This is a genomic window from Thalassospira lohafexi, from assembly GCF_002844275.1.
Classification (GTDB): domain Bacteria; phylum Pseudomonadota; class Alphaproteobacteria; order Rhodospirillales; family Thalassospiraceae; genus Thalassospira; species Thalassospira lohafexi.
Map to the genome: position 1 here is coordinate 1 of NZ_NXGX01000003.1, position 57,671 is coordinate 57,671.

The following is a 57,671-nucleotide window of genomic DNA, read 5'->3' on the forward strand; positions in this document are numbered from 1 at the left end:
CAAGTTTTCTGGAGATTTTGCCCGATTGTTTTTGGCGTCTGCAAAAGGGGCGGCGCAAACCCTTGTGTTTGGGTGGTTTGGCCAAGGGTTCAGCCAAATGCATGGCATGCACCACATGTGCGCATACCGCCCCAAACCCCGGAGATTTTCAACTTTGAGCGACCAATTACAATATGGAGTCCAATGACTTCGCTGCCAATGCGCACATAGCCGCGTTCAAAACGACACAAGATTTTCGCTTTTTAACAGAAAACAACTGGCGTAAGAGACTCGTAGCAAGTTCAAGCGGCGCACCGGGCAGTGCACACTCCAATTGCCAGTGTTTTGCCGCAACATCACAAAAGGCAAAGCCCGTGTTCAAGATTCCCCACATCATCGCACATCGCGGAGCTTCGATTGAGGCCCCGGAAAATACCATTGCCGCATTCCGCGTCGCCGGTGCGCGCAATGCCAAATGGGTCGAGTGCGATGTGACACTGAGTGCCGACAATAAATGTGTCCTGATCCATGACGAGACACTTGAACGCACAACAAACGGCACGGGGCCAATTCACCAAAGCGATCTTGCCACTTTGCGCGGGCTCGATGCCGGTGCCTGGTTTTCAGATATATATAAGGGTGAACGTATTCCGACCCTGACCGATACACTTGAAACGCTGTATTTTATGGAAATGGGTGCAAACCTTGAAATCAAGCCATCGGGCTGCGATCCGGTGCGTCTATGTCATGAAGTCATTGCCGAGTTAAAGCGCGCCAAAGATCTTCCAATCCTGATTTCAAGTTTCGATGATATTGCTGTTGCCGAAATGCGTAAACATGCACCTGAAATCCCATGTGGCTGGTTGCTTGAAACGCTACCTAAGAACTGGAAAGCAGAGTACGACCGCCTCGGTGCATCCGCCATTCATATAGATCATGCCGCACTGACACCGGTAAGTGCCGCCGAGATTGTCAAAGCCGGAGTGCCGCTTGTTTGTTATACAATTAATGAGGTTGATCGTGCGCGTGAACTGTTCGCATGGGGTGTTACATCCGTAATCACCGATGATCCGGCAAAACTGATCACAGCCATCCCCCATCGACCATTGCCGTCAACACGATAACTCGACACTTAAAAAGTCGTGTCCCAAAGGGCATGATCAACCACGAACCGGCATCTCGCCACCACACCAGATTTTGATGCCTGGCTTTGCGGATATAAAATGATAAGGAAACGTTCCGATGACCATCGCCCCACAGGACGGGACACCGGCACCACCGCCTATTGAGCCAAAAGCATCCCCGACACCGCTTTATCCAAATAACCGGGTACGGCGTCACCTAAGCGAACTGTTCCGACTTGCCCTGCCAGTCACCATTGCGCGGCTTGGCATGCTGATCATGTCGGTTGTCGACACCATTGTGGTTGGTAATTACGACAGCGCGGGACTGGCCTATCTTAATGTCGCCCATGCGCCGTTCACGACCTTGATGGTGACCGGAATCGGGCTCCTGACAGGGGTGATGATCCTGACGTCGCATGCGGTCGGGCGCGACAACATGATCGAAGCCGGTCTGGTCTGGCGAAGTGCCATGCCTTATGCCGTGCTGATCGGTATTCTGTTTACGATCCTGACGTGGCAATCGCAGTGGCTGTTTATCGCGACCGGTCAGCCTGATGATATCACGCAGAATGCCGGCGAGTTGGCAATGATCCTGTCGATCGGAATGCCCGCAGCAATGATCTATATTACCTGCGCATTTTTCCTTGAAGGGTTACAGCGTCCGTTGCCCGGCATGATGATGATGATTGGTGCCAATGCGATCAATCTGGTTTTGGATTACGGTCTGGTTTACGGGGCATTTGGCCTACCGGAACTGGGTGCTGAAGGTGCAGCATGGACATCAACCGTCATCCGCTGGTTCATGGCATTCAGTTTACTGGGCTATATTCTGTTGATGAAGAGCCATAGTCTTTATGGCATTCGTAATGGGTTTTCCGGCTGGTGGCGCGCATCGCACAAGGCACGCCATCTTGGATATGCCGCCGGTGCCAGCCAGGGCATGGAAACAAGCGCGTTTGCCGCCATGCAGCTTTTTGCCGGTCGGCTGGGCGTTGTCGCGGCCGCAAGTTATGGCATTGCCATGACGATGCTGGCTTTGATGTTCATGGTTGCCCTTGGACTGGCATCGGCAACCTCTGTTCGGGTTGGCATTGCCTATGGCCGGCGCGACAGGCCTGACATGGCACTTGCCGGCTGGGTCGGACTTTTGACCACGATGGCGGTGATGTTTGTCCTAAGCGCACCGCTTTATCTTTTTCCGAATGCGGTTGCCCATCTGTTTACCAAAGATGGTGCGGTGATCCTGACGACCGTTTCGGTACTGGTTTTGATGCCGATTATTTTCCCAACCGACGGCGGGCAAAATGCGGCGATCAATGCCTTACGTGGTGCGGGGGATACGTGGGCACCGACCATACTGCATCTGGTGTCTTATCTGTGCATCATGATCCCGGTGGGATATTACCTGACATTCACGCAAGGCATGGGTGTGCCTGGCCTGTTCTGGGGCATAGTGATTGCAAGCCTTGTCGCTGTAAGCGGCCTTGCGATCCGGTTCAAGATTGTTTCAAGCCGACCGATTGCCGCCCACACGCATTAATCACGGCAAAAACAAAAATAGGTCCGCCAGCATGATACTGGCGGACCTATTTCGGTTAGGAACTGTTCTGTGCGATCAGGCACGTGCCGCATCAAATGAACGGCGTGGCATCAACACATCACAGAATGGCAAGACAAGTGTGTCAAACGCAGATGCCGCCCGGGCGGCATCAATGCGAATGATGTGCTGTTCGATATCGCGCTGAGTGGCAAGATCACTAAGCGGGGCCAGTTCGGGCAGGGCATCAACCAATGTCGCATAAAATTCCGATTGATCTTCGCGCGCCGTCCCAGCCGCAAGATTGCCAAGATGGTTATAAAGCGCCATCGCCAAGAACCAGCGACAATAGGGCATCAGACCTTGCAAGATTTCTGCGCGTTGCTGTGGCTGAACATATTGCTGAAGGTCACTGTCAAGCCAAACGGCATTTTGCACCCCGGCTACAAAGGCATTTCGCAACGCGGGATATTCATCATTAAAAAAGACAGCCGTTAGCCAAGCTGAAACATCATCAAGGGCCTTGCGGCGGGTATCAGGTGTGGCAGTGTCTGAAAAATCCAGTGCAGGCATTGGTGGTTGACCCGACATGGCAAGACTTGCCACAGCAGGATCAACCAGCGCATTGGACAGCCAAGCCTGATGCCATATGCGCATCGGGCGGAAATACGGCTCCTTTTCCGTCCCACCGGCCTCAATCCAGCTTTCAATCAGATGCGCACGGCCAAGTGCGATCCCCAACCGCAGGGCATCTTCAAACCCCATACCGTTTACGAGGAACGGCTCGCCGAGCATATCTTCAAGCAGTGGCAAAGAGGCCGCAACATGATCAGACCGAAGCCCCGCACCAAGTGGCTGATAAAATCCGGATCCATCACCATGCCCCAGAATGGCGCGTGCATGACGGGCAAAGTCACCCCAGAACACAAGCTTTACCGGTTCTGCACGCTTGCGCCACAATGGGTGGGTCACATGCCAGTTTTCTGTTTCAAATTCTGCTAGTTTTGCTGTACCGACAAGCCGTGCAAGTGGCTTGGCCACTGCCAATTCAAGGTCATCGGCCGTTCCAACATGGCCAAGCGACAGGCGCCAACCTGGTTCTTCATGCGGATGACGATCAAGCCAAAGCATCGCAAATCCCGTGGCGCCCGCACGCTGAGCAGCCGGTACCACCAGATCAAAAAACAGCGAAAGCGGGGCAGGAATTTCGGGAACCGAATGATCAACCAAACCATCCCCGACAGCCCACGTTTTGATCATGACGTCATCGGCATCTGGCCGATCGTGGAAAAAAGGCGGCAGGAAACCGGCATATTGGCCGTCGTTTTTGGATGCGTTGGTCATGGCAGCCTCGCAAACTGGAAAGATCATCCGCGCCGGGCACAGGATTGTGTGGCATGTGCGATCTGCTGATAAACAAGGATGCCAAAGGGGTCAATCATTGCCCGTTCATTGGTCATCCACGTCCAACGATGGTTACGCCCGTGTCAGTCCTGCATGCCCGTAGCTTGCTTCGCGATAGACCGACGGCGGCATGCTGGCCAACCTTCGGAAATCACGTGAAAAATGCGCATTGTCGGTAAACCCGCACCAAAAGCCGATTTCACCAACGGATAATGTCGTCCCGCACAGAAGACGACATGCTTCGCGCACCCGAACAAGACGCAGCAAATCGGAAAAACGACTGTTGGCATATTGCAGACGACGCTGCAGCGTCCGACCAGACGTATCAAGAGCAGCCGCCACATCGTCAATCGTCCAGCTTCGCCCGATGTCCTGCTCAAGAATGGTACAGAGCTGCTGGACAATGGGGCGCTGTGCAGAAATAGAAGGCGCCGTTCCGGGCATATTGGCCATAAACGGATAAGAGGAGGAAACCGGTTCGAAACTTTTCCAAGTAATGCGAAACCGCAAACCGCGCCCATTGAACTTAAATTTCTCACTCAGACGTCCGTTGCGCATGACCGACACAGCAGGCCCGTGACTTGGCAAAATCGTACTATCAATGAAATCGGCCCCGACGGCCTCAAGCAACCCGATCAGGAACCCGTGCAACAACAGGTTTTCAACCCGTGCCGGGGGCTGCCCACGCACAACACCGCGATGAAAGGTCATGGACTTCCCCGTGACCTGATAGTCGCTTCGCGCGCGTGCATGGGAATATCCTTCGAGCCTACGCCAGCGATCCGCAATCATGCCCGGTGTTGCAACATGGCGCAGCATGGTCAGGATCGGCGCCTGTTCCTTGGCCGCAAGATGCCGCCCAAGGCGCACAAGCACTGCCGGACCATTTGCCTCTTCGAGTGACAGCATGATACTGCGCAATTTGGCAGACGTAACCACCGTCCCCGCCGGCACAAGATCATAACCGCGCGGCAACCACGCCAACTGGCGGATCAACGCAACGTGCAACCCGAATGAAACAAATTCCTGCATAAAACAGTACCAAAATTCAAAATATGGCGTGATCATACAAACTAATTATATGGCTGTCAGGGTCAGATTGGAAATGTCACGAAGCTGTTACATTGCAAGATTGCTGCGACTGCGAAATCAGCGTTATGGTTTTCACCACCCCAAGCAGCCATTGCCTCACATTCCGGCGCATGTCAGTCTTGCGCTTTCCCAATCAAAATTGCTGGATAGCACGTGATCAAGGTTCTTTTTGTATGTACTGGCAACATCTGCCGCTCGCCCACCGCAGATGGCGTGTTTACGGACATGGTTGCAGCGGCCGGTCTGTCTGAGCAGGTTACAGTCGATAGCTGCGGGCTTTCGGCCTATCACGTTGGCGAATTGCCCGACACACGGTCACACCAAATGGCTCAAAGCCGGGGGTACGATCTTGGCCATATACGGTCGCGCAAAATCAAACCCGGCGACTACACAGAGTTTGACTATATTCTGGCCATGGATGACGGGCACTTGCGCGATATGCGCCGTCAGGCCCCTTCGGCAAGTCAGCAGAAACTAAAACTATTTTTGGATTACCACCCAAAACTGTCCGGTCAAAGTGTTCCCGACCCCTATTACGGTGGCCCGAACGGCTTCACTGATGTCTTTGATATGATCGAAGAAACATCTCGTCGCCTGTTGGCCCATATCCGCGATCAACACGGTATTTGATCCATGACCGATCCGATCTTGTCTCAACGGATCACGGATTTGACCGGGGCGAAAATCATTGCCCGATCACACCTGTCGGGCGGATGTGTTGCCAAGGTTATGCGGGTTGATCTAGATAACGGCCAGGCACTGGTTATTAAGGCGGGTGCCAACGCCAATCTGGATATAGAAGCCGCAATGCTGCGGTATCTGACAGACCATTCCCCCATTCGAAGCCCGAATGTACTGTATGGCGATTCTGGCTGTCTGGTGATGGATTTTATTGCCAACAATGGTCAGATGTCTGGATCAGTACAACGTGATTTGGCCAGACAGCTTGCCACACAACATGCAGTAACAGCCGATCAATATGGATTGTCTTTTGACACATTGATTGGCGGACTGCATCAGCCAAACACCCAGAGCAAAAGCTGGGTCACGTTTTTTGGCGAACATCGACTTCGATATATGGCAACGGTTGCCCATCAGGAAGGTCATTTGCCCACACGTTTGGTAAACCGGATTGATAAGCTGATTGTAAAACTTGGCGATCTGATCGCGGATAAACCAGCAGCATCCATGCTGCATGGTGATCTGTGGGGCGGAAACATTCTGTGTCACGACGGCAAGATCGCAGGCCTTATTGATCCGGCGATCTATTATGGCGACCGTGAAATCGAACTTGCCTTTGGCACATTGTTCGGGGATCTGACGCCGGAATTTTTCGAACAATACAGTGAGGTGAGCAAGATTGAACCGGGCTTCTTCGAGGAACGCCGGGATTTGTATAATCTTTATCCATTATTGGTGCATGTTCGTTTATTTGGTGGATCTTATGTCGATACCGTTGACCAAACTCTTTCGCGATTTGGGGTATAAGCTGCCAAAATCCTTATTAAACACACACAATGACAAAAGAAGCAGGGGACAAGAGAGTTGAGAATTTTTATCGGGGCGGTCATAGCCCTTACAATGACGGCAAGCATCACCGCCATTGCCCATGAAGGTGCGACGGGCGTGCTCAAGGAACGCATGGACGGCATGAAGGCAATTGGTCAGCAGGTCAAGATCATGGTGCCAATGATGAAAGGCACCTTACCCTATGACCCTGCGACGGTTGCCAAATCGGCAAGCATCATCGAATCCCATGCGGGCGAAACCTTTACCAAGCTTTTCCCCGAAGGAAGTGACAAACACCCGTCCGAAGCTCTGCCTGAAATCTGGGACGACTGGTCAAAATTCACAGGTTTGGCTTCGCAACTTGAAAGCAACGCCGCGGCACTTAAAACCGTTGCGGCCAATAATGGCTCGGAAGATGACTTCAAAGGTGCGTTGGGCAACGTGCTTAAGACATGCAAATCCTGTCATAGCAATTTCCGCGAATAAGTCAGGCAGCCCTATAAATAGCGGGTTATCTAATCGATCTTGCAAAATTAAAGGCCGCAGCATGATGCTGCGGCCTTTGTCATTCAAATCGATCTGATCAACCGATTATCGACCGATCATAGCAAAGAATTCACGGCGTGTGATTGGATCATCGCGAAACGCGCCAAGCATACGGCTGGTCACCATGGACACACCGGTTTGATGGACACCACGTGTGCTCATGCATTGATGGTTGGCATCAATCACAACAGCCACACCAAGCGGGTCCAGTTCTTCCTGAATAGTGTTGGCAACCTGTGCGGTCATCTTTTCCTGAATCTGCAGGCGCTTGGAATACACTTCGACCACGCGGGCAAGTTTTGAAATCCCCACAACCCGTTTGCGCGGCAAATACGCAACATGGGCAACCCCGATGATAGGGACCATGTGGTGTTCACAATAAGATTCGACACGGATATCGCGCAGCACGACCATTTCGTCATAGCCGTCGGTTTCTTCAAAGGTACGGCGCAAGATTTCCGCCGGGTCCTGCTGATAACCGGCAAAAAACTCGCCATAGGAGCGCGCCACGCGGTCCGGCGTTCCAAGCAGACCTTCGCGCTCGGGATCATCTCCTGCCCAACGAAGAAGGGTGCGAACGGCTTCTTCTGCTTCTTCACGTGTCGGACGTTTTACCGCACTGTGTTCGCTGCACATACTAAATCCTTTTTATCTTTTCCTTGCGGGATTGCATCCCGGCTTGGTGGGGCTCCTGACCCGCACTTATATCAATTTACCGTATGTTGCCCATGGGGGCTGTCGAGTGAAAAGGCCGGAATCTGAATATCAAAATGATTCCCGTCCATATCTGTCATCTCGTAAGTCCCGACCATAAAGCCACTCGGCGTGGCCAATGGCGCGCCACTTGTGTAATTAAAGCTCTCGCCCTCGGCCAACACCGGTTGCTCCCCGATGACGCCGGGACCTTTGACTTCCTGAGTCTCTCCGCGTGAGTCAGTGATACGCCAGTAGCGGTTCAGCAACTGCACGGTTTTTGATCCCAGATTTTCAATCTCAATCCGATAGGCCCAGATATAACGATGGGTGTCCGGATCGGACTGGTCTTCAAGGAATACGGGCTGTACCGAAACCTTGATTTCGTTGGTCACGGTTGAATACATGCAATTCTCCAGGCCAATTTATTTCCAGTCCATCTTCCTCAGCCAAGATCACTGTTGATGACGCATATGTAGACAGTTCAGAGCCACAGTGCCAGATACCTGACATAATTTGCTTAGCTGTTTCGTGCACAGACCAAAATTATGGCCCGAAACGAACCGGCCCGCACTGTTTTGTACGGGCCGAATTACGAAAAGTTCAACACATACTGCCAGCCACTAAACGGCCAAAGCGGCAAGCAAGTCTTCTTTAAGGTCGTCGACATCTTCTAGACCAACCGAAAGGCGCAGCATGCCTTCGGTAATGCCCATGACCACCTTGTCCTCGGCCGGGACGCGCTGATGCGTTGTCGTCCAAGGATGAGTCGCAAGACTTTTGGCGTCTCCGAGGTTGTTGGAGATATCAATCAGCTTGAGGTTATCAAGCAGCGAAAACGCCGCCGCCTTGCCCCCTGCAAGTTCGACCGCAATAAGCCCGCCACCGCGACCTGACATTTGTTTCATCGCCAGTTCATGCTGTGGATGGCTTTTGAGTGCTGGATATATAACGCGCGACACACTCGGCTGTTCCGACAGGAATTCGGCCAAGGCGGTTGCATTGCGAATATGTTGATCGACACGCAGGCTAAGCGTTTCAAGCCCCTTAAGCAGAACCCATGCGTTGAACGGGCTCATGCTTGGGCCGGTGTGACGCAGGAATGTTGTCAAATGATCATCATGCCATTCCTTGTCATTAAACAGAATGGCACCGCCAAGACACCGTCCCTGACCATCAATGTGTTTCGTTGCCGAATACACAACAATATCAGCACCAAGCTCCATCGGCTTTTGCAGGACCGGGGTAGCAAAAACGTTGTCGACAACCACCTTTGCCCCAGCCTTATGCGCCAGATCGGCAACGAAGGCGATATCAATGACTTCAAGTGTCGGATTGGATGGTGTTTCAATGAACACGGCATCTGCCGGCTTGGACAATGCCTTTTCCCAAGCAGCATGATCGGTGCCATCAACCAGTTCGGTTTCAACACCAAATCGCGGCAAAAGCGTTGTCAAAATGAACTCGCACGACCCAAACAGTGCGCGCGAACCAATCACGCGGCCACCCGCCTTGGTGCATGCGATCAACGCATTCCAAACCGCCGACATGCCCGACGCAGTTGCGCGGCAATATTTTGCCCCCTCAATCAGAGCAAGGCGTTCTTCGAACATCCCGACGGTCGGGTTGGCGAAACGTGAATACACAAACCGTTCCGGTCCGCTGCCATCAAAGGAGGCCTCAGCCTCGGCAGCACTTTCGTAAACATAGCCGGAATTCATGAAGATGGCCTCAGAGGTCTCGCAGAAACCACTTCGTTCGGTTCCACCCCGGACAGAACGGGTTGCTGCGCGCCAGTTATCTGAAGCCTTTTTTTCGGTCGTCATCGTCTTGCTCCTACATGCCCGGTCATATTGGTATGATCCGGACACAAAAAAACCCTGACCGGCATGAATGGGTCAGGGCCGAAGCCATGTATCCCCTCTTTAGCGATTTTTTACGTGGTCGCAAGCCGGTCGACAAATCCCACGAAGGGCCAGACGATACGACCAGACTTTCGTAAGGTCAAGAACCTCTGACTGCTCAATTTTGCGCAGAGGCATGTCAGATGACAAAGTAACCGGCTAACAAACGGTTCACGCAATGGTGAAAGCAGTTCAGAAGCCACGGACAAGATTTCGTTCTAATCTGCTGGAAATTAATGCAATCCTGTATTTGAGGTTTTGCGCCCCAGTTTATGCAAATGCGTGAAACGAATGACCAAGACCAGCTCAATGGCGTCTGATTTGACCGATAAAAAATCCACCCAAACACCAGCCCCCCAATCTGGTGCGAAACCAATTTGGCGCAAACTATGGCCTATTGCGATCTTGCTTGCAGGATTGGGAGTTGCCTGGTCTACTGGGGTTCTTGATTTTCTGTCATTTGATACCCTGCGCGAAAACCGCGATATTTTGCGTGACTTTGTCACCAGTAATCCAGTTTCAAGCGTCATAACGTTTATGGCTATTTATGCCGTTTCGGTCGCACTTTCCTTGCCAATCGGATCTCTTTTGACGATTGCGGGCGGCTTTATGTTTGGTGTCTGGCTTGGCACCGCCTATGTCGTGATCGCAGCGACCCTTGGCGCGGTCATTGTTTATCTTGCAGCACGCTATGCGCTTTATGATCTGATGCATGCCAAGGCAGGCAACGCCATCCGCAAGATGGAAAAGGGCTTTGCCGAAGATGCCTTAAGCTATCTTATGGTCCTTCGTCTGATCCCGATCTTCCCGTTCTGGCTGGTGAACCTCGTCCCGGCCCTTTTGGGAGTCAAAATACGATCCTTTGTGCTCGGTACGATCGTTGGCATCATCCCGGGCACATTTGTTTATGTTTCAATCGGTGATGGGTTGGGTGCACTGTTTGATCAGGGCAAAACACCCGATCTGGGTGTTATCTTCGAACCCCGGATTCTAACCCCGATCATTGGCCTTGCCGTTTTGGCAATGCTGCCCGTTGCCTATAAAAAACTCCGCAAAAACAAGAACAGGTTCCCATCCAATGAGTGATGTCATCAAAACCGATATCTGTGTCATTGGCGCAGGGTCTGGCGGGCTTTCAGTTGCCGCCGGTGCCGTGCAAATGGGGGCAGATGTCGTCCTTATTGAAAAGGGCAAAATGGGCGGCGATTGCCTTAATACCGGGTGTATTCCGTCCAAGGCGCTGCTGGCAGCCGGTCACGCGGCACATAACGCCAGAACCGCATCGCGATTTGGCATTTCAACCGGACCAGTCGACGTTGATTTCGCCAAGGCGATGGATCATGTGCACAGCGTGATCGCCGGAATTGCCCCCCATGATTCGGTTGCACGGTTCGAAGACCTTGGATGCACCGTCATTCAGGGCGAGGCAAAATTCACCTCCCCGCGTGAACTCGTTGCCGATGGCAAAACCATACAGGCCAAGCGATTTGTCATTGCCACAGGATCACGTGCGGCCATTCCGCCAATCGACGGATTGGAAAACGTTTCCTACCTTACCAATGAAACCATCTTTGAAAACAAAACATGCCCCGATCATTTGATCATCATCGGTGGCGGTCCCATCGGACTTGAAATGGCGCAGGCCCATCGGCAACTGGGCGCAAAGGTCACCATCATTGAGATGATGACGATCCTGCCCAAAGACGATCATGATATGGTTGATGTGGTCCGTACCGAGATTGAAGCATCGGGGGTCAGCCTTTACGAAAACGCCAAAACTCAACGGGTCGAATTGAACGGCAATCAAATCCGTGTCGTGATCGAACAAAACGGTGCCGATATCACCATCGAAGGCAGCCACCTGTTACTGGCAACAGGACGCGCGCCAAACGTTGAGAACCTCGGCCTTGATGATGCCGGCGTTGCTTTTGATCGACGGGGTATTGAGGTTGATGCGCGCTTACGCACAACAAACCGGAAAATATTTGCTATCGGCGATGTTACAGGCGGACTGCAGTTTACCCATATGGCGGGATATGACGCGGGCATTGTCATTCGCAATGCCCTCTTCCGTCTACCCGCAAAGGTTAACCACAGTGCGGTGCCGTGGGTGACTTATACCAGCCCGGAACTTGCCCAAGTGGGCCTGAATGAAACAGCTGCACGTGAAAAATTTGGCGATAACATTCGGGTTGTAACTTGGGACTACGCAGAAAATGACCGCGCGCGAGCTGAAGATGCGACAATCGGCTTTATCAAAGTCATCACCACCCCGAAGGGTCGCATTCTCGGGGCTGGCATTGTCGGGCGTCAGGCCGGGGAATTGATTGGCATCTGGACGTTGGCGATTTCGCAAAAAATGAAAATAGGTGCAATGGCTGGCGTTATTGCCCCTTACCCAACCCTTGGCGAGCTTTCAAAACGTGCTGCCGGTGCGTGGTACACGCCCAGCCTGTTTAGCGAGAAAACGCGCAAGATTGTTCGGTTCCTGTTGAAGCTTGGATAAAACACTGTTTGTCCCCAAGTTTCTGTATCTCTGTACATTTTTGATCGTCTCTGGCTAACATTCCCTATGGAAAGACCGCATCTTAAACTGCCCCCATGGGCCAAATCGCTGTCGGCACGCTTGCTCGTGCTGACGGTCAGTTTTGTGATGCTCGCAGAAGTCTTCGTTTTTGCCCCGTCGGTTGCACGTTTTCGCATCGACTGGCTAGAAGCCCATCTTGATTCCGCGTATCTGGCCGCCCTTGCGCTGGAGGCAACCCCAGATCAAATGATCCCCGATGATCTGGAAAAAGAACTGCTGTCCAATGCCGGGATCGAAGCCGTCATCCTGCGGCGCGAAGATCGTAAATTGCTGCTGCAGCGTGACGATATGCCCGCAAAGATCGACAAGGATGTCGATTTAACCAGCTTTTCCATTCCGATGGCCTTGCTCGAAGGGTTTTCCACCCTGACCCAAACCGGTAACCGGATGCTGCGTGTTATCGGCATGCCGTCCATGGCCCCGACTTTCGAAATCGAGATCCTGGTTCATGAAAAAAACCTGACTGAGGCAATGCGCGATTTTGGCTGGCGGGTCATGGGATTGTCTTTGATGATTTCGTTCTTTACCGCCGGGCTGGTTTATTTTGCGCTTAATCGCATGATGGTTCTGCCTATGCGGACATTAACCCGCGACATGATCCGTTTTCGTGAAACACCGCAGGATAAAAGTGCTGTTATCGATCCGGGCCATCGGGATGACGAAATCGGTGTCGCCCGTCAGGAACTGGCAAGTATGCAGCAAGACCTGCAAGCCATGCTTAATCAACGAAGAAGACTGGCCGCACTTGGTACGGCGGCCACAAAGATCAGCCATGATCTGCGTAACGCATTGGCCACATCAATGTTGATGACCGAACAGCTTGCCAAAAGTCAGGATGACGAAGTCCGCGCGGTTGTGCCACGCTTGTTGTCATCGATGGAAAGGGCGGTCTACATCAGCGAACAGACATTGTCCTTTGCGCGTGAAACTCCGCCACCGCGTGATTTGGTGAAATTCACACTTGTCGAACTGATCGAAGAAATCCGCGATCAGATTTTGCTGCAAAAATCCGACCCACTTTTGGACGGCGCAACCGAGAGTGAAACGAAACTGTCGCTGCCGTGCACGGCACAGGTCGACATTGATCTGCCCGACGATGTCATGCTTGAAGCAGATTATGACATGCTGTTTCGCGCCTTTAGCAATCTGATGCGCAACCCGCTAGAAGCTGGTGCCGACACTGTATGGGTGTCGGTCCAAAAGGTACACGGTAACAGTCAATCCATCCAAGACGGCCATTTCATTGAGGTTTTGATCTCTGATAACGGACCGGGATTGGCCGAGAAGGCGATCAAGAACCTGTTCATCCCGTTTGCAGCCAGCGGTCGCCAAGGGGGCACTGGACTTGGTCTTGCCATCGCACGGGAATTGATCGCTGTTCACAATGGCGATCTTCGTCTTGCGGCAACAGGACCAGATGGCGCGATATTCTGTGTGAAACTGCCTGTTTCTTCCTGATTTTGTGGTGCGGCCAATCGTACCACACAGGATTAATAGTTTTAAACTATCATAATTTAAATAATATTCGATTTTACCTTTTATGACTGATTTGGCACCTTGGTTTTAAGGCGATGCCGGGCCAAAATCCCGATCCCCGATCCGCTCCTGACCCAAGGTCCGGTATCGCCTGACTTACTTTCCCTCAGCCATACCACCCAACGAAATCATCCCGGCACGCCATCAGACCGGACGCACAAATGAACGTCGAATATCGTCGATTTCGGGTCGCAGATAACACCCGTCGGCATGATCATTGATCAGTCCCATAGCCTGCATGAAGGCAAAGACAGTGGTCGGGCCAACAAATTTCCATCCGCGTTTTTTTAAATCCTTGGACAAGGCAATGGATGTTGGGGACGTCGACATCGTTTGTGGAATGGCAATCTCATCGGCGTCTGGTTCAAATCGCCAGAAATAGGCTGCCAATGATCCTTCGCGTTCGATCATTTCACAGGCGCGTTTGGCATTATTGATGGCCGCTTCAATCTTGCCGCGATGTCGAATAATACCTGCATCTTGCAACAATCGTTCGACATCTTTGTCGTCAAACGTCGCAAGCTTGTGAAAGTCAAAGCCCTCAAAAGCCGCGCGAAAGTTCTCACGCTTGGTCAGGATCGTGCGCCAGCTTAATCCCGACTGAAATCCTTCCAGACAGATTTTCTCAAACAGCCGACGATCATCTGTTACTGGAAAGCCCCATTCCGTATCGTGATAAGCGTTGAATTCCGGCGCAGAATCGCACCATGCACAACGGCACTTTCCGTCCGTACCGATTGTTGTTTTGCTCATGGCTCACCCCATCAGAAAGCTAAGGCGTTCATCTGCCCGCGCCGGTGTGATCTCAAGAATTTCCGCCGTTACAATCCCTTCAACAACAAACGGATCATTCTTGACGCGGGCTTCAAGCGCGTCGCGCGCTATCGCATGCGCAAGGATCGCACCTCCCATATTGGGCTGCAAACTTCCCACCATAAGAAACACCCCGTCATCAAACCCCTGCTTGATCCAGGCCTTATGCCCATCCATGAATTCGGGCGCCCTTGCACGGTGCTCCGCGAACCTCAAAAAGACAGTGAACATGGTTTTCTCCCTGTTTTGATCATTAATATCAACAGAATGAGGGTGTGGTGTACAGTTAGGTCAGTACTTTCGAACCGACGCTATCTGTTCATCAAGCCAGAGACACATCAGCTCTACTTCGCTGCGCAAGAAAACATCATCGTTAAAGGCATTGGCGAGGGCTGCTACACCCTGACTGCGACCAAGAATGTGCATGGCAAGAAAATCTGACCTTCCAGCAAATCCCAGCCGCTCGAATTGCCGACTGAGCCAGCTTCGAAACAGGGTAAAGAGCGATGCGGCATCGCTTTGTGCCGCATGGTTCAGTTTCGCCAGCTCTGATGATAGCGTTCCAACCGGACATCCGAATTTTCGGATTTTCTCACCGTTGACGATCAGGATGTGGATAAAACTACGGATGCGGTCCGCCGGGTCATCACCCTCAATCTCCCAACGATCAAGCATCTGTTCGGTATTGGCCAAACGATGGTTGATAACACCATCAAGGATGTCGTCCTTGGTTTTGAAATGATGGTAAAAATTTCCCCGCGAGATACCGACAGCCAATGCAATATCGGCAAACGAAGTCGCCTCAAACCCCTGTTGATAAAACAGAATATCCGCTGTTTTGATGATCCGGTCCCGGGTCGCGATAGCCATTCGAAAATTCCTAACCAACTCATACCTGCAATGAATGCCTGATGCCCTTAACTCACAGTCACCAGCATTACCCGCCTAGGACAATCGCCCTAAACGCAAAATTAGGTCAAATGCCCTACTTTGTCAATTCCGCATAATGAAAGCCTCGTCAGGTAAACTATCTGACGAGGCTTTGGATTAATAAAGACATGATGTTTTAAGCTGAAGCGGTCCTAATCCCGCCAGAAAGCCGGGAACAACAGCACGAGAACGGTAAAGACTTCCAATCGCCCGATCAGCATCCCGATCGACATCAACCATTTCGCACCATCGGGCAGTGTCGCAAAATTCCCCGACGGACCAACAATCGGCCCCAGTCCCGGCCCCACATTGGCAATCGCAGTCCCTGCACTGGAAACAGCCGTGATGAAATCAAGCCCCATTGCACCAAGGCCCGCTGCCAGCACGATAAAGCAGAAGACAAACAGAAAGAAGAAGCTCAAAACAGATTCAGTAACGTCTTCGGACAGCGGTTTACGGTTATAATAAGCAATGAAAACGCCGTGCGGACGCAGCATGTGCGACAGCTGAATTTTTGCGATTTCATACAAAACCTGCAGGCGGAAAATCTTAACCCCGCATGTGGTCGATCCGGCACAGCCACCGATAAACATCACAAAGAAAAATACCGTGACGGCAAACGGGCCCCAAAGACCGTAATCGGTCGTGGCATAGCCCGTTCCGGTCATGACGGACACAATATTGAACGACGTATAGCGCAATGCGGTCAGGAATGGCACGGCATTCGTTTCTGAATGCCAAAAGGCAAGACCAAGAATAATCGAGGACGCGATGGTGATGAACCAGCGCACCTGACTATCGCGAAAAAGTGCTCTTCCGCGTCCGCGCAACATCTGAAGATACAAAATGAACGGCAACGCCCCCGTCGCCATGCCAAGGGTGATGATGACATCAATCGCCGCACTATCAAAATGCCCAACCGATGCATCCTTGGTCGAAAAGCCGCCGGTGGCAATGGTCGTCATCGCATGGGCAATCGCATCAAATTGCGACATCCCTGCCCACCAAAGCATGATGGCCCAAAGCGCGGTAAAACTGAGATATAGAACCGCAATGCCCATGGCAATCTGGGTTGCACGCGGAAAGGCCTTGTCGGACTTGTCCGAGTTTTCCATGCGGAAAAGCTGCATACCACCAACACGCAGCATCGGCATCACAGCAATGGCCATCACAATGATCCCGATCCCGCCAAGCCACTGCAAAAGCGCACGCCACAACAAAATCCCCTGCGGGGCAGTATCAAGACCGACAATCACCGTCGATCCCGTGGTTGAAATGCCTGACATCGCTTCAAAAAATGCATCGGTGTAGGACATATCAAGATCAGAAAAAGCAAATGGCAGGGCCGATGCCGCCGTGAGAACCAGCCAACTTAACGTCGTCAGGATAAAAGCCTGACGCGAGTTGATTTTAAGGTTCTCCATCCGGTTCATCATGATCAGCGCCCCGCCCACGAACAGCGACACAAAGGATGCCGCCGAAAACACGAGCCAATCCGACTGACCATAATAAAGGTCAACCAGTGCAGGAACGAACATGCCCACTGCCAGCGTACAAAGCAGAATGCCAATGATGAAAAGAATGGGACGGAAATCGATCAATGAAACGCCTCTTGGCATGTTTGCCGCGCTGTTCTACCTCGTGGGCAGGACGGCCTGATGTCTTTGCTGTTGTATCTTGCCAGAGCACTGCATACCCGAAATTGCGGCTGTGATGTACCCTCTTCGTCATATGCTGCGGAATTCTTGGCACATGCGGGAAGAAAGTCCAGACCTTTTCAGTCATCTTATTTGGATCTAAAAGCGCAATCATGCGTGGAAAACAGCCGTTTCTGGGTTGGCTTCACGTATGATCACCATTGTACTGACGATTGCCCGATCAGGCATCCAGCTGACGAAGACTATTGACCACAGCATGACAGCAAAGCCATTACTTTCCGATACTGATCGCAATTAACCGCATATCATTTAAAATCACGAGGATCTGAACCCAATTGACTGACTGGGTAGTTTTTCGCATCCACATGTTCCACCCGAACGACAATCGAGAAGCCGAACCAATTCGGACGATGCAATCGTGTTTGATTTGCCCTACATTACAAACGTCAAATTTGCCGCAGAAAACAAATTAACGGCGGCACAAGCCATTGCTTTCTTTGGGGGCTTTCCATTTTGGGAAAGAAATTATACTTCGCAATTGTCCTGTGTCTCCTGCTGGCGACCGGTTTTCTGACGACAAGTTTTGTCAGTTTCCATGTTGCGCGCGAATCTGTTGAAGAACAGATTTCCGAAACCACATTGCCCCTTACCAGCGACAACATTTATTCCGAAATACAGCGCGATCTTCTGCAGCCGATTTTCATTTCATCGCTAATGGCGCATGACACATTTGTCCGCGACTGGGCGTTGGCTGGTGAACAGGATAACGACAAGATCATCAAGTATCTGGGCGAAATCCAAAACCGATACGATACGATTACGTCATATTTCATCTCCGAAAAAACCCGCAATTATTACCATCCGAGCGGGGTCATCAAAAAAATCAGCGAAGAAGACCCAGCCGACGTTTGGTATTTTCAGGCGCGCGACGACATCAAACCCTATGAAGTCAATATCGACAGCGATACCGTCGACCGGTCCCGCCTGACCATTTTTGTCAATTATCAGGTGCGTGATTACGATGGGAATGTCATTGGCGTCACAGGCGTCGGATTGTCGCTAACAGCGGTCACAAACCTGATTGAAACCTATCAAAAGCGATATGGTCGCACGATTTATTTCGTAGACCGCGAAGGCAAAGTGACCCTTAACGGAAGTGGTTTCGGAACTGCGAATTCGCTCCATGAACGTCGCGGCATGCGCTATCACGCGACCCAAATCTTGACCGCACCCGGGTCGTCGATTTCATATGAGGAAGACGGCGCAACTTACTTCGTCAACAGCCGCCTGGTGCCTGAATTTGGCTGGCTTCTGATCGTTGAACAAAACGATTTTGTCGCGAATGAGCGTATCCAGAACACGCTGCTGATCAATATTGCCATTTCACTTCTGATTACAGTTATCGTCGGGCTCGCCGCCTATCTGACAATTCGAAATTATCAGAACCGCCTCGAAGAACTGGCATCACGCGACAAACTTACAGGCAGCTATAACCGGCAAGTGTTTGACATGCTTTTTGACACCACCCGGAAAAACTGCAAACGCCAGACAAAACCGCTGTCGGTGATGACTTTCGATCTTGATGACTTCAAGGGGATCAATGATGCTTATGGCCATCCGGGCGGGGATGCGGTCCTGCGTGAGGTCCTGACCAACATCCGAACCGCCGTGCGGGAGTCTGATATTGTTTGTCGCTGGGGTGGTGACGAGTTTGTTATTTTGTTCCCGGAGATGGATCGACAGGACGCGCTGACTAAGGCACGCGATCTGGCCGATCACGTCCGCAATTCACCCATACGGTTCGGTCGTGAAGAAATCACCATGACCATCAGCGCCGGTGTCACCGAATATCGCGACGGCGAAGACATCGATACCTTGATGATGCGGGTCGACAATGCGCTTTACACGGCCAAGGCGACCGGGCCGGATCATATTTCGCTGGCATGATTTGACTGATCCACCAGACGATCTAAATCGAAAAAACGGCCCCGAAATATCGGGGCCGTTTTGCATTCTCGTCCAAACCTGTTGGCTTAGTCCGCGATCGATGCTTCTGCGATCTGGACAGCATTCAAAGCCGCACCTTTAAGCAGCTGATCACCGGCTACAAACAGTTCCAGACCATGATCACCAAAGATCAGGTTCGTACGGATACGACCCACCTCGACGTCATACTGTTCTGTCGCGGTCAACGGCATCGGGTATTTGTTGTTGGCCGGATCATCAACAAGCTTCACACCCTTGGCTTTCGCCAAAACTTCACGCGCCGCATCCGGGGTGACAACCTTTTCGGTTTCAATCACGATAGACTCGGAATGGGTACGCTCGGTCGGGATACGCACTGCCGTGCATGAAATCGGTAGATCAGGCGTACCAAAGATTTTCCGGGTTTCCCAGGTTACCTTCATTTCTTCGCGCGTGTAGCCATTTTCCTGGAAGGTATCAATGTGCGGAATGACGTTGAAAGCCAGCGGCGAGGAGAAAACCTCTGCCGGAATTGGCTTACCTGCCAAACCGGCAGCAAGCCCTTCACGCAGCTCGTTCATACCCGGCTGCCCGGAACCCGAAGCGGCCTGATAGGTTGAAACGATGACTTTCTTCAAGCCAAACGCCTGATGCAGCGGCCAAAGTGCCACCGCGGCAATCGCCGTGGTGCAATTTGGGTTCGCAATCAGCTTTGCCGTCTTGGCCAGATGACCATTGATTTCCGGCACGATCAGCGGAACATCGTCATTCAAACGGAATGCCGAGGAGTTATCAATCACCAACGCACCTTCGGCAATTTTCGGCCCATATTCCTTGGCAAAATCACCCGAAACAGCAAGGAAGACAATGTCACACTGTTTGGCTTCTTCGACAGAAAACAGCGCGACGGTCTTAGTCCCGAACTTAGTCTCCACGGTCTTGCCTGCGGAACGCTCGGACGCGAACAGGGTGAGTTCACCTACAGGGAAGTTACGATCAAACATAACGTTGATCAGCTCGACGCCAACCGCACCGGTTGCGCCGATTACACCGACATGGAGATTTTCGGCACTCATAATAATTGTCTAACCTCGTATAAAAATTGCTGTCATATTCGACCACCGCGATCCATCGCGGGCCGCGCATTATAGGGATTTATCAAGCGAAGGCAAATCTACCTTGCCGCATCGCACATATGCTGCGGTAATGTCTGGTATAGAACGTGATGCTGATCGGATTGTTCCACGACATATTTAAGATCAGACGGCGAAAACCGCCGGTTAGAACCTAGTCGCGCCAGAAGGACGGCATCAAAAGCACCAGCAGGGTTTCAAACTCCAACCGACCCAGGATCATCGCAACATCCAGAATCCATTTAGCCGAATCGGGCAGTGACTGGAAGTTACCTGCCGGTCCGATAATATTGCCAAGTCCCGGACCAACGTTGGCAAGGGCTGTTGCCGCCGCACTCATCGACGTAATCAGATCAAGCCCGGTCAATCCAAGGGCGACAGTTACCACCATATAGCTCAACGCCAAAAGACATACATACACCGTCACGGCATTGAAAATGTCCGAGGTGATCTCGTGGCGATCAATACGACTGACCACGACTGCTGACGGGCTGCGCAACCGCATGAAATGCGCCTGAAGCCCGGTGAAAATCACATACAGACGGAACATCTTGAAGCCGCCCGCTGTCGACCCCGAACATCCGCCAATAAAAGTTGCAAAGAAAAACAGCATCACCGCTGCCGGCCCCCACAACAGATAATCCCCCGATGCAAACCCCGTCGTTGTAATCACCGACACAAGGTTAAAGGCCGCCATGGTCAGTGACCGGAAAATGCTGTCATCTGAAATCTGGGCCAGTCGGAACGTCAAAAGCAGGGTAAAGACCGTGATGATCAGGCCGAACAGCTTGATCTGCTGATTGCCAATGATCGCGCCAATTTTGCGTTTACGGATCAAAACCGCATAGGCGGTAAAGGGCAGGGCCCCCGCACACATGAACACAACCCCGACCCAATGCAGGGCCAGATTGGAATCGAATTTTGCAAAAGACATATCCGACGTCGAATAGCCCCCCGTCGCAAGGGTCGTCATGCCGTGGTTGATGGCATCAAACCATGTCATGCCAAAGAACCGGTAAAGCAACATGCAGATGACGCTCAGCGAGACATAAATCAGCACAATCTGCATGCACATGTCGCGTATGCGTGGGCTGAGTTTTTCTGAACGGTCCGAACTTTCCATCTGGAAAAGCTGCATCCCGCCAACACGCATCATTGGCAAAAGTGCTAATGCGGTAACAATGATCCCGATCCCGCCAAGCCATTGCATGATCGAACGCCACACCAGCAAACCCGGTGGCATTTGATCCAGGCCAGACAGAACCGTCGATCCGGTTGTCGTCAGACCGGAAACCGTTTCAAACACCGCGTCACAAAAGCTGATATCAAGCGATGAATACCACAGCGGCAATGCCCCGGTCAGACTGACCGCAATCCATGACACGACGGTCAGGACATAGCCCTGGCGTGATGTCACGCGTGGCCCGATATCGGATCGACAGGCAAGGCACGCCATTCCGCCCAAGCCGATGGTGGTCATCGAGGCTTGGGCAAAAATTCTCCAGTCGGGATTTCCGTAATACAAATCCACGGCCGCCGGCACCAGCATCGAAACACCGATGATAATGACCATGACCCCGACGACGAAAAAGATAGGTTGCAGACGAAACAAAGCCGCTTCCCTGACAGCTGGACCAAAATCCGCTTGTAGCGCCAAACGTCCGTAAATGCATCCGGTTATTGGATAAGCCCTGACGGAATGACATCGCATCAGTCCATCAAGGTCATTATTTCGCCGTTGTTTTTAGATGTTCTGTTGATCTCGCTGATGTGCCATCCTTGCGATACTTGGGGTCTGACCCAATTGCCAACATACCGAGGTTTGCTTGAAACGCTTTTCCCACCTGATTGTCTTGATTGCCGTACCCGCTTTATTTGCACTTGCAGTTTACCTGCAGGATAAACCGGTTAACGCTGCCGGGGACAAAATCGCAAAGACTGGCGAAATGGCACTAGAGGCTGAAGGCCGGGACATACAGGTGATTGATGGCGATACGATCATGATCAACGGAAAGGTTGCCGACATCGCTGGAATGGATGCTCCTGAACTCGGCCAACAGTGCCGTCATAATGGCACCTTCCAGGACTGTGGCATGTCATCGGCCATGCAATTGCGCAAATATTTCACCATGGCGCCCTTCACCGTACAATGCTGGCCCGGTGACCCGGAACGTTCAGAAAAAGAAGGCGACTTCCCGCTTGTTGAATGTGGCATTGGTGAACGGGATGTGGCTGCAGCCATGATTACCGACGGCGAAGCCTTGCCGATACCGGGCTATTCACACCGCTATGACAGCCTATCGATCGAAGCCGACAATGCGAAAATCGGCCTCCATGGCGACGATATGATCGCCCCGAAAGACTGGCGGGACGGCAAACGCCTTGATGGTGAAAATGGCCACTGCCTTTATCGGACTGAGGGGGCAAACAATTATATCGGGCCCCTTGATCCCCATTTCGCCGATAGCACCGCCAAAGAAGACAGCATCAAGATTTGCAGCGATGAAGAAGCGCGCGACAAAAACCTCGTCTATCTGGCACCTGCACCATAAGCCGCACCTTGTCCTGACGGGCCAATACCAGTGCACAGTCTTCAAGTGTATTCTTTCAAATTTTTCCGGAAATTTGAATCCCTCTGCATCCTTTTGCTGGGGCTTGCGTCTTCCTAGATATTACATCGATGTCACAGGAGACACACAATGCGCCTGCAACTTGCCCTGAACGTTCAAAACCTTGATCGCGCAATTGCGTTTTATAGCGATATGTTCGCAACCTCGGTCCACAAACAACGTGACGGCTATGCTAATTTTGAAATTACTCATCCGCCGCTAAAACTTGTTTTGTTTGAAAACGCCAACGCACCAGAGAACCTCAACCACATTGGGGTTGAATGCGAAACTGTCGACGAATTTTCTCAAACCGCAACGCGTCTCACCAACAGTGATCTTGCAACAAGTGAGGTTACTCAAACCGGGTGTTGCCACGCCAAACAAGACAAGTTCTGGACGACGGGACCAGACGGACTGTCATGGGAATGGTATCGTATCCTTGATGATGATCCCAAAGACGGAACACAGAATACAAATTCGTCGATGGCCGGTTGTTGTGACCAACAACCAATGAAGGCATCAAACCCCAATCAAGTATGTTGTGCGTAAAGAGCAATGAAATTCGCATCCTCACACCATAGTTCCGCCGACTGGCAGGCCCTTCAAAAGGGCCTGCACCGGTTTGTCCAAACCCGTGTCCCTGTCAATGAGGTAGAGGATGTCGTTTCCGACATCCTAGAAGCGATCATCCGCACCCAGTCAACGCTTAGTACTGCAAGTAATCCGTCAGCTTGGGTCTACGCTGTCGCGCGCAGTAAAATCGTTGATTTTTATCGCCGACAAAGTCGCAAACGCTCCACAACCAACAATCTTCAAAGTGATCCAACATGGTATGGACACGCTGAAATGATCCCGGTCGATACACAGCCTGATGAAGCCGATCTAAGCGCATGCCTGTCAGATATTATTTCGGGCATGGACGATGACGACCAAAAAATTCTGACCGAGATTGACCTGAAACGAACCCGTCAAACAGAGTTTTCCGCACGTCATGCAATCAGATTGCCCACGGTTAAGTCACGCGTTCAACGTGCCCGCAAACGTTTGCGAAACCGTCTGATAGCATGCTGTCCCGATGGCACGTCAGATGGCTGTGGCAACACATGCCAAAGCAATACGACCTACGCGACAAACTAATACAGAAAGTGACGGTGGAAAGCTTGGAGCGGGTGAAGGGAATCGAACCCTCGTATGCAGCTTGGGAAGCTGCCGTTCTACCATTGAACTACACCCGCTTGAGCGGGGCGTTTTATAGCCGTCTTTGTCGGTCGATGCAAGAACATCGCATCCAGCCCAATCAATTAATTTACGGGGCTTGGCGCCGCGATCACCCTTCAGGCATCATTCGCCAGATCGCACCTGTATGATCGTCCGAGATCAGGATCGATCCGTCCACATAATGCTTCACATCCACCGGACGGCCGACAACTTCACCGTTGCTGCGTAAGAACCCACTTAAGAACGGATTCTCAACGCTTGGTTTGCCATTGCGAAACTCAACCCGAACGACCTTATACCCATCTGGAATGGTCCGGTTCCACGAACCATGCAGCGCCACAAGCGCATCTCCATCGTCAAACGCAAAGCCAAGTGGCGCATTATGGGCGTTAAAGGTAAATGCCGGGAAAGTAACCTCGTGCGGGACCGCCTCATCGTCAAATTGTGGGCTTCTTGTGTCACTGCCCGCATACCACGGATATCCAAAAAATTCCCCCGGCCCTGTAGCACGATTAAGCTCTTCTCGCGGGATGTCGTCCCCTAGCCGATCCCCACCATTATCGGTGAACCAAAGGTCACCTGTATCGGGATGGAACGTCAAACCAACCGAATTTCGAATGCCGCTTGCATAAACTTGCGGTGCACCACCATTCACCGGAATGGAAATAATTGTGCCTTCAAGGCCACTAACCTTGCAGATATTACACGGCGCGCCTACTGCGACAAACAAACGATCCCCATCAGGTGACAGTGCGGCATAACGCCAACCGTGATGGCTTTTATCCGGAAGATTGGTAAATAAAAGACGCGGACGGCTAAGTTTTGTGCCATCAAACCCACTGAGGTCATAAGACACAATCCGGTGCTGATCGGCTACAAACAGGGTACCTGGCCGATAGGCAATGCCGTTGGCCTGTTTGAAATCATCCGCAATCAGATTGACCTCTTCGCCAATCCCATCTTCATCTGCATCGCGCACGAAATACAGGTTGGAACCACGGGTGCCGACAAAAACACCTCCCAGTTCCGGTGCCACGGCCATTGTGCGCGCGTTACGTACTTCGGCAAACACCGACAATCGATATCCGGCCTCTCCGGACAAAAGTGACTGTATCCGGGCAACCCGTTCCGATACCTGCTGTGCGGATGATCCGGTGGCTGTAAGTCCCGAGATACCGAAGACCAGAACGCCAAAACACAAACGCCCGGCCCACCGGGCCGCAAGACGGGCATGACGATGGAAGACCGGGCGTAATTCTGTGCGCATCCTGTATTCTCCTTGTCTGGGCCAACCAGCTACAAGGTAATACGGATACCTTTCAAAAGCCGATTAGCGGGCGCGTTCGGAAATCGGGGCGTTAACCGACAATTCCATATCCCACGGGAAGTAAATCCACGTATCCTGGGATACTTCCGTCACAAAGCTGTCGACGACTTCACGGCCAAGCGGCTTGGCATAAACAGTTGCGAAATGCGCTTTGGGCAGTTTTTCGCGAACAGCCTTGGCGGTTTTGCCGGTATCGACAAGATCATCAATGATCAGCATATCGGTACCGTCACCTTCGATGCCCTTAAGCCATTCCAGATCACCGCGGCTCTTGTCAGAGTAACTGCGAATACAAACGGTATCAATCAAGCGAATATCAAGTTCGCGTGCGATAATCGCTGCGGGTACCAGACCACCACGGGTAATCGCGATGATACCTTTATACGGGCCCTGTTCCAAAAGACGCCACGCCAAGGCACGTGCGTCTCGATGCATCTGTTCCCAGGAAACCGGGAAACCTTTGTTATAAGCTTCGCTCACAAGAATTCTCCTGCGCCAGATCTGTTGGCCAAAACGGGTTTATTCAGATCGTAATCGATGACACACCATTAAGGTCTGCTATCTACAAAATTAAGGCGCTTACCTACGCTTTGTCTGCGATGTTGGCAAGGGGCGCGGCAACGCAATGCGATTTTCGCGTTACTCCACCAACATCATGCTTTCAGCGAACAATCAAACTATATCTTGCTTTTCAATACGTTGATCCGTCTTCTCCGTTTGGGGAACCTGGAGTCAGAAGCTAGGCTTCATCGGCAAACAATGAACGCACGAAAGGTATGTAACTCAACATCCCAAGGCCAATGACGGCCATCCAGTTTACCGGCGCAATCGCAAGAACCCAAAATTCGATAACAATTGCACCAAAAGTGACAATCACAACGCTTACAACCAAATCCAGCACGCAAATCCCAAACATGAACCAGTTTCGTGCCAGTTGTCTGCTTTCACGATCAAAGCCGGTTGAACTTGAATTTTTACCGGTCCACCAAACAAAAACAGCCCTCGGTATGCTGGGAAGAAACCGTACCATCCGCATCAGAGCCACGAACTTGCTTGCGCACATACCAACAACATACTCGCACAATCCGCATTCCTTCTCCGTAACCAACTTTGCGGGAGGAATAGCAGGAAAACTCTTTCGCGCAATCCACCCCAAACCAAAGCGCAACGTAAGGATGACAACCAAGGTGGCTATTTCAACTAGATCGGCGTTCAACCAGCTGCTGAACGTTGAACGGTCGGAAAGATAACCTTCCCCGTTACTCAAAAGGTTTTCCAGCGCCATGGCATGAATGAAGACACCGGGAATATCCACATCAATTGTCGGAGGCCTTACAATATCCTGAAATCCTTGCAGGTTCTGCCCATACATAACGATCCGGCCTTTGAAATTATCAACCCATCGCCCTGCACTTGGCGTTTCGCGGAAAACCTGCTCCGCAGAAATTGTCTGAAACGGTGCGCACTTTACTTCGGGCTGCTGGGTTACCCCAAACAACGCCAACAGATTGCGTATGCTGCGCATAACAGCACTCTGCTCAGTATCCTGCGAACACTCATAAGGTCGAACAACATTGCAGTGCTGGTCATATGCCTTGGTCCAGCTTGTATAATCGGCCTGCTTGTCCGGCCATGACAGCCACATCGGCCGTCCCCTCACGTCCTGTTTCCAGGTCAGCCATCCCGCCTTGTCATCCTTGGAGGGCATAAGAAGGCTCTCATCGCATGTCCAACCGCGTTCAAGTGACCCGGCGCGCTCGGCCTTTGAACAGAGGTGTTGATAAATTGTTGGTGCGGCTGCGGTGATTCCGGCGACATCGCACCCGCGCAAATTCCCGTTACCGGTGCTGCGCATCCGTGCATCATCGCAAAGGGGTAAATTGGCAACATCGGATGCCCCATAAGAATCATCGGCATTACGCAATTCTGGAAACATCGGATATGTCAAAGCGCGAACATCTGCCCGCCCGCGTGCATCCCCCCACCCCGCCACCAGCGTCACATAAGGTGCCAGTTCGGACAAAACTGCGTGATGTTGATAAAAATTAAGGGCTCCGGCCTGAAGATATACCGGAATTCCCATCATCTGATACATCTGCAACGTATTGACCAGCATCATCAAGCTGTCATCACGCACGTAACGTTCCGGCAACCACTCACCGGGCTCACCGCCAGTTGGGGGTGCCTCTGTACGCCGGTCACGAAATGTAAAATCGATGAAGACCGCTTTTGGCGCCGCTGTCAGCAACTTGCGCAAGACTTCTGCGTGCAAGCCGTAAACTGCAGGCCAGCTTGATTTCAGCCCCGCCAGCGATTCATCATCCAGCAAGACAACACCGATATCATCTGTACTCTTGCCGCGATAAATCGGCCCGCCGACTGTCTTGCCAAATACCGCGTAACTGTAATCGTCAACCGCATTGGCGATCGAGTCCGGTTCAACACACAGGACAGCAACGGCAATCAGGACGTTGATAACACCCCACCAGAATGGTCTCAGTCGTAAAACTATTACCGCCCTTTCTTCGGCGGCACCGGGATCCGATTCCTCTACCATTTACATGCTGGACATTTGCATTGTGGATTCTTGTCCCGCACACAAGGCACGCTGCTGTGGATAGCGTGCAACACATCCGATCAGAAGCTCGTTCTCACGCGTTTTATTGCCACTGGCTTTAACAATCGGATACAGGAAACGGTATGCCTCAAGTGGCCACTCATAGTAAGTAGCGACCTGTTCAACGCGCTGGTACGCCGATTTCACATCGCCAAGCGATTTCATGATCTCTGCCCGTTTCATTTCAACTGGCAATGCCAGCACGTCATCTTCGCCATCAATCAAGTCGATATTCTGAAGCGCTTTTTTCAGATTCCCTTGGCGTTCCCTTACTTTGGCGAAGGCCCAGCGTGTATAGGGGTGATTTTCCGTATCTCCGCCAACCGCTTTCCTGGCCTCAGCCTCCAGTGCACGGAAATCAATCTCACGATCATCTTGCTGCAAAGTTTGAATGATCTCGCTCGCAATACGGTAATTGTCCAGCGCCGTTTTGTTTTGTTCAATAAAGCTATCAAATGGTTCCTTGTGAATCATCCGGCTGGTACGTTCGGGCATATATTCGCGCATTCCATAGGCAAAAATCTCTTCGGCCCTTTCTGAGGCGTCATCGTGTTTGGCCGATAGTTGCTGCTGCACTGTGCTTACGGCTTCGCCAAACTCTGACAAAAACTGGTTCAGAAGCACATTGTCCTGCCCCTTAGGCTGGAACTGTGCTTGAAGAAAAAGCTCAAGCTGGTTGCGTGTGACCTGATAACGTGCGTCAAAGTTTTCTTCGGCTTCTTGCGCAACTTCGAAGTAACCCGAAGCACCTTTTGGCTGGTATCCAGCCCTTACCATCAGATCAAGCCCAAGATAATCCGCTTCACGTTCCTGGCTACGATCCCAGTTTGGCAGAAGCAAATCACGCAGGATCAAATCACTGCCATACATCTGACCCGCTTTGCGCAGGAGGTCACTCTGGCTACCTGAATTTCCCAGTGCAACATCCGCGGCCGTCAAAAGATAGGGGCGCAGCACCGAAAACAGGTTTTCCGGGGTATGCTGTAACAATACGTGGCTGTATTCATGCGCAATCAGAAAGGCGAGTTCATCTTCACTCCGCAAATAGTCGAATGCGGAGTGGTACAGGAACAAAACTCCCTCTCGTGCGGCACGTGCACCCGGCCCTGAATTGCCGATAAGCATGATTTCGGCTTTTGGCGAACCCACCGGTGCAACTGCGACAATCCTGTCAAGAACCTCTTGGGCATAGTCCTGCAAGTCGGTAATCGGTGCCGTGCCGATTGATTGGCGCATCACTTCGGATTTTGCAGCATGAATTTCATCTGCCGTGTAAATATGTGTTTTGGCAAACTCTACCTGATCAATAAACTTCCCGTTCTCTGGTACCGAAGTTGTAACAAACGGTATGTCCTTGACACACCCCGCCAACGTCAAGGCACCAACCAGCACGATCAAACCAAATTTTTTCACAATCAATTCCCCTTAGCCGCAATGCAGTCAGCGCCTGCACCACGTGTCCCCTTACCGCCAAGTGCGCCTATTTCTCCACCGCAAACAACCGGCCTGCGTGCAATTTCCTTACCCTCAACCACAATCATATCGTCAGGAATCCAGTACACGTCCTGCTCATCCAGAAAGCGGATTTGGTAGGCCCCGAAATTTTGATCATCATGGGAATAAAAAACGATCTGATCAGGGAAATCTTTCCCCATGACCATGCGCTCACACGTGCGACCTTCACCGCCGGAATCACACATTGCGACCGGGAAATCAGGATGCACAACCTTTACACCACGAATTTCCAAATCCTGCGCCGCAAGTTGTTCCCCCCAGAACACCGACAAGAACGCGACAAGAAGGCTTAGTTTGAATGCATTCCCCAACCCCGAAATTCCCTAATTAGCATTCCAAGATAGTTATACTACTTAAGGCATCATGCATTTTCGAAAACCATTATGTAACTACTCAATAGAGTAAACAACCTAACCTTTCAGGTAGTTACAGCATTCAAAGTAGTGGGGAATCGCCTGTGCCCGCACGGCAATCAGATAACATCAGTCTTGCTGATCAACCTTCGTGCTGCCAAGACGCGCCTGCAATAACGTGGAAAAATCAGCTGACAGCTTTTCAACTGGCGTAGACCAATCTGCGGGCTTTTGTTGGCGATAAATGCGCATGGACGGGTACCAAGGGCTATCAGCGCGATCAACCAGCCAACGCCAATCCGTTGTGTAAAGTTGCAGCATCCAGACCGGAATTCCCATTGCGCCTGCCAAGTGGGCCGGTGCACTGTCGATACTGATGATCAGGTCCATCGCCTGCATCAAGGCAGCACTGTCGCCGAAATCATGGATGTGATCGCCAAGGTCAGTGACAAAGGCCGTGACGCCGATTTTTTCAATATCCGCGCGGCGATCATCAACTTGAAAACTGTAAAACGCAGCTCCTTTGGCCGACAAAATCGGAAGCAGCGTATCAAGCGGGCAGGAACGGTCGCGCGGATTAAGCTTACCCGCCCAAATCAACCCAACCTTAAGCACCGTGCCCGCAGGGGGCGCCAAACGCACTTGCTTTCCTTTAGGCGGAGACAGATACGGATCAGCAGAAATCTTTTTCAGGTCGGCTTCGCCAATGCCCAAAACATGTGGGAGGCTAAGCAGCGGCACATGCAGATCAAATTCCGGTAATGCACGCCCCTTTTCAACCACGGTTCCAACCCCTGATACGGTGCGCATGATCGGCATCAGTTCCTTACGGCACTCGACAATGATATGCGCCGCACGTTTGGCAACCAACGGAATGAACCGGGCAAACTGGATCATGTCACCAAACCCCTGTTCGGCACGCAGTAACAACCGTTTACCGCGCAAATCGCCTTTGCCATCCCATTCTGGCGCAAGGTCGAGCGGACGGATAGGATTGTCGGCCAGTTGGCGGCGGGTTTCATACCCCGCCCATCCCTTGGCGTAATCCCCCAACGCCAGATGTGCGAGCGCACTGTCCCAATTGGCATCGACATACTCCGGGTCCATCGCCAATGCACGATTGAAGTAGCCAAGGGCGTCTGAAAACTTGTTCAAATCACGATATACAAGACCAGTATTAAACGTATGCGACTTGATTGTATCATCAAGCTCAATCGCCTTTTTATGGGCGGCGAGTGCTTCGTCAAAGCGCATCATTTCACGCAGGCAATTGCCCATATTCGACCATAGCCCGGCATTTTCCGGACGCAGATCCGCCGCCCGGCGATAAGCAATCAGGGCCGCTGCAAACCGTTTGCTCCGTCGCAGGGCAACACCAAGGTTATTCCAAACGTCTGGCTGGTCGGGGTTCTGACGCAAGGCTGCACTATAAAGACGGATGGCATCATCAATTTGACCAGCCTGATGGGCAGCAAGCCCACGTTGGAACAGATCATTCACAACACGACGCTTTTGTACCAATGCCGTTTCAGGGTCAGTTTTCTTGCCATCTTGCACCGCCTTTTGCACGGTCTGAACATCGGGGACAGGTGACAGCGTGGTCTGAACCACCGCTGTTTCTTCTGATGCTGTTTTTTTCGGCTGTGCCGGTTTCCGACTGGTCGGGCTTTTCGACGTTTTCTTAGTCGCCCGTTTCTTTGTGGTTGTACTGGTTTTAGCCATCTACGTTCCCCCGCCCCAGATCATGACCAACCTGGACCCATTGCTTTTGCACAAGCAAGCCTCGCTTAAGGTGCCGCCAATTCACATCAAACCGAGTCGACAGCCCCGTACATATGAGCACCCTAGTATATTTTACCAAAAAATACCGCCTGATTGAGTGGATTTATCCAATTGAATTCCCCCAAACCGAATTATCGCCAAAACCATCGATTATTGTTTCGATAATGTGATCCTTTAGAGTAGCTTTTTGATTAAGAACAACCGTTGCACGAGAACGTGTGACGCCTTCCTGCCCCACGGCAGGCAACAAAAAAAGTCGATTGGTTCAGTGGGTGCAAGCCTGAACAACAATTGGCCACAAAACCGATCAGCAAGAACAGTCGTCACCGGAAACGACACAGCTGACCGGGTATTTGGGGAAACTGGGTGTAAATGGCTTCAAAGGACGGGAGACCTTAAATGGCCGAACTAAAAAGATCCGGCACATCTGTCGGACGTAAAGTTATTCTCGTTATTGTTGCATTGCTGGTCGTCGGATTTGGCGCAATGATGACCATTCAGACCGTGTCACAGCGCAATGCCATGATTGAAATCATGTACAATGAATCGGTCGAAAAAACCGAAATGCTGTCGACCGCCGTTCAGCCCGGATTTATCGCGATGGATGGGGCATCCGTCGAAAAAGAATTTCGCAAGATCACCGATAAGGAAGGTTCACAGCTGGCAACACTGTCTGCGATCAATCCCAATGGCGATGCCATCGGTAGCTACCAGTCCGAAACCCTTCCCAAACATGACCTGACTGCTTTGATCGAACCTTATCTTGAGCAAATCGAGAACAAGGAAGTCATCAGCTTTATTTCTGACGACGCTGTTATCGTCGCATCCCCGATCACAAAATATTCCAAACGCCGCGATGCCGACATGTATCGTGGCATGCTGGTCACGGCCTGGAACCTTGATCGCGTCAATGCCGAGGTGAAACAGGCCGTCATTGTCCAACTGGCCCTTGCCACCGCCATCCTGATTGTCCTTCTGGGCGTCACATGGTTCGTTTTGCGCCAACAGATTTTGATCCCGATGGTGAAGATCAATGGCGCGATGGCGGCCCTTGCCGACGGCAACCTTGATATCAATGTTCCGGGCAGTCGCCGAAACGATGAAATCGGTGAGATGGCCTCATCTGTCGAAATCTTTAAGGAAAATGCCAAACGCGTAGCCCAACTTGATCATGAGCGCGAAGAAGAACGTGCCAAATCAGAAGCCAACCGTCGGGACGCCATGGCGGGCCTTGCCGGACGGTTCGAACAAACCGTCATGGGGGTTGTTGACGGTGTTTCGGGTGCTTCGGGTGAGATGCAACAAGTTGCCCAAACCATGGTTGCGGCCGTTCAGCAAAACGAAGCCGGATCTCAGGCCGTTGTTGCCGCGGTTGAACAAGCCAATCACAGCGTTGAAACTGTGGCCAGTGCGGCCGAACAACTTGCGATGTCCATTCGCGACATCAGCGCAAGGGTCAATGAAACATCCAACATCACGGCAAACGCCAGCACCGAAGCCAACCGCGTGAACCAAATGGTGCAGGGACTTGATGTTTCGGCACAGAAAGTCGGTGAAGTTGTCCAAATCATTCAGGCCATCGCCGAACAAACCAACCTTCTGGCCCTGAATGCAACGATTGAAGCCGCACGTGCCGGTGATGCAGGAAAGGGCTTTGCCGTGGTCGCGAACGAGGTCAAAAACCTTGCCAACCAGACTGCGCGCGCGACCGAGGATATCTCGGCACAGATTTCCGGCATTCAGGGATCAACACAGGACGCCGTCGGTGCCATTGATGGCATCACCAGCATCATTTCCAACTTAAACGAAATCGCCACCGAAGTTGCGGCGGCTGTGCAAGAACAAGGTCAGGCAACCACCGAGATTTCAAACTCGGTTCAGCAGGCTGTTCAAAGCACGCAGGAAGTCACCAACCATATCCACGAGATGCAAGCTGCCGCCCGTCAAACCGGGGAGGCAGCACATCAGGTGCTTGGCGCGTCTGATAAGCTCAACACCCAATCGGGTACGCTGCGCGACGAAGTTGGCAACTTCCTTGCCGAGGTTCGCGAAAGCTAACCAAATATCTGCATTAAAAAGAAACCGCCGCCCGGCTTGTCCGTGGCGGCGGTTTCTTTTGTGTTCTGCGTATTCTTGGGGCTGATGACATTCCAGCCGAGCCATTCGTGAACCCCGCTGCTATCGCAATGGTTTTCGGCTTTTAGCCTCTTCATCAACCCGCATCATCATAAGGTCATCAAGGTCTTCATACCCATGCGCTCGATACAACGGCTGCATATCATGGGTCGCCAGAAGCCAACGTTTGACCCGCGCCAAATCAGGGTGCGCATGCAAGGCATCGATCATCTTTGCCGCAATGCCCCGCCGACGGTAATCGGGATCAACAAAAACGTCCGCGACATAGGCAAGCGCGATCAAATCACTGACCACACGGGCAAAACCGACCTGTTTACCGTCGCAATAAGCTCCAACCGGCACCGACATTTCAACGGATTTATCAAACTCGCCGCGTGTGCGTCCACCTCCCCAATAGGAATTGGCGATCACGTCATAGCAATAAGCATGGTCAATACGCGCACGGTCCGTGCTGATTTCCACCATGCAGTCTTGCTCAGCCATCAGATACGTCCCTGCTTTAGGTGTTATTTCAGGAAAACTGCCGCACCCAATGCGGCAATCGCCACCCAAAGGATTAAGGTATGGCGCGAAAACCCGGTACTTTTGCCCTGACCATTTGACGCTTTTCCACGCATGGCGGCAATCGTATCAGGATGCAGGCGAAGTCCCTGATCGGTAAAGACCGAAGCCGCCTGTTCTGCGGCTTCCAGCACGCGCGGCAATCGACGCAGCATCGAACCGGCCTGCAGGGTCGCTTCCTTGATTTTGGCTTCCGGGCCAAGATTTTCGCGCATCCATTCCTCGATCAATGGCCGGGACAATTCCCACATATTCTCATTCGGGCTAAGAATACGCGAAAGCCCCTCGGCAACGATCATGGTTTTCTGCAGCATCAACAACTGTGGCTGGGTTTCCATGCCAAACTGTTCGGTAACCTGAAACAGTTGCCCCAACAAACGCCCAACCGAAATATCGGCCAGTTCCTTGCCCAAAATCGGTTCACCAATCGAACGACAGGCTTGCTGAAAATTTTCAAGCGACTGGTTGCGCGGAACGTAACCGGCTTCAAAATGGACTTCCGCCACACGATGATAATCGCGGGTCAAAAAGCCCAACAGCATCTCGGCCAGATACAGGCGTGTCTGTTTATCAACCCGGCCCATAATGCCGAAATCAACGACGCTGACCTGTCCGGTTTCATCAACAAACAAATTGCCCGGATGCATGTCGGCATGGAAAAAACCGTCACGGAATACTTGCTGGAAAAAGGCACCCGCAGCCTTTGCCAACAGGGCCGAACGATCAACGCCCATACGGTCAAGGGCTTCGACATTATCGATCCGAACCCCTTTGACCCGTTCCATGGTCATGACATGTTCGGCGGTCCGTTCCCAATCAATCTGGGGAATGTAATAAGTCGGGTCACTGTCGAAATTATCACGAAATTCCGAGGCGGCCGCGGCTTCAAAACGCAGATCCATTTCAAGATGGACGCTGTCTTCCAGCGCCTTGACTGTTTCAATCGGTTTCAGACGACGCAAACGCGGCTGGGTAAGCTCGACAATCTCTGCAACCCAGTAAAACAGATCAAGATCACGGGCAAAGCGCACCTTGATATCCGGGCGCAGAACCTTAACCGCCACTTCGCGCCCATCGGGCGTGGTGGCAAAATGCACCTGCGCAATTGATGCCGCTGCAACCGGCTCATCATCAAACTGATCGAACAAAACATCGAACGGTTCGGCCAATTGTTCAGTGATGATGCGCTTGGCAATTTTTACTGAAAATGGCGGCAAACGATCCTGCAAGGAAGATAGATCCGCAGCCACATCATCCCCGATCAGATCGGATCTGGTGGCAAGCGTTTGACCAAGCTTGATAAAGGCCGGACCAAGTTCTTCAAGTGCACGCGCAAGACGGCGTCCCGGCGGCAAATCGGATCGGCGTGAAAAGGGTGCTGTCAGGCGGGCAAAAAAGGCAAGTAGCTTGCCACCCGGGACAAGGGCCAACGGAAACAGCGCATCATGGCGCGCCAAGGTCCGTGCCATGCCAAGCAGGCGAAAACTGTTCCGAACAAACCGGATCATTCGTTACTGTTCCTCAAACCCGCCAGCCGGAATGGATTGCAGCAATCCCGCCCGACAAATTGCGATATTTCACCCGCTCAAACCCGGCATCACGGATCATCGACGCAAAAGTTTCCTGATCGGGGAATTGGCGAATACTTTCGGCAAGGTACTGATATGCCTCGCGGTTGCCCGCAATCATCCGACCAATCTCTGGCAGAAGCTTGAACGAGTAGGTATCATAAAGCTTATCAAACCCCGGCACGACAACCTTGGAAAACTCAAGACACTGAAACTTTCCACCCGGACGCAATACCCGGTAGGCTTCTGAAAGAGCCTCGGTAATGCGGGTCACGTTGCGAATGCCAAAGGCAATTGTATAGGCATCAACCGACTGATCGGGGAGCGGCAATTTCTGCGCGTCACCAACGGTCCAGTTGATGTTTTGCAAGATGCCGTGATCCGCCGCACGATCACGCCCGACATGCAACATTTCATAGTTGATGTCACAGACCGTAACCGCCCCGCCGCCGTTTTTAAGGAACCGAAACGCGATATCACCCGTCCCACCGGCAACGTCGAGCAATTTCATACCCGGACGCGGCTTTAGCTCGTTAATGAATGAATCTTTCCACAAACGGTGAACGCCGCCGCTCATCAGATCGTTCATAAGGTCATATTTGGACGCGACAGTGTCGAAAACCTCGCGCACCATGGATGCCTTCTGGTTTTCAGGAACGTCCCGAAAACCAAAGTGGGTTGTGTTTTCGCCGTTTTCGCCCGCGGCAGGGTCTGTATTCTTGCTCATGGGCGGAAAATAGCGCAGCGAAGGCATTCCTGCCAGTGCAAAGCCACGTAAAATTGTAAATATCCTGTTGGACTGCGGTGCTTTCTGCTAATGGAAAGCATGGGTGCCACGATGCCCCCTTATGATTTGCGTGACGACAAAACAGGATGCCCCAATGAGCTGCATGGTGAAAATCTGTGGGATCAACAGCGAAGACGCCCTGATTGCGGCCATGAGTGCCGGGGCAGATGCCTTGGGGTATGTCTTTTTCCCACCAAGCCCGCGCCATATATCACTCAAAGGGGCCACCACCCTGACGAAACAGGTCCCCAACAGCATCCTCAAGGTAGGTCTGTTTGTTGAAGCCGGTGACGAAGCCCTGCAAACCGCAATTGAAGCCGGCAACCTTGACGTCATTCAACTGCATGGCAAAGAAAGCCCGGAACGCGTGACCGAAGTCAAACAGCGCTTTGGCCTTAAAGTCATGAAAGCAATCTCGGTCAGCACCGCAGACGACATCGACAAAGCCCAGTCTGACTATGACGGCATTGCTGATTTCCTGTTGTTTGATGCCAAACCACCCAAGGACAGCGTCCTTCCGGGTGGAAATGCAGTGTCCTTTGACTGGACGTTGTTAACCGGACGCCATTTCAAAAGCGACTGGATGCTGGCCGGTGGCCTTAACCCCGATAATGTTGCCGAGGCCATCAAAATTTCCGGCGCACCGTGGGCGGATGTTTCATCGGGTGTCGAAAAGATAAAGGGTGTGAAGGATGCGCGTAAGATTGCCGACTTCATCCATGCGGCCAAGGGCTACTAACCCCTTGGGGTCTATGCTTAACCTTTTCTGAAACGATTGGCGCGAAGATCACCGGGCACGATCATCAAGAGTTGCCAGTTGGATACGCGCCGATGAAAAGGACATTCAGATCAAAGGTACAGACATTGCTTCATGGTGTAGACCGGAAGTCGCGTCTATCCTTGATTGTCCATCTGGTCTTGGCCAGTGCGATCATCATCAACGTTGTGTCGGTGATTTTTGACTCGGTCGACGAGTTTGCTGATCGCTATTTTATCGCGTTTGCCGTCATTGAGGGTGTCTGCACCCTGATCTTTACCGTCGAATACGCCTTGCGCGTTTGGTCCGCCCCCGACGACCCCCGCTTTTCAGGCGCTTGGGCGCGTTTACGATACATGCTGACGCCGATGGCGCTGATCGACCTGATTGCCATTCTGCCAATTATCCTGTGGATATTTACATCCATTGATCTGCGCTTCGTCCGTATCGTGCGCTTGTTACGGCTGTTGAAATTCACCCGTTATTCCACCGGGCTGGAATTGATGTTGCTGGTATTTCGTCAGCAGGCAGGCATCTTTGGCGCCGCCAGTGCCGCCCTTGCCTGTATGCTGGTCTTCAGTGCCGGGGCGATTTACATTGCAGAACATCAGGCCCAGCCCGATGCGTTCGGCAACCTGATTGATGCGCTTTACTGGAGCGTGATTACCCTTGCCACTGTCGGGTATGGCGACGTCGTTCCGATCACGCCGTTTGGTAAATTCCTTGCCAGTATCATTTCGCTGACCGGGATTGGTATTGTTGCTGTTCCGGCCGGTATATTGGCATCGGCCTTTAACAGTGAACTACGCCGGCGTGAAACCGCATATCGCCATCAGGCAACCCGTCAATTGCTGGGAAAACGCCTGACCGACCGTGTGCGCAACAAGCTAAAATCCCATCAAGAAGACCTTGGCATCAGCGATGAGCAGGCCCAATCAATTGTCGAAGACATTCGCGATGTCCATCGCACCGAAAGCGACGAAATTCTGACCTGTCCACATTGTCATCACCCCCTGCAACTTGAACTAAAAGACGCGGAATCAAACCCTCCAGCGTAAAAGTCTTGACGCCCGAATTTTTTGCCCCCATGTTTTGGGTCATGAAAACACACGGCATGAACCCGATCCTTATTGCAAATCGTTGGTGGTGGCTCGCATAAGCGGGTGGCCAAAAAACATGCCCTAAAACAATCGGCCGCCTCATTCTTGCAGGCGGCTTTGTGTTTTCAGACTTCTTTTCTTTTTCTGATGATCACGATCCTCCTGCGGCGAAGGCCAACACAGGAGTAAACAACGTGACCACCCCGATCTCGGACATAGAAAACAGCAGCGAATACCGATATACCACCGATGGTGGCATCTCTGTCATTCGTCGGATGACCACCATTACCTATGAAAACGCCACCGAAGGCCTGATTGACGCGCTGGATCAGACCAAAGGTGTTTTGCTGTCTTCAAGTTATGAGTTCCCAGGGCGCTATTCACGTTGGGACATGGGGTTCGATGCACCACCGCTTGAAATCACCGGGCGCGAACGTGGCTTTGCCATTCGGGCCCTCAATGATCGTGGCCGGGTTCTCCTTGATATCATTTCCAACACCTTGGGCGATCACCCGCACATTGAGGGTGTGACCGACGGTGACGACGGGCTTTATGGCTACGTCAAAACTCCGGCATCCTGGTTCCCCGAAGAACAGCGCAGCCAGCAACCAAGCCTGTTTTCCGTGGTGCGTGCGCTGCGTGATCTGTTTGCGCATAAGGGGGATGAGCGCCTTGGCCTATACGGCGCATTTGGCTATGACATCGCGCTTCATTTCGAACAGATCAACCTTACGCAGGATCGCCCCGCCGATCACAAAGACATCCATCTGTTCCTGCCAGACCGCCTGATTACGGTCGACCATGCATCGCGTGTGGCCACCAAAATCGAATATGAATTCATCACCCCGGATGGTCACAGCACCGTCGGACTGGAACGTGTTTCACAGTCCCACCCGCCGTCACGCGGCAATAATGCCGTTGTTGAAAACGACATGAAACCCGGCGAATACGCCACCATTGTCGATGAAACGAAACCACGCTTTGCCCGAGGTGAGTTATTTGAAGTCGTCCCGAGCCGCGTTTTCAGAACTCCTTGTGCCACCGCACCATCTGAAATCTTCCGCCGTCTGAAACGCCGTAATCCCGCCCCGTACGGGTTTTTGATCAATCTGGGCGACGGCGAACATCTGATTGGTGCGTCGCCGGAAATGTATGTCCGGGTCAATGGTCAACGCATTGAAACCTGTCCAATATCAGGCACGATTGCGCGCGGTCGTGATGCGATTGAGGATGCCGAAAACATCCGTACGCTGCTCAACTCGACCAAGGATGAGTCGGAACTCACCATGTGCACTGATGTTGACCGCAATGATAAGGCTCGTGTCAGCAAACCGGGTAGCATCCGCATTCTTGGTCGGCGTCAGATCGAAATGTATTCGCGCCTGATCCACACGGTTGATCATGTCGAAGGCCGTCTGCGCGACGGGTTTGATGCACTTGATGCGTTTCTGACCCATTGCTGGGCGGTAACTGTGACCGGGGCACCCAAACGTGCCGCCATGAAACATATCGAGGCGGTCGAGCGCAGTTCACGTGCTTGGTACGGCGGGGCGATTGGTGCGGTTCTGTGCAATGGCGACCTTAATACCGGGCTTACATTACGTACTGTACGCCTTAAACAAGGTGTCGCCGAAGTCCGCGCAGGCGCGACATTACTCTATGACAGCGTGTCCGAAGCCGAAGAAGACGAAACCGTGCTCAAGGCATCAGCAATGATTGATGCCGTCACCCGTGACGCCAAAGATGATATCGCCATTGATCCGGCGGTATCGGGTATTGGCAAACGTGTGCTTCTGATTGATCACGAAGACAGCTTTGTCCAAAACCTTGCAAGCTATATCCGCGCCACCGGGGCAGAGACGTTGACCCTGCGCCCCGGCTTCCCGGACGAGGCATTTGATGATTTCAAACCTGATCTGGTGTTCCTGTCGCCCGGTCCGGGCCGCCCCGATGACTATCATCTGCGCGACAGCATTGAACGCGCCTTGGCCGCAGGTCTTCCGGTCTTTGGCGTTTGTCTTGGTCTGCAGGGGATTGTTGAATTTTTCGGCGGATCATTGGGTCAACTTGTCACACCGATGCATGGCAAACCGTCAAAGGTGAAACTCGATACAACCGATCCGCTGTTTGAAGGATTACCAGATGACATCGTGGTCGGGCGGTATCACTCGCTCTTTGCCAATGCAGATGAACTGCCCGACGATCTTCGGGTAACCGCCCAAAGTGACGATGGCGTCATCATGGGGGTGCGCCATAAAGTCCTGCCAATCAGTGCGGTGCAATTTCATCCCGAAAGCCTGCTGACCCTGCAGGGTGATGTCGGGATGCGCATGATTGCCAACCTTCTGCGCAATCCGCAGGGCCATTTGCCCGATGAGGATGACGAGAATATTGACGAAACCGACGATCACAGCACACCCAAAACATCAGAGGTAAAGGCCGCCTAACAGACAAAATGCATCAACACCCACGCACCTGACCTGTGCGGCGTCAAAGCCCCCCTGCTAAATGACGCATCAAACCACAGGTCAGATACAGCAACGGCCGTGCCCCTCCCTCACGGCCGTTGCTTTTTTGTCAAAACCGAAATGCGCGGTTTATACGTCGTCTTCGTCGTCAAGTTCCCCATCGATCACACTGTAATCGGGCGGTGGGGCCTTGCGGAATTGTTCAGGATCGCCTTTGCGTTTTTCGCGCGTGCGCGAAATCCAGCCACCATATTGACCTTCGGGCTTGGGTTCAGTCGGCGCACCGGCACGCACCGGTCGTGGGGCAAAACGGCCAAGGCTGATCAAACGGTCATACATCACGATATTGGCGGCAATCGCGACATTCACACAAAAGCTCATCGGGATTTTGATGATGAAATCACATTTGTCCTGCATACCCTGCGACAAATTGCCGCGTTCCGGACCCAGGATATAGGCCGCCTGCGATGGATGCTTGAAACTGGGTAACTCAATCGCATCAGGGGTCAGTTCGATCCCGACCATCCGGCATCCGGTCGGCAGGAAGAAATTATCGTGATTGGGGAAATGATAATATGGCATCTGTTCGCCGGACTTCGACGTATCGGTGATGTTTGAACGTTCCTTGCGAAAGTCCGCATCCACCGTAAAGGCAAAGCTCGCACCAAATGCGTGGGCGGAACGAAACAGGGTACCCACATTCAAAGGCTTGCTTGCCCCTTCAATTCCAATCCCGAAATAGCCGCGCATATCTTCCTCCGTGCCGCACGCTGGTCCCGTGCGATAACAACTCCGATAAAAACAATGGAACGGGCTATACCCCCATGGGCAAAATAAGGCAAGCAACCCGCCCGAAACGACAATCTGTCAGGTCGTCATACCCAAAGGTTTCTGGAACATGTCCTCCGCCCAGCCGTTTTAGTTTGTAGAAGGTGAAAACACCAAAGGCACTTGAAGGCCTTAAACACTGGCAAACTCACGAACAACGCAGGAGATACCAAATGAATTGGGATCAAATCGCCGGACGCTGGAAACAAGTCAAAGGCAACGTCAAAAGCGAATGGGGCCGCCTAACCGACGACGATGTTGACCAAGTCGATGGTCAGCAGGACAAATTGATCGGCCGTGTTCAGGAAAGATACGGCGTTGAACGCGAAGAAGCAGAACGCCAAGTCAGCAACTGGTTCTCGCGTCTGTGATATCTGTCCTGACAGAAACCCCACCCGACCAAAACGCCCCCATTGATCGCTTCATGCTTGATCGATGGGGGCGAAGCTGTTTTTTATTGCCGGTCCGTTAAGTCTCGACCGCAGCAATCAGGAAATCCATGCCCGTTAAATCTCCCTGCACCGGAGTCTGTGTGCTTGATGCCAAAACCGGTTATTGTGCCGGCTGTTTCCGTACGGGCGAAGAAATCGGATCGTGGATGGGATTAAGTGATGGCGGTAAAAAACGTATCATTTCCCAAATCACAAAACGACGAACCAACAGCAACCCCGCCAGCGCAAAAAGCACTTCCAACACCCCAGAAACGGCCCAATACTAAAGAATACCCTTCGGGTTGCTTGATACCCTAGCTGGACGTGGTCGCACGGGATATTCTATCTTTGCTCAAGGATTCAGATGATGGCAGATGATGGGACCAAACAAATCGCGTCGGCATCTGATCTGCGCCGAATATGCCGATATTCCCGCTCGGCTGTCCTTGCCACCAGCGCTGTTGGGCATAAGCAAGTAGATGATGCCTGGCCAGTGGCATCCATGGTGGTGCCAGCAATTGATATTGATGGCACCCCGATCCTGTTGATTTCCGACCTTGCCGATCACACCCGTCACTTAAAGTCCGATAACAGGCTGTCATTGTTTTTCACGGGTTCTCGCGCCACCGATGACCGTTCAATCGCGATTGAAACCGATAATCCCCGCCTGACCCTGTTTGGCCGCGCCGTAGCAGACCGGGCGAAACAAACACGTGCACGCTACCTGCTTGCCAACCCGGACGCGGCGCAATACGCCGATTTTGGTGATTTTGGATTTTATCGGATCACGGTTGAAGCAGCCTATTGGGTGGGTGGCTTTGGTAAACAGCGTCGATTGTCTGGTGCGCAATTCATCATTGGTGACTGCCCTGCACTCGTGACCGGTCATGACGGTATTGTCGACCATATGAATGCAGACCACCTCGATGCCCTTGCCGATATTGTCGGTCATTACACCGACCACCCAAAAGATCTGGGCTGGAAGATGGTTGCAATTGACTGCGATGGCATGGATTTGGCAACCGAACACCCCGAGTCTCCTAATATCAGAATCGAGTTCCCCAACACCATCCACACCCCCGGTGACGCGCGCGAGATTTTGGTCGAAATGTGCAAGAAATCGCGCGACTTCAAGGCATGATTTGGTTTGTGAAGATTTAATTATCAGGTCTGAACAAAGAATTTTCATAAACGCAAAAACACCTACGTTTTCCTTGGTATTGGGCAAAAGGACCGGTTGCTTTTAAGACACCTTTGTAACAATATGTCTCGATGCAAAGAGTTACCCACAATTCTTTGTGTAGAATTGAAATTTAACCCCCAAATTCAATTTCCCACCAGGAGAGATTCGTGCTGCAATCAGGACCCGTTGTCAGCCGCGTAGGCCTTGAAACCCATGGCCTCAAGAACCTTGGCGCCGTTCACTGGAACCTCGACGCTGCCGGCCTTTACGAACACGCGATCCGTCGCAACGAAGGCAAAATCGCCAAGGGTGGCGCGTTTGTCGCACTTACTGGCGAACATACCGGCCGTTCCCCACTGGACCGCTTTGTCGTCGAAGAAGACAGCACCAAGGCCGACATTGATTGGGGCGATGTCAATCGCCCGGTCAGCCCGGAAGTATTCGAGCGCCTCTATCAGAAAGTGCGCGCTTATTTTCAGGGCACCGAACTTTTCGTACAGGATTGCTTTGCCGGTTCCGATCCGCGCTTCCGCCTGCCGGTGCGCGTAATCAACGAAAACGCATGGCACAATCTTTTTGCGCGCAACATGTTTATCCAGCCGCAAAAAGAAGAGCTGCGTGACTTCGCACCGGAATTCACCATCCTGCATGCGCCGGGCCTTCAGGCAGACCCGGAAGTTGACGGCACCCGTTCCGACGTCTTCGTCATGGTCAGCTTTGAACGTAAAATGGTGATCATCGGCGGCACTTGGTATGCTGGCGAAATGAAGAAATCGATCTTCTCGGTTCTCAATCATATCCTTCCGGCCAAAGGCGTCTTGCCGATGCATTGTTCGGCCAACATGGGCAAAGACGGCGATACCGCCATCTTCTTTGGCCTGTCGGGCACGGGTAAAACCACCCTGTCAGCCGACGCATCGCGTACTCTGATCGGGGATGACGAACATGGCTGGGGCGAAGACGGCGTCTTTAACTTTGAAGGCGGCTGCTATGCCAAGGTGATCAAGCTTTCCAAAGAAGCTGAACCGGAAATCCATGCCACCACCGAGCGTTTCGGGACGGTTCTTGAAAACGTTGTGATGAACAAGCAATCGCGCGAGCTTGATCTCGACGATGCACGTCACACCGAAAACACCCGATCATCCTATCCGATCAACTTCATTCCGAACGCTTCGGAAAACGGTCGCGGGGAACACCCGAAAAACATCATCATGCTAACCTGTGATGCATTTGGTGTTCTGCCCCCAATTGCAAAACTGTCCTCCGCACAGGCGATGTATCACTTCCTGTCCGGCTACACCGCAAAGGTTGCTGGCACTGAAAAAGGTGTCAAGGAACCGACTGCTGCATTCTCTGCCTGCTTTGGTGCGCCGTTCATGCCACGTCATCCGTCGGTCTATGCCAAATTGCTTGGCGAACTGATGGAAAAACATGGTGCAAACTGCTGGCTGGTTAATACCGGCTGGTCGGGTGGTGCCTATGGCGTTGGTTCACGCATGAAGATCGGCTATACCCGCGGCCTTTTGAATGCGGCGCTCAACGGTGATCTGGAAAATGCCGAGTTTGCAACCGATCCCTATTTCGGTCTGGCATATCCGACCACCTGTGGCGATATCCCGGCAGAAGTCCTTAACCCGCGTGACAGCTGGAAAGACAAGGCGGCCTATGACAAGGCCGCTGCGAACCTGACTGGCCTGTTTGAAAAGAACTTCACCAAGTTCGAAGAACATGTCACCAACGATGTCCGCGAAGCTTCGATCCGCAACAGCGCAGAAGTCAAAGCCGCTGAATAAGACGATTTGAACCAACACAGAAAAACCGGCACATTTTGTGCCGGTTTTTTTTTGCTCTGCCCGCGCTAACAATCAAGCTGGGCTATTGATTGTCATCTAAGCGAACCTGATATGTAATGGTCATCTGCTTGTACCAATCAATTTCTGGAATGAGCTTGCCGTGGTCAGGGACCAGAAGACAGCACAACACATCGCAGCCCGTCGTATGTTCCGCCTCTTTATAGCGGTATCCGTCACAGGCTTGGCGACAGCTGCTGTGCCGGCATTTGCCACAGACAACGTTACGGATAAACTCGACCGCGAAGTCACTCTTGCCTGCAATGTTTTTCCACCATCGAAAATCGCAAACCGCAAAAGTGAACCCGGTTTTGACGTCGAAATCCTGCGCGCGGCTTTCGCGGCCAGTGGCGTTCGTCTGAACACCCCCTTTTACCCTTGGAAACGTGCGCACCTTTTGGCAGAACAGGGATTGGTCGACGGACTTTGTTCGTGTAGCTACCTTCCTGAACGCGAAGGCATTTTTGAATTTTCAGCCCCAATCGGGCGTCAGCATGTCGGTTTTTTCGCCCTAGACCCGGATGTGATTTCAGGGATTGAAACACTTGATCAGGCTCTAGGGCTGACCATCGGTGTCGTTGCTGGTTACAATCTTGAAAAATTTGCCCGGGAAGCAGGTCTCGATACGATCAGCGCAAACTCTGAAAAAGGACTGTTTGCCCTGCTCCGCGGTGGCAGGATTGATGCAATATATGCGTTCCATGAAACGATGACGACAATGGTCAAAAACCATAACCGTGAAACCAACGAAAACCTGACAACATTTTATCGCGAAACAGCTGCATATCCGTATTTCTCGTGTCTGTCCAAAAAGGCTGGAAATGCAGCGATGATTGCGGATCTTTTAAATTCCGGATTGGAAAAAATCAAAACGACAGGGCATTACAACAGCATTCTTGAACGTTACGGCGTTCTGACAAATTCTACGTTACAGCCAAAATCAAACGACTTTTAGGATCGCGCAAACAATTTCCCTCATAAACTGGCTGCAGCTGCACACATTTAATGCATAGCTCTTGCCCCTAGACCATAGGAGCACTTCGTCTTGGCAGTTGGCATGCTACCATCGCATCTCCACTCAACACTTAATGCCCCTCGAAATCAGGATTAGAGCATATTGTGACCGCTCATTTACCTGCACATATTTTGCGCCTGGCTTTTCGCACTGGTGTTCTGGGCTGTTTGCTTGTCTTGCATCACCTGACACCGGCAATGGCGCAAAACTCGCTCATCTCGCCCCCCGGTGATCAAACGACGGTCACACTGGCCTGCAACCATTTCCCTCCCGCGAAGATCGCCGACGACACCGCCAGACCAGGCTATGACGTTGAAGTCCTGCGTTCTGCATTCGCAACCCGGAATCTGACGCTGATAACGCCGTTCTATCCTTGGAAACGGGCTTATTTCCTTGCTGAGGCTGGTTTGGTCGATGGTTTGTGTTCGTGCAGCTACCTAAAAGAGCGCGAAACCGACTTTTTGTTTTCCGCCCCACTCGGCCAGGAAGAGATCGCGCTTTTTACAACCCGGTCGGAAATTCTCGACACCATCACAACGCTTGAAGATGCCCGGAACATGACCATCGGCGTGGTCAGCGGGTACAGCACGGAAGTCACTGCACGCAGCGCAAACTTGGATGTTATTACCGCCCACGACGAAGAAACCCTGCTAAATCTGATGCTTTCGCGCCGACTGGATGCTGTCTTGTCCTTCAAACCACCCGTTGAATACGCCATGCATGAATTGCAAAAAAGGCGCCCGGAAACCGTCGACATCAAATCAAAAGTCATTTCAACAAGCCCGTATTATTCCTGCATCACACGCCACACCCAAAATGCCGGCGACCTTCTTAAACAGCTCAACATTGGCCTGAAGATCATTCAGGAAAACGGCATTTATGATAAAATCTTGGGGAAATACGGGATTTCATCCGGTGTGAAGCCGGATGGGCCAACATTTAACCGGTAAAGCGTGATTTGACCCTTCGACCAGATCGCCCGCAAGTTACTTGCTGTCAGACGAACAATTGCCCTGCATAGCCATCAAAGATGAAGCGCGGGCATGGCAACCTCAGGGGCAAGAACCATGCCTGCCCATACTATTGCCGCGGTGTTTTGGCATCGCGCCAATATAGGCTGATATCGGCTTCGGGTTTGCCAAACAGATAGCCTTGTGCAAAATCAAAACCGGCCTTGGTGATCAATTCACGCATTTCATCGGTTTCAATCATCTCACCCACGACTTCGACATCGATCGAGTGACACAAATCGACCAATGAGCGCATAAAGGCCTGCCCCTTGCCCGATTTCATCGACTGGCGGATAGACTCACCGTCAATCTTTACATAATCGACCTCAAGCGCGCTGAGATACCGGAAATTGGATGCCCCGGTCCCAAAATCATCCAGACAAATTTCAATCCCGAATTCGCGGAACCGGCTGATCCATTTGGCAGCACCATCAATGTCGGTGATTTCCGATGTTTCGGTAATCTCGATCATCAACTGACCAAGCGCATCGCGATTGCGTTCAAAAAGCGCAATGGCCGACCGGCAAAAATCCGGGTTTTCCAACGAATGGCCGGAAACATTCACCGCAACCCGCACAGTTAACCCGAGATCAAGCTGCGTTCTGATCCATTTTATGGTTCGACGCATCATCGCCAAATCAAGACGATGGACCATATTAACCTGTTCGGCGAACGTAATCAGTTGCTGTGTCGGGATCAATTTCCCGTCGTCGTTATAGAACCGGACCAAAACTTCGAAATGATGAATTTCGGCCGATGGCAGCCGCACAATAGGCTGATACGCCGCGTCAAATTTCAATCGATCAACGCGCGCGCCAAAGTCATGCATCGCAGAAAAGGTGTCATTGACCAGATTGTTGGCCTGCCCCATCAGCCGCGAAAACGTAAACCCGTGTTCCTGACGGTCACAAAACCGTCGGATGGAATATAAAACGCCGCGCGCCAAGTCGCCTGGCGGGATCAGTTCAGCCGTGAAATCCGTCACCGATGAGCTGACTTCAATCCCGACACCTTTGGGGTCGGCATCCCGCGCACAGTCGGCAATGCGTTGCTCAAGTTCGCCAATCCGCACGTCCGGACGATGAAGCATGCCAAACTGGTTGCTGGCAAGTCGGCCTGCAGTATCACCGGCCACCGAATGCGCGCGTAAGAACGCCCCGACACTTGCCAGAAGTTCATCGCGTTCAATCTGTTCCATGCGTTTGCACAACGGATCAAACGCGTTCAGGGTCATCAGGGTAAATTTATGTTCGGTCCCGGTTTCGCGTTGCGCGACAAGGCGCTCGGTCACCACTTTTGACAGGCTTTCTTCGTCCAAAAGACCCGTCGCATGGTCACGTTTGATCGATCGGGCGACATCGGCCGGCAATGCATTGATCGCAACCCGAAGTGCGACAAAGAAATGATCCCCAAGATCGGGCAGGAAATAGCCACTCATGGAAACCGGGGGGCTGAGTTGTTCGTCAGGATGCACAAACCGGACCTGAATATTGTCCATGCGCCCACGTCTGCGCGCAACCTGAAGCATTTCAGTCACCAGCGGTTGAAACTGTTTGGCCAGTAGGCTGTGGAAAAGATGGCCCGACAATTGTTGCGGCCGACGCCCCAGAATGCCGTCAGAAGCACCGGATGCAAAAACGATCCGAAAGTCGCCATCCAGTTCCAGAAGGATGTCACCCCAGACGAACGCAAGTGCTGCAAAGCGATTGCGTTCGTTTCGAAGTTCGGCGGTACGAGCCTTTATAAGCTTATCCAAAGCGTCCTCTTACGCTGCTCAGAAATACCGACATTTCCCATCCCCCGAATTCGAAAACGTCGCCCGCGTCAAAACGGCTTTCACTGATGATCTTCCCATTGGTGTTAACAAGGGTTTTACATCGGCGAGATTTCCCATTCTAACGAGGATAAGTGTAGAATTTTCCCACAAGTAAGAAACAAAGGCCCGTTAACGCATCGGCACCTTTGCGATAAACATTCCATATATCTTTGTTCTCGTGGCGGGTTTTAAACCCCTAAGCCCTTTAATTCGAGCCATAAATGGTTGCGTATTTGGCATACCCACAATGCTTGATTGCATTCGATGGTGTGAAGGTTTGCAAGATCGGGCTGATCGCTTACAAGGAACCATACGTTTTTTGCAATCACACCATATGATATGAGGCCCTCTGATAATGACGTCGCCCCTTAAATCCCGCTCGGACCTGCCACACATGGATGCGGGATCGGTTTTGATCTTTGATCTCGACAACACACTTTATCCGGCGGCCTGCAACCTGTTTGCACAGGTTTCCAACTTGATCGGGAATTATGTCCGCGACACGCTGTCACTCGAACCTGATGAAGCATACCGGGTACAGAAGGACTATTTCCATCGCTATGGCACGACATTGCGTGGACTTATGACAGAGCATGAAATTGACCCGGCGGATTACCTAAGCAAAGTTCATGACATCGATGTCTCGGTGGTCGCACCCGCACCTGATCTGGCGGCCGCACTTGATGATTTGCCCGGACGCAAACTTATTTTCACCAATGCATCGCGCGGTCATGCCGAGCGGGTGATGGAACGCCTTGGCATTGCTGACCGGTTTGAAACGATCTTTGACATTGTCGATGCGCAATACATTCCCAAACCGGAGCAGGCCCCCTATGACCTGCTTCTCGCACGCGATGGCATTGATCCGGGCAAGGCTGTCTATTTTGAAGACATGGCGAAAAATCTGCTGCCTGCCAAGGAAATGGGCATGACAACCGTTTGGGTTCATACCGACCTTGAATGGGCGCAGGCAGGCCGTGACGATCCAAGAATTGATCACCAAACCGACGATATTGTTGGTTTCTTGCGGACCCTCGCCAACGGGTCCTAACCCCCGTTTCGCCACCGTGATCGCCCATCATTTCCCAGCACACAGTACAAGTGCGACAAAGTGCATGATTTGTAACCGTTACAACGTTGAGATTCGCCCCGTCTTCGTTTATTGCTTTCTGCCATACGGATCAGGATCGGAACGCGGCCCGAAACAGGCCCTTCTACGTAAACTGGCGGAGTTGACTTCAAGGCCTGCTTTGACCATTCTCCGCCCGACAGATTTAAGGCTGACCGCAAGGACCTTCGAAAAATGAACAGAACTGAACTTGAAGGCGTGATTAACGTCGCTTGGGAAAACCGCGACGAAATCAGCTCCGCCACACAGGGCGAAATCCGCAAAGCCGTTGACCAGACGCTGGGTGCTATGGATCGCGGTGAACTGCGTGTTGCCGAAAAGGTTGACGGAAAATGGGTCGTCAATCAGTGGGCGAAAAAGGCGGTTCTGCTGTCTTTCCGTCTCAATGACATGACCACCATCGCAGGTGGTCCGGGCGAAAACACCAACTGGTGGGACAAAGTCCCGTCGAAATTTGACGGTTGGGGCGAAGCCGAATTTAAAGAAGCCGGGTTCCGCGCCGTTCCAGGCAGCATCGTGCGCCGATCGGCCTATGTCGCACCGGGAACCGTTCTGATGCCAAGCTTTGTGAACCTTGGTGCCTATGTTGATACCGGTGTTATGGTTGATACTTGGGCCACCGTTGGTTCGTGCGCACAGATCGGTAAAAACGTTCACCTTTCGGGTGGTGCAGGCATCGGCGGTGTTCTTGAACCGCTCCAGGCCGGTCCGGTCATCATCGAAGACAACGCCTTTATCGGCGCACGTTCGGAAATCGTCGAAGGTGTTATCGTCGAAGAAGGTGCTGTCATTTCGATGGGTGTCTTCATTGGCGCCTCGACCAAAATCATCGACCGCACCACCGGCGAAACCTTTGTCGGTCGCGTCCCTGCCTATTCAGTTGTGGTTCCGGGCAGCATTGCCGGAAAACCGCTTCCTGATGGCACGCCGGGTCCAAGCCTGTATTGCGCGGTGATCATCAAACGTGTTGATGAAAAAACCCGTTCGAAAACCTCGATCAACGAACTGCTGCGTGACTGATTTCTGTCACCGTAAGAACGTATGATTTATAAGAGGCAGAACAATAATTGTGTTCTGCCTCTTTTTGTTCGCCAATGCTCCTTGTGAAGCCCCAGCTGTTTCACCGAAAACCAAGAGAATTCCATATGTCCGTCGCCCTTGAACTTGCCCAGTCCCTGATCCGTTGCCCCTCTGTCACCCCGGCTGATGCGGGTGCGCTAGACGTTCTGCAACAGGCGCTCGAAGCCCGTGGGTTTGACTGTAAACGCAAGGTGTTTGACGGCAATGGCAGCGATGCCATTGATAATCTCTATGCCCGTCTGGGCACCAAGGGCCGCAATTTCTGTTTTGCCGGGCACACCGATGTTGTGCCAGCAGGCGACCGTGACGCATGGACCGTCGATCCGTTTGGCGGCGAGGTCAAAGACGGCCGTCTGTTTGGGCGTGGTGCAGTTGACATGAAAACCGGCATTGCCTGCTTTGTCGGCGGGGTGGATGCGTTTCTGGCCGCACATCCGGATTTCGACGAATCCATCAGTTTCCTGATCACCGGCGACGAAGAAGCTGATGCTTTCAATGGAACGGTCAGGCTGATTGAATGGTGTGACCAGCAGGGCGAAAAGTTCGATACCTGTCTGGTGGGGGAACCGACCAACCCGAAATATCTCGGCGAAATGATGAAAATTGGCCGTCGCGGATCGATTACCGGCTGGCTGACAATTTATGGCGCACAGGGTCACGTGGCTTATCCGCATCTGGCGGACAACCCCGTACCGCGCATGATCAAGGTTCTTGATGTTCTTAATTCGCGTAAACTTGATCAGGGCACCGACCATTTCCAGCCCAGCAACCTTGAAGTCACCACCGTTGATGCCGGGAACAGTGCCACCAACGTTGTCCCGGCCAAAGTTTCTGCAGCCTTTAACATCCGTTTCAACGATCTGCACACCGGTGTCGATCTTGAAAAATGGATCAAGGATGTCTGCGCCGAGCATGCTGGCGCGCACGAGCTAAGGGTGAAGATTTCTGGTGACGCATTCCTGTCTAATCCGGGAAAGCTGGCGACACTAATTGCCGATTCATCGGAGAAAATCACGGGCAAGCGCCCGGAAATGAGCACCACTGGCGGTACATCCGACGCCCGTTTCATTCAGAAGTATTGCGAGGTCGCGGAGTTTGGCCTTGTCGGTCAAAGCATGCACAAAGTTGATGAGCATGCGGTGGTCGAGGATATTGAAAACCTGAGTAAGATTTACAGCGAAGTTTTGTCGGGATACTTTAACCACAGTTGAAGATACGCATTGAACTCGCACTGGGTACGTACAGGATATCTGCAGGATGACCGGAACAAAGAATTCAGGCAATCGCATTCCAGAAATCGTAATTGGGGATTTTGTTCCAAAAATCACCTTGCCCGACAAGACAGGAAAATCTGTCGAACTGACAGACCAACTGATTGCCGGCAACACTCTGGTTCTTTGGTTCCTCGATGAAAAGCCCGGCAAGACCGATTGGCAGAAAATTGACCCATTTCTTGAAGAAACCCAATCTGCAGAAGTTTTGACATTTCTGATTGTCTGCGGCAGGAAAAGCCCAAAGAAAGCTGGAAGTTCAAACAAGAAAGTCACTGAGCTGTATGATGAGGAAAATGCAGTCCGCAAGCTGCTTGGCATTGCAGGACCATCCATCATTGTGATTGACCCGAACAATCGGCTTGCTGGAATAGATACCTCGTCCAACGTCAATCAAATCATCAATACGTGTAAGTCCATTCACAACGATAGTGAAGCCCTGGCGGCAAACCATCAAGCCCCCGTGATGGTCATGAAGGATGTTCTTGAACCTGAATTATGCGCAGAATTACTTCGTTATTGGGATGATGGTGAAAAACGTGCTGATGGGGTTTCTTTGGGATCATCAAGCAACAGCACAGCAAAGAAAGAGATAAAGAAACGCAACGACGTTGTCTTGCTTGATGAACTACTATTCAACCGCGTCAAAGCACGCATCGTTTCGCGGCTTGCGCCAGAGCTTATAAAGGCATTTCACTTTAGAACCGCCAGTATGGAAGCGCTGCGGATAGGCTGCTATGACGCCGCCGAAGAAGGGCATTTCGCACGTCATCGTGATAACCGCACGACGTTTACCGCCCACCGGCGGTTCGCAGTCTCTCTTAACCTCAATGCCATAGATTACGAAGGCGGACAGGTGAGGTTCCCGGAATATGGTCGCACTTTGTATGCGCCGCCTCCGGGAGGCGCACTTGTTTTCTCCTGCTCACTCCTGCACGAGGCAGTGCCGGTGACCAAGGGCAAGCGGTTCGCAATTTTCACCTTTCTGACAGATGAGGCTGGCGCATTGGCAGAAAGAAAGATGATGGCCGAGCGTAATAAGCAACTCACCCCATTCTCAATGAAGTCTTGATAATCTCGAGGATCAAATAGTTTTGGAGAGCTTTTTCTTTCCGCTGATCGATTGATTTGCATGAAAATGCGCGACGCTGTGGCGTGCTGAGGCCAGAACCTTGTCAGCGGTTTCATCATCGACCGCACGGCTGAGAACAACAGCCCCAACCATCATCGCCAGCATCGCGATGGCATCCTGTTCGTATTGAACTGGCACATTGCGCAATTTCTGATCTGATTCGAGGTTGATGTGGCGATCAATGCCCGGTACGTCGTCTTCTTTTGCCAGCTTCCATGCCAGTTTTTCAGACGCCTGATTGATCAGTTTTGAAAAAGCTTCCTGTGCACGAACCCCGGATCGGGAGACTTCGGCAGAAAGGGTTGGCAATGCACAGCCCAGTTCCGGATTTTCAATATGTACCCGCGACAAATACAACTTGGCAAAGGATGTCACCCAATCCCCACCGGTCCGTTCCGCTTTGCGCAGCTTTGCCAGTATTGGAGAGGATAAAAGCGACATGCCGTTTTCAACGCAGGCAACAAACAGGTCTTCCTTGTTTTTGAAATGCGCATAAAACCCACCGCGCGTCAGCCCCGCCTCGGCCATGACCTGATCAATTGTCACGTTCTCAAACCCGTTCTTTTTAAACAGGGCCGTTGCCGCATTCAGGATGCGAATACGGGTTTTGGGTTTGTGGGCGGGACTGTAGGGCATTTGTCAGATCCGTTTGAAGGTGGTTTTGCGGCCGATCCAAAAACAATGACACATCCTGATAATATGTTCTTGAACATATTATGTCCTCGTTAATCCTGTCTGCAAGTTCCCTTCACCCGACATTGCACGAACGGCAATGGGAACCCTCGCAGCAAAGGAAGACCGCATGTCTGAATTGATGATCATCGGAATGCCCCGCAGCAGCTTGACGCGTACGGTCCGCATCGCCTGTATCGAAAAAGAAATCCCGTTTGAGTTCAGTACTCGGAATGTGCAGCTCCCCGGGCAGCGCGCAACGCCGGAGGTTTCCAATCGTAATCCGTTTGGCAAAGTACCTGTTCTGGTTCATGGAAAGTTGGTTTTGTATGAAACAGCGGCCATCTGCCGGTATATAGACGACACATTTTCAGGCCCACTTTTACGCCCGGTTCATACAGAAAAAATCGCCCTGATGAACCAGTGGATCAGCCTTGCCATGACCCGGCTGGATCAAAACATTATTCGGAATTTTGTTATCCCAATGGTTTTTGCCAACACCAAACAGCGCCACGATCCGGGCTTTAGCGTGCGCATGAACCAGATGGGCGATCTTATTGCCCACGACCTTGGGGTTCTGGATGATGCTTACGTCGATGGCTGGCTTTTTGGCGACCGCTTTACCATCCCCGACATGATGATCATGCCGATGCTCCATTACCTCAATGCCATGCCCGGCGGACCAGAGATGATTGCGAACGCTCCGAATGTGAAAGCCGCTTTTACGCGCTTCAAGGCCCGAAGCTCCGCCGCCCAAACCGACCCGTTGTTGCCCGATCAGATTCTGAAATCCGCCTGATCTGTTTTATCGCCGCCCTTGTGTTTCCCCTTAATCGCACAAGGGCTTTTCAGCCGCCGCAGACACACATTCCTCCAAGCATGTTGGCCCCTGCGGTCTGTGGCGGCTGCTTTTTATCGGCGACCTATGGCGTCCAGGTGATGGGGACGTAGCCCGGCAAAGCTTCTATGCGGTCAAGCCAAGCCCGAATGCCCGGATACCCCGACAGACTGATTTTTCCGAGCTCTGCGCGATGGGTATAGGCATAGAGCGAGATGTCAGCGATGCTCAGAGCATCTCCCACCAGCCAGTTATGGCTTGAAAGACGTTTTTCCATCAGATCAAGCGCACGTTTGGCCCCAGCCTGCTTCATTGGCCCCAGAATATCGGCATTTTCCGGTAAACCTTTGATCTCATACCAGGAAATCAGCACCGCGATATTGGGTTCATGGTCGTACTGTTCAAAGAACAACCACCCCATCATTTCCGCACGCTCAAAACGGTCATCTGGCACGAAGTTCGTTCCCTCGGCCAGATAGGTGAGGATCGCGTTGCTTTCGGCCAAAACCCGACCGTCATCCAGAACAAGCGCCGGGATCTTGCCGTTTGGATTGATCTTTTCCAGGTATTCTGGTGTCCGGGTTTCGCCTTTCATGATGTCGCGTTCGACATAGTCAAACGCCGTTCCCATCATCGACAGCAGCAAACGAACCTTGTAGCCGTTTCCCGAAAGCAAATAGTCGTTCAAAATCATTGTAAGTGTCCTTGTGGCACATGCGTGAAAAGCATTGGCCGGCCGGGTTTGATATTTGCGGCTGGATGATTGGCAAACAATCGAATAGTTTTGACGCAAATGTTCAATTTCATTGATCAATCATTCTGACCATAGAGGCCATTATGGATTCTGACCTACTGCGCAGCTTTGTCGCCTTTGCCGAATCGGGCAGCTTTAACCGGGCGGCTGACCGGATTGGCCGCACGCCATCGGCCTTTTCCATGCAGATGAAACGGCTTGAAGAACTGGTCGATAACAAACTGTTTGAACGGGACGGTCGGAATGTTCTTTTAACCCCGGATGGCATCACCTTTGTCGGATATGCCCGGCGTATCTTGTCGCTTCAGGACGAGGCCATGGGCAAGTTGCGAACACAGGATGCGTCACGTCCGATCCGCATTGGTTGCCCGGATGACTATGCGCAGAAAATCCTGCCGCTGGTCCTGCGCGGTATCCAGAAAGCCCACCCCGCCGCAAAATTCTTTGTTTCGGTCAATCCGACAATCCTTCTGCGCCGGATGCTGGATCATGGAGAATTGGACCTGTCGATCATTAGCCGATCTGAAACCGGCGAAGAAGGATACTTCCTGCGTCATGAACCCGGCGTCTGGGTCACATCACCGATCCACAAACAGCATGAACTTGATCCCTTGCCACTGGTTTTACCGGCCGAGGATTGCAAGTTTCATGCGTGGGCGCTTGATGCCATTTCAAAAGCCGATCGGCCCTATACACTGTTTGCCACATCCCGACAGGCCGCGTCCCTGTTGCATCTGGTACGCGACGGACTTGGTGTGGCAACACTTGCCGCGGCCAGTGTTACCGATGAGTTTCAGGTTCTTGAGGCGCGTGATGGTTTTCCGCCCCTTCCGGCAGTTGGGGTTGCCTTGATGCTTGCCGAAGCATCCCATCCATTGGTCGACCGGCAACTTGCCATCGTGATACAGGATTATCTCAACCGAAATCTGGATGATGACTTGACCAGACAGGCCGCAAGCTGATTGGATGCCGCGCCATCACGCCCGTACATTAATCAACAAAGATTGCCCCAATGACCGCCAAACCACGCCTGAACATCTGTGTCACCTGTACCTTTTCCGCCGCCGACGGCCAAAGTGACCCCCGCGACGGCAAGGTTCTGTTTGAACGGGTAAAAACCGCCTGTGCCGAACGTGATGTGCCTTTTGACCTGCACCCGGCGGAATGTCTGACCAACTGCAAGTCTGGCTGTTCGGTTGCCTTTAGTGGTGCTGCGAAATGGGGATATGTTTATGGCAATGTTGATCCCGATACGATGATCGAGGATCTATGCGATCTTGCGATCCGATATAGCGAAAGTGACAACGGCATTGTCGCATGGCGTGAACGCCCCGACAGCCTGCGCCGCAATGTCATCGCCCGCATTCCGCCACTGGATTAAATGTTGCGTAATTACGCAGTCGGACAGTGCCAAAGCACGGAAATTTTGTCGGACTTAACCTGATATGCCGCTG

The 57,671-nt window shown here is 52.1% G+C and carries 55 protein-coding genes, 1 tRNA gene and 1 riboswitch (1 of these 57 running past the window's edge); of the genes, 30 read left to right on the plus strand and 26 right to left on the minus strand.

Annotated features, from left to right (window positions below; translation table 11 throughout):
• The 3 genes from COO92_RS22180 to COO92_RS06940 form a co-directional block, all read left to right on the plus strand.
• The coding region (locus tag COO92_RS22180; RefSeq protein ID WP_206186372.1) for a hypothetical protein at positions 1-187 on the plus strand (187 nt) is incomplete at its 5' end.
• A 166-nt stretch (positions 188-353) separates the two neighbouring features.
• The gene (locus COO92_RS06935; protein WP_101300980.1) at positions 354-1,103 is read left to right on the plus strand and encodes a glycerophosphodiester phosphodiesterase family protein; all 750 of its coding nucleotides are present in this window, start codon (positions 354-356) and stop codon (positions 1,101-1,103) included.
• A 118-nt stretch (positions 1,104-1,221) separates the two neighbouring features.
• Complete coding sequence (locus COO92_RS06940; protein ID WP_101300982.1) at positions 1,222-2,643, plus strand: MATE family efflux transporter; 1,422 nt, start codon at positions 1,222-1,224, stop codon at positions 2,641-2,643.
• 75 nt (positions 2,644-2,718) lie between these two features.
• Here COO92_RS06940 and COO92_RS06945 read toward each other — a convergent pair whose 3' ends face one another.
• Together COO92_RS06945 and COO92_RS06950 are read right to left on the minus strand one after the other, a co-directional pair.
• Positions 2,719-3,984: a hypothetical protein gene (locus COO92_RS06945; RefSeq protein ID WP_101301699.1), complete on the minus strand. Its 1,266-nt coding sequence runs from the start codon at positions 3,982-3,984 to the stop codon at positions 2,719-2,721.
• A 132-nt stretch (positions 3,985-4,116) separates the two neighbouring features.
• Entirely contained in the window at positions 4,117-5,076 is a 960-nt protein-coding gene (locus tag COO92_RS06950; RefSeq protein WP_028791773.1) for a helix-turn-helix transcriptional regulator, read from the minus strand.
• A gap of 213 nt (positions 5,077-5,289) precedes the next feature.
• Between COO92_RS06950 and COO92_RS06955 the strand changes: the two genes are divergently transcribed.
• From COO92_RS06955 to COO92_RS06965, 3 genes are read left to right on the plus strand one after another with little or no spacing between them, the layout of a single operon-like run.
• On the plus strand, positions 5,290-5,766 hold the full coding sequence (locus COO92_RS06955) for a low molecular weight protein-tyrosine-phosphatase (RefSeq protein ID WP_101300983.1): 477 nt from the start codon (positions 5,290-5,292) through the stop codon (positions 5,764-5,766).
• A gap of 3 nt (positions 5,767-5,769) precedes the next feature.
• Positions 5,770-6,624, plus strand: coding sequence for a fructosamine kinase family protein (locus tag COO92_RS06960; protein ID WP_101300985.1), 855 nt, complete (start codon positions 5,770-5,772; stop codon positions 6,622-6,624).
• A gap of 57 nt (positions 6,625-6,681) precedes the next feature.
• Positions 6,682-7,131 (plus strand): c-type cytochrome, encoded by a 450-nt coding sequence (locus tag COO92_RS06965; RefSeq protein WP_133125050.1) that lies wholly within the window; start codon positions 6,682-6,684, stop codon positions 7,129-7,131.
• 105 nt (positions 7,132-7,236) lie between these two features.
• Here the strand turns inward: COO92_RS06965 and folE are convergent, their stop codons facing one another.
• The 3 genes from folE to metZ form a co-directional block, all read right to left on the minus strand.
• Positions 7,237-7,827, minus strand: a complete 591-nt coding sequence (gene folE, locus COO92_RS06970; protein WP_101300988.1) for a GTP cyclohydrolase I FolE — start codon at positions 7,825-7,827, stop codon at positions 7,237-7,239.
• Between the two features lie 71 nt (positions 7,828-7,898).
• Positions 7,899-8,291, minus strand: coding sequence for a Co2+/Mg2+ efflux protein ApaG (apaG, locus tag COO92_RS06975; protein WP_022733828.1), 393 nt, complete (start codon positions 8,289-8,291; stop codon positions 7,899-7,901).
• A gap of 216 nt (positions 8,292-8,507) precedes the next feature.
• Positions 8,508-9,710, minus strand: coding sequence for an O-succinylhomoserine sulfhydrylase (gene metZ / locus COO92_RS06980; RefSeq protein ID WP_101300989.1), 1,203 nt, complete (start codon positions 9,708-9,710; stop codon positions 8,508-8,510).
• A gap of 78 nt (positions 9,711-9,788) precedes the next feature.
• A riboswitch (SAM riboswitch) is annotated at positions 9,789-9,863 on the minus strand.
• Between the two features lie 216 nt (positions 9,864-10,079).
• Here metZ and COO92_RS06985 point away from each other — a divergent pair.
• The 3 genes from COO92_RS06985 (at position 10,080) to COO92_RS06995 (ending at position 13,833) form a co-directional block, all read left to right on the plus strand.
• Entirely contained in the window at positions 10,080-10,874 is a 795-nt protein-coding gene (locus COO92_RS06985) for a TVP38/TMEM64 family protein (RefSeq protein ID WP_101300991.1), read from the plus strand.
• Positions 10,867-12,294, plus strand: a complete 1,428-nt coding sequence (locus COO92_RS06990) for a dihydrolipoyl dehydrogenase family protein (RefSeq protein WP_101300992.1) — start codon at positions 10,867-10,869, stop codon at positions 12,292-12,294. Before COO92_RS06985 ends, COO92_RS06990 begins: the two co-directional genes overlap by 8 nt.
• Positions 12,295-12,360: 66 nt before the next feature.
• The gene (locus COO92_RS06995; RefSeq protein ID WP_101300993.1) at positions 12,361-13,833 is read left to right on the plus strand and encodes a sensor histidine kinase; all 1,473 of its coding nucleotides are present in this window, start codon (positions 12,361-12,363) and stop codon (positions 13,831-13,833) included.
• Positions 13,834-14,055: 222 nt separating this feature from the next.
• Here COO92_RS06995 and COO92_RS07000 read toward each other — a convergent pair whose 3' ends face one another.
• The 4 genes from COO92_RS07000 to COO92_RS07015 all read right to left on the minus strand — a co-directional run bounded on the left by COO92_RS07000 (position 14,056) and on the right by COO92_RS07015 (position 17,255).
• Positions 14,056-14,664, minus strand: coding sequence for a DNA-3-methyladenine glycosylase I (locus COO92_RS07000; RefSeq protein ID WP_101300995.1), 609 nt, complete (start codon positions 14,662-14,664; stop codon positions 14,056-14,058).
• A 3-nt stretch (positions 14,665-14,667) separates the two neighbouring features.
• A complete protein-coding gene (locus tag COO92_RS07005) occupies positions 14,668-14,955 on the minus strand; it encodes a YciI family protein (RefSeq protein ID WP_101300996.1) in 288 nt (95 codons plus the stop codon).
• 60 nt (positions 14,956-15,015) lie between these two features.
• Positions 15,016-15,594 (minus strand): TetR/AcrR family transcriptional regulator, encoded by a 579-nt coding sequence (locus tag COO92_RS07010; protein ID WP_101300997.1) that lies wholly within the window; start codon positions 15,592-15,594, stop codon positions 15,016-15,018.
• A gap of 212 nt (positions 15,595-15,806) precedes the next feature.
• Positions 15,807-17,255, minus strand: coding sequence for a TrkH family potassium uptake protein (locus tag COO92_RS07015; RefSeq protein WP_022733836.1), 1,449 nt, complete (start codon positions 17,253-17,255; stop codon positions 15,807-15,809).
• Positions 17,256-17,825: 570 nt separating this feature from the next.
• Between COO92_RS07015 and COO92_RS07020 the strand changes: the two genes are divergently transcribed.
• The gene (locus COO92_RS07020) at positions 17,826-19,259 is read left to right on the plus strand and encodes a sensor domain-containing diguanylate cyclase (protein WP_240626352.1); all 1,434 of its coding nucleotides are present in this window, start codon (positions 17,826-17,828) and stop codon (positions 19,257-19,259) included.
• 86 nt (positions 19,260-19,345) lie between these two features.
• On the opposite strand, the gene COO92_RS07025 is transcribed toward COO92_RS07020, so the two are convergent.
• Together COO92_RS07025 and COO92_RS07030 are read right to left on the minus strand one after the other, a co-directional pair.
• Positions 19,346-20,353: an aspartate-semialdehyde dehydrogenase gene (locus COO92_RS07025; protein ID WP_022733839.1), complete on the minus strand. Its 1,008-nt coding sequence runs from the start codon at positions 20,351-20,353 to the stop codon at positions 19,346-19,348.
• Positions 20,354-20,564: 211 nt separating this feature from the next.
• Positions 20,565-22,022, minus strand: coding sequence for a TrkH family potassium uptake protein (locus tag COO92_RS07030; RefSeq protein ID WP_240626353.1), 1,458 nt, complete (start codon positions 22,020-22,022; stop codon positions 20,565-20,567).
• 214 nt (positions 22,023-22,236) lie between these two features.
• Here COO92_RS07030 and COO92_RS07035 point away from each other — a divergent pair, with 214 nt between their 5' ends.
• From COO92_RS07035 to COO92_RS07045, 3 genes are all read left to right on the plus strand, one after another.
• A complete protein-coding gene (locus tag COO92_RS07035) occupies positions 22,237-22,962 on the plus strand; it encodes a thermonuclease family protein (protein ID WP_101301000.1) in 726 nt (241 codons plus the stop codon).
• Positions 22,963-23,109: 147 nt separating this feature from the next.
• Positions 23,110-23,568: an ArsI/CadI family heavy metal resistance metalloenzyme gene (locus COO92_RS07040; protein ID WP_101301002.1), complete on the plus strand. Its 459-nt coding sequence runs from the start codon at positions 23,110-23,112 to the stop codon at positions 23,566-23,568.
• 6 nt (positions 23,569-23,574) lie between these two features.
• Positions 23,575-24,156 carry a sigma-70 family RNA polymerase sigma factor gene (locus COO92_RS07045; protein ID WP_101301003.1) on the plus strand — a complete coding sequence of 194 codons (582 nt, stop codon included), beginning with the start codon at positions 23,575-23,577 and terminating at the stop codon, positions 24,154-24,156.
• Between the two features lie 24 nt (positions 24,157-24,180).
• Here COO92_RS07045 and COO92_RS07050 read toward each other — a convergent pair.
• The 7 genes from COO92_RS07050 to COO92_RS07080 all read right to left on the minus strand — a co-directional run bounded on the left by COO92_RS07050 (position 24,181) and on the right by COO92_RS07080 (position 31,771).
• Positions 24,181-24,254: transfer RNA gene (locus tag COO92_RS07050), tRNA-Gly, on the minus strand.
• Positions 24,255-24,346: 92 nt separating this feature from the next.
• The gene (locus COO92_RS07055) at positions 24,347-25,504 is read right to left on the minus strand and encodes a PQQ-dependent sugar dehydrogenase (protein WP_101301004.1); all 1,158 of its coding nucleotides are present in this window, start codon (positions 25,502-25,504) and stop codon (positions 24,347-24,349) included.
• Between the two features lie 63 nt (positions 25,505-25,567).
• A complete protein-coding gene (gpt, locus tag COO92_RS07060; RefSeq protein WP_165792297.1) occupies positions 25,568-26,044 on the minus strand; it encodes a xanthine phosphoribosyltransferase in 477 nt (158 codons plus the stop codon).
• A gap of 259 nt (positions 26,045-26,303) precedes the next feature.
• Positions 26,304-28,121 (minus strand): CHASE2 domain-containing protein, encoded by a 1,818-nt coding sequence (locus tag COO92_RS07065; protein WP_101301005.1) that lies wholly within the window; start codon positions 28,119-28,121, stop codon positions 26,304-26,306.
• Positions 28,122-29,594, minus strand: a complete 1,473-nt coding sequence (locus tag COO92_RS07070) for a M48 family metalloprotease (protein ID WP_101301007.1) — start codon at positions 29,592-29,594, stop codon at positions 28,122-28,124.
• A 2-nt stretch (positions 29,595-29,596) separates the two neighbouring features.
• Entirely contained in the window at positions 29,597-30,007 is a 411-nt protein-coding gene (locus COO92_RS07075) for a hypothetical protein (protein ID WP_101301009.1), read from the minus strand.
• Between the two features lie 171 nt (positions 30,008-30,178).
• Entirely contained in the window at positions 30,179-31,771 is a 1,593-nt protein-coding gene (locus COO92_RS07080; protein ID WP_101301011.1) for a tetratricopeptide repeat protein, read from the minus strand.
• Between the two features lie 459 nt (positions 31,772-32,230).
• Between COO92_RS07080 and COO92_RS07085 the strand changes: the two genes are divergently transcribed.
• Positions 32,231-33,889 carry a methyl-accepting chemotaxis protein gene (locus COO92_RS07085; RefSeq protein WP_101301013.1) on the plus strand — a complete coding sequence of 553 codons (1,659 nt, stop codon included), beginning with the start codon at positions 32,231-32,233 and terminating at the stop codon, positions 33,887-33,889.
• 120 nt (positions 33,890-34,009) lie between these two features.
• Here the strand turns inward: COO92_RS07085 and COO92_RS07090 are convergent, their stop codons facing one another.
• From COO92_RS07090 to ubiE, 3 genes are read right to left on the minus strand one after another with little or no spacing between them, the layout of a single operon-like run.
• Positions 34,010-34,450 carry a GNAT family N-acetyltransferase gene (locus tag COO92_RS07090; protein WP_101301016.1) on the minus strand — a complete coding sequence of 147 codons (441 nt, stop codon included), beginning with the start codon at positions 34,448-34,450 and terminating at the stop codon, positions 34,010-34,012.
• A gap of 23 nt (positions 34,451-34,473) precedes the next feature.
• Positions 34,474-36,036: a 2-polyprenylphenol 6-hydroxylase gene (gene ubiB, locus COO92_RS07095; protein ID WP_101301019.1), complete on the minus strand. Its 1,563-nt coding sequence runs from the start codon at positions 36,034-36,036 to the stop codon at positions 34,474-34,476.
• A gap of 13 nt (positions 36,037-36,049) precedes the next feature.
• Positions 36,050-36,823 carry a bifunctional demethylmenaquinone methyltransferase/2-methoxy-6-polyprenyl-1,4-benzoquinol methylase UbiE gene (ubiE, locus tag COO92_RS07100; RefSeq protein ID WP_101301703.1) on the minus strand — a complete coding sequence of 258 codons (774 nt, stop codon included), beginning with the start codon at positions 36,821-36,823 and terminating at the stop codon, positions 36,050-36,052.
• Positions 36,824-36,977: 154 nt separating this feature from the next.
• Here ubiE and COO92_RS07105 point away from each other — a divergent pair, with 154 nt between their 5' ends.
• The 3 genes from COO92_RS07105 (at position 36,978) to COO92_RS07115 (ending at position 41,187) form a co-directional block, all read left to right on the plus strand.
• Entirely contained in the window at positions 36,978-37,622 is a 645-nt protein-coding gene (locus tag COO92_RS07105; RefSeq protein ID WP_101301021.1) for a phosphoribosylanthranilate isomerase, read from the plus strand.
• 92 nt (positions 37,623-37,714) lie between these two features.
• Positions 37,715-38,698: an ion transporter gene (locus COO92_RS07110; protein WP_101301023.1), complete on the plus strand. Its 984-nt coding sequence runs from the start codon at positions 37,715-37,717 to the stop codon at positions 38,696-38,698.
• Positions 38,699-38,934: 236 nt separating this feature from the next.
• On the plus strand, positions 38,935-41,187 hold the full coding sequence (locus tag COO92_RS07115; protein WP_101301025.1) for an anthranilate synthase component I: 2,253 nt from the start codon (positions 38,935-38,937) through the stop codon (positions 41,185-41,187).
• Between the two features lie 150 nt (positions 41,188-41,337).
• Here COO92_RS07115 and COO92_RS07120 read toward each other — a convergent pair whose 3' ends face one another.
• Positions 41,338-41,958, minus strand: a complete 621-nt coding sequence (locus COO92_RS07120; protein ID WP_101301027.1) for an RNA methyltransferase — start codon at positions 41,956-41,958, stop codon at positions 41,338-41,340.
• Positions 41,959-42,209: 251 nt separating this feature from the next.
• On the opposite strand from COO92_RS07120, the gene COO92_RS07125 reads away from it, so the two are divergent.
• The 6 genes from COO92_RS07125 (at position 42,210) to COO92_RS07150 (ending at position 47,465) form a co-directional block, all read left to right on the plus strand.
• Positions 42,210-42,407, plus strand: coding sequence for a CsbD family protein (locus tag COO92_RS07125; RefSeq protein ID WP_022733855.1), 198 nt, complete (start codon positions 42,210-42,212; stop codon positions 42,405-42,407).
• A 128-nt stretch (positions 42,408-42,535) separates the two neighbouring features.
• On the plus strand, positions 42,536-42,754 hold the full coding sequence (locus tag COO92_RS07130) for a DUF1289 domain-containing protein (protein WP_101301028.1): 219 nt from the start codon (positions 42,536-42,538) through the stop codon (positions 42,752-42,754).
• A gap of 80 nt (positions 42,755-42,834) precedes the next feature.
• Complete coding sequence (locus COO92_RS07135) at positions 42,835-43,608, plus strand: HugZ family pyridoxamine 5'-phosphate oxidase (protein ID WP_101301029.1); 774 nt, start codon at positions 42,835-42,837, stop codon at positions 43,606-43,608.
• Between the two features lie 209 nt (positions 43,609-43,817).
• Positions 43,818-45,443: a phosphoenolpyruvate carboxykinase gene (locus COO92_RS07140; protein WP_101301030.1), complete on the plus strand. Its 1,626-nt coding sequence runs from the start codon at positions 43,818-43,820 to the stop codon at positions 45,441-45,443.
• A 205-nt stretch (positions 45,444-45,648) separates the two neighbouring features.
• Entirely contained in the window at positions 45,649-46,455 is an 807-nt protein-coding gene (locus COO92_RS07145) for a substrate-binding periplasmic protein (protein ID WP_101301032.1), read from the plus strand.
• Between the two features lie 164 nt (positions 46,456-46,619).
• Positions 46,620-47,465, plus strand: a complete 846-nt coding sequence (locus tag COO92_RS07150; protein ID WP_101301034.1) for a substrate-binding periplasmic protein — start codon at positions 46,620-46,622, stop codon at positions 47,463-47,465.
• Between the two features lie 130 nt (positions 47,466-47,595).
• Here the strand turns inward: COO92_RS07150 and COO92_RS07155 are convergent, their stop codons facing one another.
• Positions 47,596-49,281, minus strand: coding sequence for an EAL domain-containing protein (locus COO92_RS07155; RefSeq protein ID WP_101301036.1), 1,686 nt, complete (start codon positions 49,279-49,281; stop codon positions 47,596-47,598).
• A gap of 415 nt (positions 49,282-49,696) precedes the next feature.
• Here COO92_RS07155 and COO92_RS07160 point away from each other — a divergent pair, with 415 nt between their 5' ends.
• The 4 genes from COO92_RS07160 (at position 49,697) to COO92_RS07175 (ending at position 53,893) form a co-directional block, all read left to right on the plus strand.
• Positions 49,697-50,392 (plus strand): pyrimidine 5'-nucleotidase, encoded by a 696-nt coding sequence (locus COO92_RS07160; RefSeq protein WP_101301037.1) that lies wholly within the window; start codon positions 49,697-49,699, stop codon positions 50,390-50,392.
• Between the two features lie 252 nt (positions 50,393-50,644).
• Complete coding sequence (gene dapD / locus COO92_RS07165; protein ID WP_101301039.1) at positions 50,645-51,490, plus strand: 2,3,4,5-tetrahydropyridine-2,6-dicarboxylate N-succinyltransferase; 846 nt, start codon at positions 50,645-50,647, stop codon at positions 51,488-51,490.
• A gap of 125 nt (positions 51,491-51,615) precedes the next feature.
• Entirely contained in the window at positions 51,616-52,761 is a 1,146-nt protein-coding gene (gene dapE, locus COO92_RS07170; RefSeq protein WP_101301041.1) for a succinyl-diaminopimelate desuccinylase, read from the plus strand.
• A 46-nt stretch (positions 52,762-52,807) separates the two neighbouring features.
• Positions 52,808-53,893 carry a 2OG-Fe(II) oxygenase gene (locus tag COO92_RS07175; RefSeq protein ID WP_101301043.1) on the plus strand — a complete coding sequence of 362 codons (1,086 nt, stop codon included), beginning with the start codon at positions 52,808-52,810 and terminating at the stop codon, positions 53,891-53,893.
• Between the two features lie 12 nt (positions 53,894-53,905).
• Here the strand turns inward: COO92_RS07175 and COO92_RS07180 are convergent, their stop codons facing one another.
• A complete protein-coding gene (locus COO92_RS07180; RefSeq protein ID WP_022733868.1) occupies positions 53,906-54,589 on the minus strand; it encodes a TetR/AcrR family transcriptional regulator in 684 nt (227 codons plus the stop codon).
• A gap of 166 nt (positions 54,590-54,755) precedes the next feature.
• Here COO92_RS07180 and COO92_RS07185 point away from each other — a divergent pair, with 166 nt between their 5' ends.
• A complete protein-coding gene (locus COO92_RS07185; protein WP_101301044.1) occupies positions 54,756-55,424 on the plus strand; it encodes a glutathione S-transferase family protein in 669 nt (222 codons plus the stop codon).
• A gap of 124 nt (positions 55,425-55,548) precedes the next feature.
• Here the strand turns inward: COO92_RS07185 and COO92_RS07190 are convergent, their stop codons facing one another.
• Positions 55,549-56,157, minus strand: coding sequence for a glutathione S-transferase family protein (locus COO92_RS07190; RefSeq protein ID WP_101301046.1), 609 nt, complete (start codon positions 56,155-56,157; stop codon positions 55,549-55,551).
• A gap of 143 nt (positions 56,158-56,300) precedes the next feature.
• On the opposite strand from COO92_RS07190, the gene COO92_RS07195 reads away from it, so the two are divergent.
• Together COO92_RS07195 and COO92_RS07200 are read left to right on the plus strand one after the other, a co-directional pair.
• Positions 56,301-57,179, plus strand: a complete 879-nt coding sequence (locus COO92_RS07195) for a LysR substrate-binding domain-containing protein (RefSeq protein WP_101301047.1) — start codon at positions 56,301-56,303, stop codon at positions 57,177-57,179.
• Positions 57,180-57,229: 50 nt separating this feature from the next.
• Complete coding sequence (locus COO92_RS07200; protein ID WP_101301049.1) at positions 57,230-57,598, plus strand: DUF1636 family protein; 369 nt, start codon at positions 57,230-57,232, stop codon at positions 57,596-57,598.
• Positions 57,599-57,652: 54 nt separating this feature from the next.
• Here the strand turns inward: COO92_RS07200 and COO92_RS07205 are convergent, their stop codons facing one another.
• Positions 57,653-57,671, minus strand: partial view of a transporter substrate-binding domain-containing protein gene (locus COO92_RS07205; RefSeq protein ID WP_101301050.1) — the end only. Its footprint extends 746 nt past the window's final position; only the last 19 of its 765 coding nucleotides appear in the window; its start codon lies beyond the right edge, outside the window; its stop codon occupies positions 57,653-57,655.

Coding starts and splice junctions, on each gene's coding strand:
- COO92_RS06995 (WP_101300993.1), top strand. CDS start 12,361: ATGGAAAGACCGCATCTTAAACTGCCCCCATGGGCCAAATCGCTGTCG.
- ubiE (WP_101301703.1), bottom strand. CDS start 36,823: ATGAGCAAGAATACAGACCCTGCCGCGGGCGAAAACGGCGAAAACACA.
- COO92_RS07040 (WP_101301002.1), top strand. CDS start 23,110: ATGCGCCTGCAACTTGCCCTGAACGTTCAAAACCTTGATCGCGCAATT.
- COO92_RS06990 (WP_101300992.1), top strand. CDS start 10,867: ATGAGTGATGTCATCAAAACCGATATCTGTGTCATTGGCGCAGGGTCT.
- ubiB (WP_101301019.1), bottom strand. CDS start 36,036: ATGATCCGGTTTGTTCGGAACAGTTTTCGCCTGCTTGGCATGGCACGG.
- COO92_RS07000 (WP_101300995.1), bottom strand. CDS start 14,664: ATGAGCAAAACAACAATCGGTACGGACGGAAAGTGCCGTTGTGCATGG.
- COO92_RS06950 (WP_028791773.1), bottom strand. CDS start 5,076: ATGCAGGAATTTGTTTCATTCGGGTTGCACGTTGCGTTGATCCGCCAG.
- apaG (WP_022733828.1), bottom strand. CDS start 8,291: ATGTATTCAACCGTGACCAACGAAATCAAGGTTTCGGTACAGCCCGTA.
- COO92_RS07125 (WP_022733855.1), top strand. CDS start 42,210: ATGAATTGGGATCAAATCGCCGGACGCTGGAAACAAGTCAAAGGCAAC.
- COO92_RS07195 (WP_101301047.1), top strand. CDS start 56,301: ATGGATTCTGACCTACTGCGCAGCTTTGTCGCCTTTGCCGAATCGGGC.
- metZ (WP_101300989.1), bottom strand. CDS start 9,710: ATGACGACCGAAAAAAAGGCTTCAGATAACTGGCGCGCAGCAACCCGT.
- COO92_RS07010 (WP_101300997.1), bottom strand. CDS start 15,594: ATGGCTATCGCGACCCGGGACCGGATCATCAAAACAGCGGATATTCTG.
- COO92_RS07110 (WP_101301023.1), top strand. CDS start 37,715: ATGAAAAGGACATTCAGATCAAAGGTACAGACATTGCTTCATGGTGTA.
- COO92_RS06945 (WP_101301699.1), bottom strand. CDS start 3,984: ATGACCAACGCATCCAAAAACGACGGCCAATATGCCGGTTTCCTGCCG.
- COO92_RS07005 (WP_101300996.1), bottom strand. CDS start 14,955: ATGTTCACTGTCTTTTTGAGGTTCGCGGAGCACCGTGCAAGGGCGCCC.
- COO92_RS07105 (WP_101301021.1), top strand. CDS start 36,978: ATGAGCTGCATGGTGAAAATCTGTGGGATCAACAGCGAAGACGCCCTG.
- COO92_RS07160 (WP_101301037.1), top strand. CDS start 49,697: ATGACGTCGCCCCTTAAATCCCGCTCGGACCTGCCACACATGGATGCG.
- COO92_RS07055 (WP_101301004.1), bottom strand. CDS start 25,504: ATGCGCACAGAATTACGCCCGGTCTTCCATCGTCATGCCCGTCTTGCG.
- COO92_RS06940 (WP_101300982.1), top strand. CDS start 1,222: ATGACCATCGCCCCACAGGACGGGACACCGGCACCACCGCCTATTGAG.
- COO92_RS07175 (WP_101301043.1), top strand. CDS start 52,808: ATGACCGGAACAAAGAATTCAGGCAATCGCATTCCAGAAATCGTAATT.
- COO92_RS07200 (WP_101301049.1), top strand. CDS start 57,230: ATGACCGCCAAACCACGCCTGAACATCTGTGTCACCTGTACCTTTTCC.
- COO92_RS07180 (WP_022733868.1), bottom strand. CDS start 54,589: ATGCCCTACAGTCCCGCCCACAAACCCAAAACCCGTATTCGCATCCTG.
- COO92_RS07065 (WP_101301005.1), bottom strand. CDS start 28,121: ATGGTAGAGGAATCGGATCCCGGTGCCGCCGAAGAAAGGGCGGTAATA.
- COO92_RS07025 (WP_022733839.1), bottom strand. CDS start 20,353: ATGAGTGCCGAAAATCTCCATGTCGGTGTAATCGGCGCAACCGGTGCG.
- COO92_RS07085 (WP_101301013.1), top strand. CDS start 32,231: ATGGCCGAACTAAAAAGATCCGGCACATCTGTCGGACGTAAAGTTATT.
- folE (WP_101300988.1), bottom strand. CDS start 7,827: ATGTGCAGCGAACACAGTGCGGTAAAACGTCCGACACGTGAAGAAGCA.
- COO92_RS07185 (WP_101301044.1), top strand. CDS start 54,756: ATGTCTGAATTGATGATCATCGGAATGCCCCGCAGCAGCTTGACGCGT.
- COO92_RS07130 (WP_101301028.1), top strand. CDS start 42,536: ATGCCCGTTAAATCTCCCTGCACCGGAGTCTGTGTGCTTGATGCCAAA.
- dapE (WP_101301041.1), top strand. CDS start 51,616: ATGTCCGTCGCCCTTGAACTTGCCCAGTCCCTGATCCGTTGCCCCTCT.
- COO92_RS07045 (WP_101301003.1), top strand. CDS start 23,575: ATGAAATTCGCATCCTCACACCATAGTTCCGCCGACTGGCAGGCCCTT.
- COO92_RS07190 (WP_101301046.1), bottom strand. CDS start 56,157: ATGATTTTGAACGACTATTTGCTTTCGGGAAACGGCTACAAGGTTCGT.
- dapD (WP_101301039.1), top strand. CDS start 50,645: ATGAACAGAACTGAACTTGAAGGCGTGATTAACGTCGCTTGGGAAAAC.
- COO92_RS07080 (WP_101301011.1), bottom strand. CDS start 31,771: ATGGCTAAAACCAGTACAACCACAAAGAAACGGGCGACTAAGAAAACG.
- COO92_RS07135 (WP_101301029.1), top strand. CDS start 42,835: ATGGCAGATGATGGGACCAAACAAATCGCGTCGGCATCTGATCTGCGC.
- COO92_RS07145 (WP_101301032.1), top strand. CDS start 45,649: ATGTTCCGCCTCTTTATAGCGGTATCCGTCACAGGCTTGGCGACAGCT.
- COO92_RS07090 (WP_101301016.1), bottom strand. CDS start 34,450: ATGGCTGAGCAAGACTGCATGGTGGAAATCAGCACGGACCGTGCGCGT.
- COO92_RS06985 (WP_101300991.1), top strand. CDS start 10,080: ATGACCAAGACCAGCTCAATGGCGTCTGATTTGACCGATAAAAAATCC.
- COO92_RS06960 (WP_101300985.1), top strand. CDS start 5,770: ATGACCGATCCGATCTTGTCTCAACGGATCACGGATTTGACCGGGGCG.
- COO92_RS07120 (WP_101301027.1), bottom strand. CDS start 41,958: ATGCGCGGCTATTTCGGGATTGGAATTGAAGGGGCAAGCAAGCCTTTG.